The following is a 57,671-nucleotide window of genomic DNA, read 5'->3' as shown; positions in this document are numbered from 1 at the left end:
CGTGTTCGCCGCGTAGAGTCGTCCGCCGGCACGGGCCGTCAATGGCGCAGCCACGCCCAGCGCGCGCGTGAGCACGGGCAGGGTGCCGCCCATCGGGATCGCGGGCAGGCCGACGAGCACGAACGGCAGCGCCCACGCGAGCAGGCCGGCGCGCGCTTCAATCATCGCGAACGGCGCAGCCGCATACGCAAGGCCGAAGGTCGCGAGCGGCGCGAGCACGAGCGTCGCCACTTCGAGCAACGCATAAAGGCGCAGCGGCTGCGCGCTGCAGTCGGCGCGGCGGCCGAACCAGGCGCTGCCCAGCGCGAGCCCGCCGAAAAAGGCGCTCACGCCGATCGTTACGGCGTGGACGTCGATGCCCACGACCAGCGAAAGCTGCTTGATCCACAGCACCTGGTACACGAGCGCGGCTGCGCCCGAGAGGAACAGCAGCCCGGCCGCGAGCGTAGGCGACATGGCGGGTTGCCAGCGTGCCGGTGCTTCGGTGTCGGGGGATGGAGTGGCGGGAGGCTGCTGCCGGCTATGCCGGTCGCGGCGTGCGCTGCGGCTGATCGTGGAGGGAGAGGAGGTCATCGGCGGGGGGGCAAAACGTGAATCCCGGGCGCACAGATAGGGTGTCCGTGCGCCCGGGATGGGGGTGTTACAAATGGGTGTTACTTTTGAGCGCGCTTCTTCATCTCAGCGTCGATCTTCGCGTCAACTTCCTTGCGTACCTGGTCGATGCTGAAGCTCGCGGGCTTCTGGCTCGGCGGGTAAGCAACGAAGGTCTGCAGGAAGGCGCTCGCTTTCATCGTCCCGATTTCCACCAGATAGGCATTCTTCGCGAGCCAGTCGTTGTACTGGTCGGAAGTGATATCCGCTTTCTCATACGGGTCCATGCGCAGGTTGAACACCTTCGGCAACCGCAGGCACACGAACGGCTCTTGCCAGACGTTCAGGTTGCCCGGAGCACGCTGCTCGCAGAAAACCGTCTTCCACGCCATGCCGTCCTGATCCCAGCGCATCGCGACGAGCTCGCCGTCGTCGTTGAAGTAGAAGAACTCGGTGCGCGGGTCCTTGTTGGTCTTGCCGGTCAGGAACGGCAACTGGTCGTAGCCGTCCAGATGCACCTTGAAGTTCGTGCTGCTGCCCTTGGGCGTCCAGCCCTTGAGCAGACGATCCTTCACGCCGGAGTCGCCGGCCGCGTCGAGCAGCGTCGGGAACCAGTCCATGCCCGAGAAGAGCTGGTTCGAGACCTCGCCGGCCTTGATGTGGCCGGGCCAGCGCACCATGGCCGGCACGCGGAACGCGCCTTCCCAGTTCGAGTCCTTTTCGCCACGGAACGGCGACACGGCGGCGTCGGGCCATGACCACTCGTTCGGTCCGTTGTCCGTCGTGTAGACGACGATCGTGTTGTTCGAGATCTTCAGGTCGTCGAGCAGCTTGAGCAGCTTGCCGACGTCCTGGTCGTGCTCCCACATGCCGTCCGCATACTCGTTGCCGGGCATGCCGCTCTTGCCGCGGAACTCGGGACGCACGTGCGTGTAGACGTGCATGCGCGTGTAGTTCATCCAGACGAAGAACGGCTTGCCAGCCTTGGTCTGGCGCGTGATGAAGTCGGCGGCCTTCGCGCCGGTTTCATCGTCGACCGTCTCCATGCGCTTGGCGGTCAGCGGCCCAACGTCCTGCACCTTGCCGTCCGCGGTGCTATGAATGATGCCGCGCGGCGAGAAGTTCTTCACGTACGGATCATTCTTGTCCTTCGGCCAGTAGGGGCGCTCGGGCTCCTCCTCGGCGTTCAGGTGATAGAGGTTGCCGTAGAACTCGTCGAAGCCGTGGTTGGTCGGCAGATACTCGTTTTTGTCGCCGAGGTGGTTCTTGCCGAACTGGCCGGTGGCGTAGCCGAGCGGCTTGAGCGCCTGCGCGATGGTGATGTCGCCCTTCTGCAGGCCGACCGGCGCGCCCGGCGCGCCCACCTTCGAAAGCCCCGTGCGCAGCGGCGTCTGCCCGGTGATGAACGACGAGCGGCCCGCCGTGCAACTGTTCTCGCCGTAGTAGTCGGTGAACATCATGCCTTCGTGGGCGATGCGGTCGATGTTCGGCGTGCGGTATCCCACGAGGCCCTGCGAATACGCGCTGATGTTGCTGATGCCAACGTCGTCGCCGAAGATCACGAGGATGTTCGGCTTGCTCGTGTTCTGCGCGGGCGGTTTCGCCGCTGGCGCTGCCTTGGGCGGCTGGGTGGTTTGCGCGGGGGCGAGCGTCGGGTCCGAGAACGCCAGCACGGCGCATACGCCGCCGAGCGCGAGCAAGGAACTCCAGGTCGCCAACCGCTTACTGCGCGGCAATTTTGTCATTGTCATTCTCTCCGTTTCTCCGGTGCCTGGGTAATGCAGTCATGCCGCCCGCGCTCGCGGGCGGTTCGGCTGTGCCCCGCAACCGCGCGGGGCCGCCTGTCCTGGGCGCCTCGTTCCTGCGGATAAGGCGCTTGCTTCATGGTGCTCGGTAACGCTTGTCCGCTTGTCCGCTCGTCGATCAGCCGCCGGCCGGCGCCGCGCGCGCGGCTTCGGCGCGCAATTGCGCGTTCTTCCAGGCGCTTTCGTCCATCACGAGACGAAAGCCGAGATGCGACATGCTGTTGTACGGGTCGGTGCCGCGCCGCGCGCTCGGGCGGTAGCTCAGGCAATAGGCTTCGTTGCACAGGAACGAGCCGCCGCGCGTGACGCGCTTGGGCGCATCCACCGGCACGCCGACGTCGGTGGGGTCCCACGACTGCGCGGGGCCGGCCGGATTGTCGACAACACTGGTGGACGCCTCGCGGCGGAACGCGTCGGCGCGATACCAGTCGGCGACCCACTGCCATGCGTTGCCGGTCATGTCCGAGAGCCCGTAGCCGTTGGCCGGAAAGGTGCCGACCGGGCTCGTGCCGATTGCGCCGCCCGCCTTCGCGCTCACGACCGGAAACGGCTGGGCCTGCTGCCCTTGCCAGACGTTGGCCATCTGTTTGCCGCCCGGCGCGAAATCGTTGCCCCAGGCATAGGTCGCCTGGTCGAGGCCGCCGCGCGCGGCGAATTCCCATTCGGCCTCGGTGGGCAAGCGCTCGCCGGCCCATTTCGCATAGGCTTGCGCGTCTTCGTACGAGACTTGAACGACCGGATGATTGTCCTTGCCCACGATGTCGCTTTTCGGGCCTCGGGGGTGACGCCAGTCCGCGCCCGGCACGTAGCGCCACCAGCGCGAGTAGTCGTTGAGGGAGACCTGCTCGGGCGTGCCCACGAACACCATTGCGCCCGCCACCAACTGGCTGTCGGGCGGGCGCGGCGTGTCGGGAGGCAGTTGGACCTTGAGCGTGTCCCAGTCGGGCTTGCGCTCGGCCGTGGTCACATAGCCCGTGGCTTCGACGAACTTGCGGAACTCGGCGTTGGTGACGTGGTGCTCGTCCATCCAGAAGCCATGCACGCGCACTTCGTGTGCGGGCCGCTCGTTGGGCTGGGCGAGGCGCGAGTCGCTGCCCATGAGGAAGTCGCCGCCTGGCACCCACACCATGCCGCGCGGGCCGTTTACGCCGTCGCCATGGACGACCTGGAAAGGCGTGGGCTTCGAATGGGCATTGAGCGCCCAACCCACGACGCCGCCCGCGATGGCGGGCACGAGCACCAGCGCGGCGCCCCATAGCAGCAGCTTGCGCCGCCCGCCCGTGCCGCTAGTCCTTTTGGCATTGCGCGACGCCGCGGCGTTATCCTGCTTGCTGATGACGCGTTCCTGAATAGTCATGAATGGTATTCGCTTAAAGCACGCTGCGTGCCTGTTTATTCGCCATAACGAAAAACGTGCACCCGATAAAGCGCGTAGCGCCCAATATAGCGAATTCGCCCCTCAATGAAAATGCTTTATTGGGTGGGCAAATGGGTGGGCGGCGAAATTCGAAGCGCATTTTCATTCAGTATGTGACATTTCGCATAAAGTCATTCGAAAGTAATGCTTTCGCCTCGTTCGAACGGACGATCTACACGCTTGCGATTCCACCGGGGCGGGCGATTGTACATTTGCCCGGAAATTGTGTCAGGATGTTTTCTTGCTCCGCATTCTATGTTGGAAGCGATCTGGCCGAATTATGGGTTTTCACGGTCCATGGCGCGCGGTCCACTTTATGTATAAATCCGGTGATCAGGGCAGGAATCGAGACCAATGAGAGAGACCATTCTGCATTTCGAAGCGGGTGTAAATGAAGCGGTAATTGGCCAGCAGGACGTGGTGCGCCAGGTGCTGATCGCACTACTCGCCGACGGGCATGTGCTGCTCGAAAGCTTGCCGGGGCTCGCCAAGACCCGCACGGTCAAGGCCATTGCGGCGCGTCTTGCGGCGACCATGCGCCGCATTCAGTTCACGCCCGATCTGCTGCCTTCTGATATCACGGGCGGTGAAACGCTGTTGCAATCCGGCAACGAACGCATGCTCCAGTTTCAGCCCGGGCCGATTTTCGGCAACCTGATTCTCGCCGACGAAATCAATCGCGCGCCTGCCAAGGTTCAATCGGCGCTGCTCGAAGCGATGGAGGAGCGGCAAATCTCGGTGGCGGGCAAGACTCATCCGATGGCCGACCTGTTTCTCGTGATGGCCACGCAGAATCCCATCGAGCAGGAGGGCACTTATCCGTTGCCCGAGGCGCAAATGGACCGCTTTCTCATGAAAGTGCTGATTGACTATCCGTCGCCGGAAAGCGAGCGCGACATGCTGAAGCTGCTGCGCCGCGAAACGTCCGAGGCGCCGGGCGAGATCGAAACACTCGCACAGGAGGTGGTATTCGCGGCGCGCCACGAGATTCAGAAAGTCGAAGTCGCACCCGCGATCGACAACTACATCGTCTCGCTCGTCAACGCGACGCGCCACCCGAAGACGCTGGACGCCGAGCTTGCACGCTGGATCGAGGTGGGCGCGAGCCCGCGCGGCGCGATCGGGCTGGACCGCGCGAGCCGCGCGCACGCGTGGCTCGACGGCCGCGACTATGTCACGCCCGACGACGTGCGCGCCGTGGTGCGCCCGGTGCTCAGGCATCGCCTGATTCTGTCTTACGACGCCAGTGCGGAAACTGTGAGCGCCGATCAGGTCGTCGACAAGCTCGTCGCCGCCGTTGCGGTGCCGGCTTGAAGCGAGGCATGAACCAAGGTGCGCGAAGCGGCACGACCGTGGACGCGGGCGCCGACACCATCGGCTCCGTCTATGTGGACGCCGCTCATCTGGCGAAGCTCGAGTTCCAGGCGCGCGGCCTGAGCTTCGTGCCACCCGCGCCCGTGCGCAGCATTCTCGCGGGCGCGCATGCCTCGCGCCTGCGCGGGCGCGGCCTGAACTTCGAGGAGATTCGCGCCTATCTGCCCGGCGACGATGTCCGCCATCTGGATTGGCGTGCCTCGCTGCGCCTTGGCAAGCCGCTCGTCCGGACCTACACCGAGGAACGCGACCGGCCACTCCTGATGGTGGTCGACCAGCGCATCGGCATGTTCTTCGGCTCGCGGCGCGCGTTCAAGTCGGTGGTGGCGGCGGAGCTGGCCGCGCTTGGGATCTGGATGGGTTTTCAGGCGGGCGACCGCGTGGGCGGCGTGCTGTTCGACGACACGCAGACCGTGCGGCTGCGTCCGCTGCGCAGCCGCACGCGCATCAAGACGATATTCGGCGTGATCGAGCGGATGAATCGCGCGATGAACGCGCAGAGCGCCGCGCGCACGGCCTACGGCCAGCTCGACGCGGCGCTCGAAGGCGTGCTGCAGATTGCTTCGCATGACTATCTGATTTGCGTCGCCAGCGATTTCGCGGGCGCGGGCGAGCGCACCCAGAAGCTCCTGCGCCAGCTCTCGGCGCATAACGACGTTGTGGCCGCGATGATCTACGACCCGCTCTGGCAGCACATGCCGGTGCAGCGCGCGCTGGTGGTGAGCGAAGGCCACTTGCAGGTGGAATTGCGCATCCAGAACGAGCGCGTGCGCGCGCCGCTCACGAGCCTCTTCGAGGGACGCACCGCGGAGGTCGCGCAACTGCTCGCCGCGAGCGGCGTGCCGCTGATGCCGGTCTCGACGGCGGAGCCCACGGTCGAACAGGTGCGCCGGCTGTTCGGCGAGCGCGCGAGCCGCGCGAGCAGAAACGCGCTGCACGGGAGCGGTCTATGAGCGCGCCGCTATTAACGGCGATGCCCGCGCCGATGCCCACGCCGGCCGGCACGCCTGGCGACTTGCAGCCGCTGCGCGAATTGCCGCTGCCGGCCTCGGTGGCGTACTGGCCGCAGACGGTGGGCTGGGTCATTCTGCTCGCGTTGCTGGTGCTCGCTGCGTTAGTGGTGGCCTGGTTCGCGTGGCGGCGTTATCAGAAACAGCGCTACCGGCGTCTCGCGCTCGCCGAGCTCGCGCAGATTGCCGCGCGCATGGGCGACGCCGCGCAGCGCGCAACGGCGCTTGCCGACCTCGCGGGCCTGCTCAAGCGCACCGCGCTGGCGGTGCTGCCGCGCGAGCGCGTGGCGGCGCTGAGCGGCGACGCCTGGCTGGCCTTTCTGCAGAAGACGCATGGCTTCGACGCGCAAAGCGGCGCGCTGCTCATGCTGGCGAGCTATGGACCCGAAGCGCGCCGCGCGGCGGTGAGCGTGACCGATGCGCAGCGGCTCGTCGAGTCGGCGCGCGAATGGATTGCACATCATCATGTGGAAGTTTGATTTTCCCTGGGCCTTTGCGCTGCTGCCGCTGCCCTTGCTCGTCTGGTGGCTGTGGCCTGCGTATCGCTCGCGCGCGCAGGCTGTGCGCGTGCCGTTCTTTCACGAAATGGCCGGCGCGGCAGGGGAGCGTCCCGCCCCCGGCGGCGTGCGGCTGCGGCGCAACTGGATCCAGCGCCTGATGGCGCCGCTCTTGTGGTGCCTGCTGCTGGTCGCCGCCGCGAAGCCGGTCTACGTGGAGCCGCCTGTCACGCACGATTCGCCGGGCCGCGACCTGATGCTGGCCATCGACCTTTCGCAGTCCATGGCCACGCGCGACTTCGTGAGTTCGGCCACGGGCGAGCGCATGGACCGTCTCACCGCGGTCAAGCGCGTCGTGGCCGACTTCATCCGCAAGCGCACCCAGGACCGCATCGGCATCGTGGTATTCGGCCAGGCCGCATATCCGCAAGCGCCGCTCACGCTCGATCACGACGCGGTGCTCACGCTGCTCGATCAGATGCAAATCGGCATGGCCGGCGCGCGCACCGCCATCGGCGATGCGATCGGCCTGACCGTGAAGCTGATGGACAAATCGCCCGCGCAGCAAAAGGTGCTGATCCTGCTGACCGACGGCAACGACACGGCCAGCGCGATTCCCCCGGAAAATGCCGCGTTCATTGCGAAGGGGCATCAACTGGTGATCGACACCATCGGCATTGGCGACCCGTCCGCGACGGGCGAAGATCGCGTCGATCTCGATGCGCTCGAACGCATCGCCACCACAACGGGCGGGCGCGCGTTTCGCGCGCTCGGCAATCAGGAGGAACTCGCCGATGTCTACGCCACGCTCGATCGCATCACGCCGGTGGCGGTGAAGCACGAGGTCTACCGGCCCCAGCGCGACTTCTACTGGGTGCCGCTCGGCGCGGGCGTGCTGCTGCTCGCGCTCTATCACGCGATGGCGCTCGCCATTGCATTGCTGCGCGCGCGTGGGGGCGCAATGGCGCAGCCGCGCACGCAAGAAGATGCCGAGGCCGATCGTGTCCATTGACCTCACCGCGTTTCATTTCCTGCGCCCGCTGTGGCTGTGGCTCGTGTTGTTCGCCGCGTTGCTGCCCATCGTCTGGCGGCGCCGCCACGACGTGCGCGGGCGCTGGCGCGGCATCATCGAGCCGCATTTGCTCGAACATCTCGTCGTGGGCGGAACCTCGCAGCGACGCCTGAAACCGGTCGACACGCTGGCGCTGTGCATCGCGCTCGCCGCGCTCTCGGCAGCGGGGCCGACGTGGCGTCAGGAGCGCCCGCCGTTCGATCAGGACAAGGCGCCGCTCGTGATCGTGCTGGAGCTCGCGAACTCGATGAACGCCGGCGACATTGCGCCCACGCGCCTCGAACGCGCGAAGCAGAAGGTGCTCGATCTCGCCGCTGCGCGCAAGGGGGCACGCACGGGCCTCGTGGTGTTTTCATCGAGCGCGCATCTCGTGGTGCCGCCGACCGACGACCCCGAGATGCTCGAACTCTATCTGCCCGCACTCTCGCCATCGGTGATGCCCAGCGACGGCAAGAACGCGGCAGCGGGGCTGGCCGCCGCCGAAGCGTTGCTCGCCCATGACCCGGTGCCCGGCACCATCGTGCTGATGAGCGACGGCATCGACCCGGACCACGCCGATGCGTTCGTGCAGGCGGCCAAGCGCTCGCGCCAGCAGGTGCTGTGGCTCGCGGTGGGCACGCCGGACGGCGGCACGCTGCGCGGGCCCGATGGCCAGGTCCAGCTCGACTCGCACGGCAACGCGCGCACGGGCGAATTCGACGCGGACGCGATCCGCCGCGTGGCCGACGCAGCGGACGTGCCGCTCGCGAGCATGCGCAGCGACGGCGACGACGTGCGCTGGGTCCTGCATCGCGCGCAGACCTGGCTCGACGCGGCGGACGAGGACAAGCGCGAGCCGCGCTGGCGCGAGGACGGCTACTGGCTCGTCGTGCCGCTGATCCTGCTGGGCGTGCTGGGTTTCCGGCGCGGCTGGACCGTCAAGTGGCTGCCGGTCGTGCTGGCCGCGTGCGTGCTGCAGGGCATGCCCGCGCCCGCGCACGCGGCGTCATGGAAATGGATCGACCTGTTCGCCACGCACGACCAGCAAGGGCGCTGGTACTTCGAGCACGGCGACTACGCGAAAGCGGCGCAGCGCTTCGAGGACCCGATGTGGAAGGGCTTTGCGCAATATCAGGCGGGCGACTACGAAGGTGCGCTCTCGACCTTCTCGGGCCTGCGCGGCGCGCAGGCGAGCTTCTACATGGGCAACGCGCTCGCGCATCTCGAGGACTACACCAACGCGGTGAGAGCCTACGACAACGCGCTGAAACTCGATCCGCACTTGACCGAGGCCGCGCACAACCGCGACCTGATGCGCCAGTTGCTCGCGAAGCCGAAGCAGGAGGCGCAGCAGGACGAAGAAGACGAGGAATCCGACGACGTGAAAATGCGCAAGAAGCACAGCCAGATCGAGCGCAGCACGCTGATCCCCGTGCCCTCTGAAGACGTCTGGATGCGCGCGTTGAACACCTCGCCCGCGCAGTTCCTGAAGCAGCGCTTCGAGCAGGAGTCGGGCGCGGACGTGGGCAACAGTGCGGCCAACGGCGCGGGACGGACGCCATGAGCGCGGCCATGAAGCGCTTCATCAAATGCTTCGTCATGCTGATGATTTGGGCGATGGCGTGCGGCGCACGTGCCGATGATCTGCCGAAGGTGATGGTGCGTGCGCATCTGGAGCCTGCCGGCGCCGTGGTGGCGGGCACCCAGGTCAAGCTCGTGGTCGACTGCCTGACGACCACATGGTTCACGGAAGCGCCCGACTGGCCGCTCTTCGATGTGCCGGGCGCTTTCGTCACCTTGCCGGATGAGAACGCCGTCAATCTCGACGAGACCATCGACGGCGTGAAGTGGTTCGGCGTGAGCCGCGCCTACCGCATCACCCCGCAGGCGGGCAAGCGCTTCGAGGTTCCCTCGTTCGCGATCACGCTGCATCCGGGCGGCACGACTGAACCCATACAGGTGAAGACGCCCGTATTGGATTTTGTCGCGACGGTGCCGGCGGGCGCGCAGGACATGGCGGTGTTTTTCCCCGCGCCGCAATTGAGCGTCACGCAAACCATCGCGCCGCATGACGCGCGCGTGCGCGTGGGCGATGTCGTTACGCGCACCATCACGCAGCGCGCCACGGCCACGGAGTCGATGCTGATTCCGCCGGTCGCGCCCGCCGAAGTGCCGGGCCTGAAGCGCGATGCCGCGCAGGCGGCGACGAAGAACATCGTCGACGATCATGCGGGTCTCGTGGCGGGCGAGCGCACCGACACCGTGAGCTACCGCGTCGAGCGCAGCGGCTCGTACCGGTTGCCTGAAATCACGGTCGAGTGGTGGAACACGAAGACGCAGCGCAAGGAGAAGATCGTCCTGCCGGCTGTCTCGATCAAGGCGGAGGCGGTCCGCGAAAAGCCCTTGTTCGGCATTCCTGCCGATGTGATCGGCAAGGGCGGAGCGCATCGGATCATCTTTGTCGACGGGACGACGGTGGCTTGGGGCGTCGCGTGTATTGCGGCGGTGTTCGCGCTGATCTGGGCGTGGGCGCCGCTGGTCGCGCGGTGGCAGGCGGGGCAACGCGCCTTGCGCGCGGCCATTGCGCGCTATCGCGGCGGCGAGCAGCCCGCATGGCGCGCGCTGCTGCACAGTGCGCGGCGCGGCACGCAGGCCGAGGTGATCGCCGCGCTGTATCGCTGGCTGGACCGGCGTGCCGATATCCGGCAGCCCGCGCGCGTGGCCGAGTTTCGCGAACGAGAGGGCAGCGATCCGGGTTCAGGTTTAGCGGACTCGGTCGACCGGCACTACCACGGCGCAAACGCTGAAGCGGGCGGAAAGATCGGCGCGCCTCAGTTGCACGCGCTGCGCCGGGCGCTGGGGAGCCAAGCGCGGCTCGCGCGCAAGCGGTTCAGCAAGCGCATCGCGCCGCTGAATCGCGATTAGCGTGAGCGTTGGGTCTCAGTCGAAAATCAGCCCGGTTCTTTACGGCACAGACAGTAGATGAACTTCTGCGTCGCGCCCGCGGGCGTGTGGTGTTCCTCGCGTTCTTGCCGCAGCAGCGTGAACGGCGCGCCGAATTCGTCGTGCAGCGAATCGGGGTTATAGCGCATGACCGGCAGGCCGCTGCAATGGTCGGGGCCGTCCTCGGCGAAGGTCGCGACGATCACGAGCCCGCCCGGCTTGACCGCGCGCAGCACCGCCCGGACATAGGCCGCGCGATCGGCCTCGCTCGTGAGGAAGTGGAACACCGCGCGGTCGTGCCAGACGTCGTAGGCGTGAATGGGCAGCTCGACCTGCGTGATGTCGCCCGCGATCCACGAGACCGCGCCGGCGTGTTCCGCGAGCCTCGCTTGCGCCACCGCGAGCGCGGCATCCGAGAGGTCCAGCACGGTGAGATTGCGGTAGCCGTCGTTCAGCAGGTCGTCGACCAGCGTGGATGCGCCGCCGCCCACGTCGATGAGGGCGGCGTCCTTCGCCACGCCCGCCTGCCGGATCAACTCGACCGACTGATTGGCATGCTCCTGGAACCAGCTGACGTTGGTCGAGGCCTTCGTCGTATAGATGCGGTTCCAGTGGTCCTTCGATTGCATACACGCTCCTGTGGGCGGGGTTTTCCGCCATGATGCGCCTTTCCTGGGTTCCGTTGTGTCCGGCTTCTGGCTGCTGGACCTTGCACCGGATTGGCATGAGACGGGCGCGAGAAGCAGGGTGGTTGGGGTTAAATGACGCACGAAGCGTGGTTTTTGACACTTTCTAACATTATGCTTTCAGATTAAGTGTTAAACTTGTCCATACATCTCAACAAGGCAAGGACAAGTCAATGCTGAAGAAGCTTGCAGGAACGACGACGATTGCCGCTGCGATGGCAGTGGCGTCGCTGCCCGCCGTAGCGGGTGACATGAACAATGCCGTAGGCGGCGCGCTTGGCGGCGTGGCCGGTGCGGCGGTGGGCAACGCCGTGGGCGGCAGCACGGGCGCGGTGATCGGCGGCGCCGTGGGCGGCGGCGCTGGCGCAGCGGTAACGTCGAACAAGCACGAGCGCACGGGCGCCGTGGTTGGCGGCGCACTGGGCGGCGGCGCGGGCGCGGCAGCGGGCAACGCGATGGGTGGTTCGACTGGCGCGCTCATAGGCGCGGCGGCGGGTGGCGCCGGTGGCGCTGCGCTGGGCGGCAACATCTCGCGCAACAACTCGTACTCCAACGACTACCATCACGACAACAAATACAAGCACAAGAATAAGAAGCACAAGAAGCATTACGACTAACGGTGCTTCGACCATGCGCGGCTGGGGCTTTCTTCTGGTCTTGGGGCCTCCCGGCCTCACCCTTCCCGCCGCGTTCTTACCCGCTGCAGCGTAACGTTCTGCGGGCTCCCCGCCCACACCGCCAGCGCGGAATAATTATCGGCATTCGATGCGCTGCCCGAATGGCGCATCGCCTCGTGCTCGATCAGCAGCGCCCAGTCGTCGACGCTATGGACGATGCGCAGCCGGTCTTCCAGCGCTTCCTCCGCGACGGTCTGCCAGAGCCCATCGGTGCAAAGCAGAAACACGTCACCGTCTTTCAGTGCATGCGGCTCGCTGATCGCGGGCGCAATCGACCCGCGCATGCCCAGCGCCATATGCAGCCATCCAGGATTGACGCCGTCGCTCGGCAGCCCCGCGTCCAGCAACTGCTGCCGTACGCTGTGGTCGCGCGTGCGCTCGATCAGCGCGCCGCGCGCGAAACGGTACAGCCGGCTGTCGCCAAGGTGCGCCCATTGCGCGATGTCGCGACGCCGGTCGATGAGTAACGCGATCACCGTCGCGCTCATACGGCCGCGTTCGTGCTCGCGCTGCTGGCTCGCGCGGATCGCGCCGTGCGCGTCATCGATGCAGGCCTGCAAGGTGTGAGCGAGCGTGGGCTCGTGACCTGGGTCGCTGCGTTGCGCACGCTCCAGAATGCGCTCGACCGCGCAGCGCGCGGCAATCTCGCTGCCGGTCTCGCCCGAGACGCCGTCGCTCACGACGAAGCACGCGTAGTCGTCGGAGATCGTATAGCCGAGTGCGTCCTGATTGCTCTCGCGCGTGCCCGCGCGCGAGAACTGCGCGCACGAGAGATTCATGCGTCGCTCGCGCGCGCCGGGCGGCGTCGCGCGTGATAGCTCCTTACTTCCTCGTCGTAGGCGCGCAGGAAGGACCGGCCGAACACCGCGCTGAAGTCGTCCTCGACTGCGAGCATGGTCTCGTGGTGCAGGCGTTCGTAGCGGTTCCACAGGCGCAGCTTGCGCAGCACCGGCAGCAGCGTTTCGTAGCGTCCCGGCGTGTCGCGAGCGGCCAGGCGTTCGGGCGAGAAGCGCAGCAGCACGTCGTTGAGCGCGGCGCGCATGCCCGCGACCATGGCGATCTGGTGCGCCTGCAAGTCGTGGAACGCGTCTTCGACGGCGCTCGGCGGCGTCATGAAGCCGGGAAACGGCAGGCCGAACATCTGGCGCAGCGCGGCGCTGCCATCGGGTAGCAGTTTGAGCGGATTGTTCTCGCGATCGAGCAGCACGGTCATGTCGGCCTTCACCTCGCGCTTGAGAATGCTGCGCGAGGAGAGCAGCTCGACCGTGCCGTTCGCGAACAGCGCCAGCAATTGCCCTGCCGTGTGCAACTGTTCGGTTTGCCAGTCGCAGGTGGCCTTGTCGAGGCCCGCGCCGCGCAGGAACGCGGAAAGCAGCGCATCGGCGGAATCGGGCGCGGCGGAGGGCGTGGGTGTCTCGGCGCGGGGTGTTGCGCGCGCATCTGTATTGGAGGCGCGCGTGGGTGCTTGTTCCGATGCCGGTGTTTGAGCGGATTTTTGCGTCGATGTCGGTGTCGGTGTTTTTGTTAGCGCTTGTGCTGGCGCTTGCGCCGATTCGCGTTCCGTTTCGTCACGGCTCGGGCGCGCGAACAGCGCGAGCGGATCGGTCGGAATCGGCGCGTTCTCCCTGAGCGGCGCGCGGCCTTTGCTTTCCTGCTCGCGCGAGGGCATTGAAACGCGTTGCTCGACTCGCGCCGGTGGCTCTGCCTGCGCCACTTCCTCCACGCCGGCTTCGCCATCATGGGCGCGCAGCACATAAGGCCCGATGCGGATCGCGTCGCCGGATGCCAGCGCATGTTCCTCGGTGTACTCGAGCGGCGTGTCGTTGATCTCCACCACCGAGACGCTGCTCAAATTCTTCAGCACGCAATGCTCGCCGTCGATCTGCAGCAGCGCTTGCAGCCGCGAGACCTGGCGCGTTTCGTCGGGCAGCACCATCTGGTTGTCGGCATTGCGTCCGATCGTGCCGCCCGGCGCATGAAACATCACGCTGGTCTCGGTGCGGACCGGTTCTCCTGCATATTCAATGACGGTCAATTGCATGATGCGGACTGACTCACTCAATAACGGATAAAAGGCGCTCGCGGCGTGCCGCTGCATCACGACGGCCTGTCATGAAGGCGCGACCTTGCGGCGAGCCGCGTCGAAGGCGGGGCCCCAGACGGGGTGCCCCTTCTCCGCTGCGGACAACTCGAAGTGTGGGTCGATGCGCAAGATGGCCTCGAACTCGGCACGGCACTGCGCGACGCGGTTCGTCACGCAATAGCTGAACGCCATCAGCTTGTGCGCTTCGATCTGGGTGGCGCGGTCGCCGTCATCCACCGCGTTGCTGTTGCGCAGCAGCTGGATGGTGCGCGGGTAGTCGCCCGCGAGATAGGCATCGTGTGCGGCCGCAACGGTATTCGCGGCGGCGCGCTGCGCGGGCGAGAGACTGCTGCAACCGCTCGTTGCAGCAAGCGTTGCAGCAAGCGCCAGTAAAAATGTGCCGCCAAGGGCGGCTGGTGTGCCATTCGCACGTAATAAATTCCAGCGTATTGGCCAATTCATCGTCGGCAGTCCGGTATTTAATTCTTGATTCAAGCCCGCGATGTGTAATTACTACGGCTTGAGAAATTTATTTATAGAGCGCGTATTCGGAGATCGTTGCGGTAAGGAATCGTACGAACTATAGTCTAGTCACCTGATTTTTCCTCATATGAATTATTACTGGTGAGACACCGTCGGCGATAGATTAATTTAATTCCGCGAAGAAGCGAAAGGCATGGCGTCATGACCCCGTGGCTTGTTATCCGGCACGCATGGGTCAGGGTGGGCGTTCCTGGAGCAAAACTCTTAGTCCCTGTTTGCAGGCATGAACCGGGGACGGGGCGTGTTCGTGCCTGTGCATGAGCAACGCGTTTTTCGCGCTGAATCAGAGGACTGGCACGGTATGTATAAAGCGCAAATTAAGCGCGTGCTTCAGCCGCGCGCGGGGATTTATTTTGCCTTTCTCTTATTATGGGGGTGTGCATCGACCGAGAAGGATTTACCGGTTCCTTATTCGGTCACATTTCAGGTGGCGGCCGACGTCAATCGTGATTCTCAAAATCGGCCCGCGCCTATAGCGCTGCAAACGTTTCAGCTGAAATCCGGTAATAATTTCAGCCACGCCGATTATTTCTCGCTGCAAAGCAAACCCGAAGACGCGCTGGGCGCGGAACTGGCGGGCACCGATCGCATCGTCCTGCGTCCGGGCGAGTCGCGCACGATTCACTACCCGGGCGGCGACGCGGTGCGCGCGCTCGGCGTGGTGGCCGGCTACCGCAAGCTGGAGAAGCGCCGCTGGAAAGTGGTGGTGGCGTTGCCGCCGCCCGCGAACACCAACCTGTTCAAGTTCTGGCAGGGCAAGCCCTCCGAGATGCGTTACGTGATCGCGGTGCAGGGCGACGGGCTTGTCGCCACGCCCAATGCCGGTGATGCCCCATGAACGACCGCATGAATGCTCCTGTTGCGCCTGTCACGGGCGGCGCCGGCCAGCGCGATCGCGTGGTGTGGTCCGAAGGCATGTTCTTGCGGCCGCAACATTTCCAGCAGCTCGAGCGCTACTTCGAGCGCTACGTGCACCTGCGCTGCGCGCCGCTGCAATGCTATTCATGGGGCTTCGCGTCGCTGCGGATCGACGAGGAGGCGCTCGCGCACGGCAAGGTGATGTTGCGTGCCGCGAGCGGCATGCTGCCCGATGGCACGCCGTTCGACTTCTCGCATCTGGACGAGGCGCCCGAGGCGCTGGAAGTGGGCGCCGACGTGCGCGACACCACGGTCGTGCTGGCGCTGCCGGCCCCGCGCAGCAGCAGCGCGCAGGTGACGTTCGGCGGCGGGGCGGCGGCGCTCGCGCGCTACGTGGCCCATGAAGCCGAAATCGCCGACGTCAACGAGGTGCGCCTCGAACCCGCGCTCGTGCAGTTAGGACGCCTGAAGCTCAGGCTCGCGCTCGCGACCAGCGTGGACGACGACTGGCACGCGATGGGCGTGCTGCGCGTGATCGAGCGGCGCACCGACCGCCAACTGGTGATCGACGAGACGTATATTCCGCCGCTGCTCGACGCGCACGCGCATCCGCGGCTAGAGGGCTATATGCAGGAACTCGACCGGCTGCTCGCGCAGCGCAGCGAGCTGCTTGCCGGGCGGCTTGCGCAGGCGGGGCGCGGTGGCGTTTCCGAGGTCGCCGACTTCCTGCTGCTGCAACTCGTGAATCGCTATCTGGCGGTGACTTCACACACCGCGCAAACACCAGGCGTTCACCCGGAGCAACTGTTTCGCGACTGGCTCAAGCTCGCCTGCGACTTCGCGACGTTTACGGCGGCCTCGCGCCGGCCCGAGGTGCTGCCCGCGTATCGGCACGACGACTTGCGCGCGACGTTCGGCGAGTTGTTCGCCGAACTGCGGCGCTCGCTTGCCACCGTGCTTGACCAGAGCGCCGTGCAGATCGCGCTCACCGACGCCGGCAACGGCGTACAGGTGGCCGTGATCGCCGATACCTCGCTGCTGCGCGACGCGGGTTTCGTGCTGGCGGTGCGCGCCGACGTGCCCGCCGAAAGCGTGCGCACGCGCTTTCCCGCCCAGGTCAAGCTCGGGCCGGTCGAGCGCATCCGCGACCTGGTGCAGTTGCAACTGCCAGGCATTCCTGTGCGCGCGCTGCCGGTCGCGCCGCATCAGATTCCGTATCACGCCGGCCATAGCTACTTCGAGATCGACAAGGGCGGCGACTTGTGGCGGCAACTCGAACGCTCGGGCGGGCTCGCGCTGCATCTGGCCGGCGAGTTTCCAGGCCTCGCGATGGAGTTCTGGGCGATTCGTGACATGCGCGCAGGCGACATGCGCGCAGGTGACACGCGATGAATCCGCTCAACGATCCTTTCGCCGCGCAACGCGAGGCCAGCCATGGAGCCTTCACGGCCGCGCCGCCGGATCTCGCCCAGGCAACGGGCGAGGAGCCATGGCGCACCGATGCGCCGCCCGGCGAGACGCGCGGCTTCACGGGCGCTGCATTGGCTGCCTCCGCTGCATCGGCGGTCGCTGCTGAGGGCGGCAATCCGCTCGTGGCCGCCGCCAACGCATTGTTGAACCTGATTCCGCAGATCCGCTACACCGTGCACCATCCGAACCCGGTCTGGCTGCGCGAGCATCTCGCCAACGAGATCCGCCAGTTCGAAGCGCGCGCGCGCGGCGCGGGGGCGTCGCCGGAGCAGATCGGCGCGGCGCGCTATTGTCTGTGCACGGCGCTCGACGAGGCGGCGGCGCTCACGCCGTGGGGCGGCGCGGGCGACTGGTCGGCGAACAGCCTGCTCGTGGCGTTTCACAACGAGACGTGGGGCGGGGAAAAATTCTTCGAACTCCTGAATCGTTTGATGCAGCAGCCGCGCGAGCAGCTGAATCTGCTCGAACTGCTCTATTACTGCCTCGTGCTCGGCTTCGAAGGGCGCTACCGAGTGCTCGACAATGGCCGCGCCCAGCTCGACGACCTGCGCCACTCGCTCGCGCGCACCATCCGCAGCGTGCGCGGAGACTACGACGCCGCGCTTTCGGCGCACTGGCGCGACGAGATCGCGCGCGAGGACCCGCATCGCTTTGCCGTGCCGCTCTGGGCCTGCGCCGCGCTCGCCTTGCTGGTGGGCTTCGGCGTCTATCTTGGGTTCGATCTCGCACTGGCGGGGCGCTCGGACAAAGCGTTTGCGATGATCGGCCGGCTGCAGATTCCGAGCGTGCGTTTGCAGGCCGCCGAGCCTCGCGCGGTCCACCCGACGCCGCCGCCGCGCCTCGCGGGCTTCCTCGCGCCGGAGATTGCCGAGGGGCTGGTGGAAGTGCGCGATGCCGCCGACCGCAGCGTGATCGTGCTGCGCGGCGATGGGTTGTTCGAATCGGGCTCCGCCACGGTGATCGACCGCTACCAGCCGACGCTCGCGCGCGTGGCGGCCGCGCTTGCGCAAGTGCCGGGCGCAATCGTGGTGGCCGGCTACACCGACAACGTGCCGGTGCACAGCGCGCGTTTCCCGTCGAACTGGAACCTCTCGGTCGAGCGCGCCCAGGCCGTAGCGGCCATTCTGGCCGCGCGCCTGGGCGATGCCGGGCGGGTGCGCGCCGAAGGACGCGGCGCCGCCGATCCCGTCGCGCCGAACGATAGCGCCGCCAACCGCGCCCGCAACCGGCGCGTGGAAATCACCTTGCTCACCGCGCCGCCGAAGCTCGCGACGCCGGACACGGGCGTTGCGGGAGATGCGCCATGAGCGGCTTCGGGCGTTCGGCATGGCATGCGCTGCGCGCGCTCTTGAGTGTGCGCGTGTGGGCCGTCATCGGTCTGGTTGCGCTCGCGGCGTTGATCTGGCTCGTGGGGCCGCTGATCGCGGTGGGCGCGTATCGCCCGCTCGACAGCGTGCTCGCGCGCGCGCTGCTCATCGCGCTGATCTTCGCGGTGTGGGCGGCGCGCGTGGGTTATCGGCACTGGCGCGCCGCGCAGTTGAACGCGCAATTGCTGAGCCAGTTGCGCGAGCCCGTCGAAAACCGCAACACGCGCGAAGAGGAAGCGCCACATGCGCAAGAACTACGCAGCCGCTTTGACGAAGCCGCGAAGCTCTTGCGCAGCGCGCGCCTCGGGAGTGCGCGGACGGGTGCACAGCAGGGCGCGCAGAACGTTCAGGGCTCGCGCGGCCGCATCGGCCGCTGGTTCGAGGGCCTCACGCGCCAGTATCTCTATCAATTGCCGTGGTACGTCTTCATCGGCGCGCCGGGCTCGGGCAAGACCACGGCGCTGGTGAACTCGGGTCTCACGTTTCCGCTCGCGGAGCAGTTCGGCAAGGCCGCAATCCGCGGCGTGGGCGGCACGCGCCATTGCGACTGGTGGTTCACCAACGAAGCCGTGCTGATCGATACGGCGGGCCGCTACGCCACGCACGAGAGCAATCGCGCGCTCGATCAGGACGAATGGTCGGGCTTTCTCGCGCTGCTCAAGAAGTACCGCGTGCGCCAGCCGCTGAACGGCGCGCTTTTGACGATCAGCGTGTCCGATTTGCTGGGCGCCTCCGAGGTCGAACGCACCGGGCATGCGATGGCGCTGCGCAAGCGCCTGCAGGAGCTGCGCACCGAATTGGGCATTCAGTTTCCTGTCTACGTACTCGTGACCAAGGCGGACCTGCTGTCCGGTTTCACCGACTACTTCGCGCGCCTGAACCGCACCGAGCGCGCGCAGGTGTGGGGCTTCACGATCCCGCTGGCAGAGACCGAGGCGCGCGACTTCAGTCTGCGCCCCGTGTTCGACCGCGAATACCGGCTGCTGCACCGCCGCCTCAACGACGCGCTGCCCGAACTCTTCACCGCCGAGCCCGATGCGCGCCGGCGCGAACTCATCTATTCGCTGCCGCAGCAATTCATCGGCTTGCACGAGGTGCTCGGGCAATTCATCGAACAGGTGTTCTCGACCTCGCGCTTCGACGCCATGCCGCTGCTGCGCGGCGTCTATTTCACGAGCGGCACGCAAGAGGGCACAGTGTTCGACCGCGTGATGGGCGGCATCAAGCGCTTTCTCAAGATCGACGGCGCGCCGCCCGCGCCGCATGTGGCCGCGTCGGCGGCGAGCGGGCGCAGCTTCTTCCTCAAGGACCTGCTTCAGGAATTGATCTTCAAGGAGGCGCGTCTCGCCGGCACCGATATGCGCTGGTATCAGCGCCAGCGCATGCTCGCGCTCGCCGGCTACGCGGCGCTCGCACTGCTGCTGGCCGGCGCGCTGGCGGCGTGGGTGGGCAGCTACGCGCGCAATCGCGCGTATCTGGCTTCGGTCGAGACACGCGTGCCGCAAATCGACCGCGCGCTGCAAGGCGTGACGATCACCGACGCCGACAACATCGCGCGCGTGCTGCCGATGCTCGACGCGATGCGCAACATCGCGCACGTGGAGGGCGTCGATCCGGCCAACGCGCCGCTCGCGTACCGCTGGGGGCTGTTCCAGGGCGACAAGGTGCAGTCGGCCGCCGAGAACGTCTATCACCGCGCCCTCGACGAGTTGCTGTTGCCGCTCGCCGCGCGGCGGCTCGAAACGGCGGTGCGCGACGCGCCGCCCGACGACCCCGCCTATGTGTACGCGGCGCTCAAGGCGTATCTGATGCTTTACGACAGCGCCCATTACGATCCCGACTTCGTGCAGGCGGTGCTGGACCTGGAGATTGCTTCCGCGCCCGGCGCGCAACTGACGCCCGCGCAGCGCAACGACCTGCGAGCGCACATGGCGGCGCTTTTTTCCGGCCGCGTGGTGGTGTCGCCGTTCGCGCAGAACGAGCAGATGGTGGCCGCCGCGCGCGACAAGCTCTTGCGGCTCACCTTCGCGCAGCGTCTTTACGCACAGCTTGCGCGCACGCTGCGCCCGGGGGCTGCTGCTTACGACGTGAACGTGACGCAGATGGCGGGCCCCTCGGGCGCGCTGGTGTTCCGGCGCGCAAGCGGCGCGAGCCTGAACGAGGGCGTGCCGGGGCTCTATACCTGGGACGGCTACTGGAAGGTGTTCGACAAGCGGCTCGCCGCAGCGGTGGAAGCGTTTGGCCGCGACGAAGTCTGGGTGCTCGGGCTGCGCGCGCAGGAGGCCGCGACGCCCGCCGCCGCGAGCGCGCAGGCGAAGGACGTGCGTGCGCTCTATCTCGACGACTACATGCGCCGCTGGGACGCCTTGCTCGGCGATCTGCGTTTGCAGAGCACGGCTTCGATCGCGCAGGTCACGCAGATTGCGCGCGTGCTGTCCGCGCCGGACTCGCCGCTCACGCGTCTCGCCAACGCGGCCGCGCGGCAGACCACGCTCACGCAGAGCGCCGGTGGCGCGGGCGGGCTTGCGGCGGGCGCGCAGGACAAGGTGAATCAGGCGCGCGAATCGCTCGCGCAGATCTTCGGCCAGCCGCAGAACAGCGGTGATGCAGCGGGCGCGGATGCGCGACCCGAAGCGGCGGTGGACGCGCACTTCGCGGGCTTGCGCGAGTTCGGCGGCCCGCAGGCCGGCGGAGCGGGTGGCGACAGTGGTGGCAACGACAGCAGCGGTGGCGCGAATGCCGCGATGGCCGCGGTCCTCAAGTCGGTCGACAATCTCTACACATGGCTCACCGCCGCCGACGCCTCGCTGCGCGGCGGCGGGACGCCGCCGCAGTCGGACAGCGCCGACCAGATCCGCGCCGAGGCCGGCCGCATGCCCGCGCCGTTCCGCCAGATGCTGGGCGACCTCGCGAACGCCGCGCAGGGCACCGTCACGCATAACGTCGACCAGAACCTCGCGCAGAGCGCGTCCGTCAACATCGGCGATTTTTGCCGGCAGGCCATCGCGGGGCGCTATCCGTTTGCGCGGGGTTCGTCGCGCGACGTCGCGCCCGGCGACTTCGCACGCCTGTTCGCGCAGGGCGGCCTGATGGACGACTTCTTCCAGAAGAACCTGCAAAACCGCGTGGATACGAGCGTGCAGCCGTGGCGCTTCATTGGCGGCGCGGGGGCGTCGGGTGCGTCGGGCGTTGCTGGAGATAGCGCGCTGCTTGCCTCGTTCGAAAAAGCCGCCGTGATACGCGATGCATTTTTCGCGGGCGGCGCACGCACGCCCACCATCAAGCTCGAAATCAAGCCGCTGGACATGGACCCGGAAATCTCCGAATGGACACTCGACGTGGACGGCCAGCAAGTGCGCTACGCACACGGCCCGCAAGCGCCCGTGACGGTGCAGTGGCCGGGGCCGCGCGGCATGAACCAGGTGCGGCTGCAGGTCGTCGATCAGTCGGGCGCGACCGACGGCATCGTGACCGAGGGGCCGTGGGCGCTCATGCGGCTTTTCGATCGTGCCGCGCCGGGACGCGGCCAGGGCCCGGAGCAGATGGTGGCCGGTTTCAACGTCGATCACCACGCGCTCGCCATGCAGGTGAGCGCGGACAGCGTGCGCAATCCCTTGCGTCTCGCGCAACTGGAGTCGTTTTCGTGTCCGGGGAAATCATGAACGGCGCGCTGCTTGGCGCCGAGCTCGCGTTGCCCGCCTGGTACGGCAAGTTGCCGGGCGCGGGCGACTTCGTGGGCCGCCGCATGCAGGGCGCGCTCGCACGTACGTGGGAGGAGTGGCTTTCGCACGGCATGGCGGCGGGCCGCGCCACGCTCGACGCGCACGCGCCGCTCTGGAGCTTCGCCATTCCCGCCGGCAGCGGCGAGGGCTGGGTGCAGCTCGGCTGCGTCGCGCCGAGCCGCGACCGGGTCGGGCGGCGCTATCCGCTCGTGGTTGCGCAGCCGTTCGCGCCGCAGCGGTATGTGCGCGAGAACGGCCAGGGCGCGCGCGCCGATCGGTGCATCCGCTTGATGGGCGCGATCGCGCGCGACGCTATACGCGGCGCGCTGGGGCCGGAGGACTTCGACCTGGCGCTGGCGCAGGGTCTGCGCGACGACGCGGCGCCCGCAGGTAGCGATGCACGCAGCGATGCACTCCGCGCCGAGGGCGGCTGGCCGAACCTGTGGGAGTACTTCGACCCGCACGGCATGACAAGCTTCTGGTGGACCGATGCCGGCGACGGCGCGCCGCGCACCGACGTCCACACGGGCGGGCTCGATGCCGCGCTGTTTCAGCGGCTCTTCGGCGAGCCACAGGGAGGACTGGCATGACCGACCCGCACTACGCCGAAGCCGCGCCGAACGCCGCGCGCGCGGGCTCGCAAGGCGGCTCGAAAAGCGGCTCACAGGCGGGCGTGCAAACCGGTGGCGATGGCGTGCGGCCGTTGCCGAACGGGCACCGGCTGGCCGGCTTCGAGCTCGACTCGGTGTTGGGCACGGGAGGCTTCGGCATCGTCTATCGCGCGTTCGATCGTACCTTGCAGCGCGCGGTCGCGGTCAAGGAGTACATGCCCGCGATGCTCGCGTCGCGCGCGGGCGACTTCACGGTTGCGCTGCGCGCCGCGCGCTTCTCGCAGGCCTTCGATGCGGGGCGCGCCGCATTCCTGAACGAAGCGCGCCTGCTCGCGCAGTTCGATCACCCGGGCCTCGTGAAGGTGCTGCACTTCTGGGAGAGCCACGGCACCGCTTACATGGTGATGCCGTATTACGAAGGGCAGACGCTCGAACAACTGCATCAGCGCGGCCAGCGCATGAGCGAGCCCGCGCTGCTGCGCATGCTGGCGGCGGTGCTGGGCGCGCTCGACGTGCTGCATCGCGCGCAGTGCTTTCATCGCGACATCTCGCTCGACAACATTCTCATCCTGCCCAACGGCAACCCGGTGCTGCTCGACTTCGGCGCGGCGCGCAAGCTGATCGGCGACATGGTCGACGAGACCGCGATGATGCTCAAGCCCGGCTACGCGCCGATCGAGCAATACACCGACGATCCCGCGTTCAGGCAGGGGCCGTGGACCGATATCTATGCGCTGGGCGCGCTCGCGCATAAGCTGATGACGGGGGAACTGCCGCCGGCTGCGGTGGTGCGCAGCATTCAGGATCAGTACCGGCCGCTGGCGGGGCGCGAGACTGGCAATGAAGGCGCACCGGAACAGGAGCACTACAGCGAACGCGTGCGGGCCGCCATCGACCATGCGCTTGCGCTGCGGATAGAGGACAGGCCCGAATCGGTGGCGGCGTTTGCCCTGGCGCTCGGCCTGCACGAGCCCACGCCGGGCGTGTTCGTGCCTGCCGGGTATGAAGCGGCTCCGCGCGCGGCGACGCCCGATCGGCCCGCGCCCGCTGCTGAAAAGCCGCCGGAAGCCGTGGCGAATGCACCGGCGGACGCGAAGCCGAAGGCGGTGGAGCAAGCCGATAGCGTGCAAGTACCGGCACCGGAAGCCAGCCCACGCGAGAGCGAACCAGAAAAGCTACAGCCGCAATCGGCTGATAACGTGGCTGCCTCGGTTGCGACGCAACCGGATGATTCGGCATCCGAATCGTTAGCGCCGCGCTTTGCATGGCGATCGATGCGCATCCCGGCGTTCGTCTTGCTGCTCGTTTTGGCGGTGGGTGTTCTGGCGCTGCGCTACGCGATCCACGCGCCGGAAGACACCACGCAGACGGCAGCGAACCCCAGCGCGTCCGCTGTTCCAGCCGCGCCGGCCAGCCACCCAACAACCCTCGCGCTTGCGGCTCCCGCTGCCAACCCGACCGCGCAAGCGCAACCCGGCGCGGTAGCCTCCGCAGCGGCCACCCCCGGTTCCAGCACGCCGACCGCCACGCCGGCCCTGACCACGGACACCACGGTGGTGGAGGTGCAAGCCGGCAAGGACAAGCCCGTCAACGCCACCGATAACGCCACCGATCAATCCGCCGCGTCTTCGCAAACCGCCCAAGCCGCAGACTCTGCGCAGACCGCGCCTTCCGAGCCGCAAATCGCCCAGGCGCCGTCACGCACAGCCATCCCGCCCAACGTGCGCACACCCGCGCCGATGCGGCCCGTGCGCGTGCACTTCCAGGTCCTCCCATGGGGCGAGGTCTATGTCGATGGCGTGAGGCGCGGCGTGAGCCCGCCATTCCATACGGCGAGCCTTTCGCCGGGCACGCACCGCATCGAAATCCGCAACGGCTCGCTCCAACCCTACGTGCGGACCGTGACGCTCGACGCGGGCGGCCCGCCGCTCGAAATCAGCTACAAGTTCGAGTAATGCGCCAAGGAGACCGAACGATGATCGACACCCTGCTCGCACCGATCAGCGCAGACGCGCCGTGCGGACCGGATCTCGAATACGACGCGGACTTTCTGGAGTTGCAGCGCTGCGCCACGGCGAGGCCCGAAGAGCAGTACGGCGACGTGGTCATCGCCGCGCAGTCGCCCGCGTGGCGCGAGGTGGAGCGCCTCGCGCTCGCGCTGCTCGCGCGCACGAAGGACTTGCGCATTGTCGTGCCGCTCACCTGGGCGTGGATCGACAGCCGTGGCCTGCAAGGCTATGCGGACGGTTTGCGGCTTGCATCGGCGCTGCTCGACGCGTACTGGGAGCCGCTGCATCCGGCGCTGATCTTCGACGACGAGGCCGATCCGCTGCCGCGCTTCAATGCGCTGGCGGAGTTGGCCGGCCCGCAAGGGTGCGTGCGAGCGGCGCGCGAGCAGGCGCTCATCGGCACGCTGAGCGTGAGCGCGGCGGCGGAACTGTTGCAGCAAGGCGATGGCGCGATGTCGAGCGAAAGCGGAAACGATGCTGGCAACAGTGGCTACGCCGGTGGACGAACGCGCCTCCTGCGTGAGCTGCACGAGGCGCACGCGGCGGGTAACCCCGCGCTGCTGGCGGCGCTCGCGGTGCGCGAGCAACTGGAGGGTTTGCGGCGCAGGACGAGCGAGCGGCTTGGCGAGGCGTGGACGATCGACAAGAGTGCATTCGAACGGCAGCTGGCGGCGTTGGTCTCCGAGTTGCCGCAAGACGTGACGCAACGGTCGCAAGCCATGCCGGAAGCCCTGGAGCAAAGCATGCCGCTAAACGCAGAGCAAGACGCACTACCGCAGCAGCGCGCAGCAGGTCCGCCCGCAGTGAACGGCACGAACGGCACGAACGGCTCAAACGGCACGGCATGGCGCGACGCCGAAATCTCGAGCCGAGCGGACATCGATTTCGGCCTCGAAAAAATGTGCCGCTACCTCGAATTGCACGAGCCGAGCCACCCGGCGCCCATTTTTCTGCGCCGGGCGCAGCGTCTGCTCTCGCTGAACTTCTACGAGATCTTTCGCGACATCGCGCCGGAGAGCGTGCGGGAGCTCGATCACTTGAGCGGAAACCGCAATGAATCGCCGTAGTGAATTGCGAGTATCGATCGCAGTACAGAATGATTAAAGCGCACGGATTGCGCGGGAGTTGACTCACATGTCTCGTAACAAGTCATCGGACGGCGGCCAGAAGTTCATCGCGCGCAATCGCGCGCCGCGCGTGCAGATCGAATACGACGTCGAACTATACGGCGCTGAGCAGAAGGTGCAATTGCCCTTCGTGATGGGCGTGCTGGCCGATCTCGCGGGCAACCGCGGCGAGGCGCTGCCCGATCTGGCCGAGCGCCGCTTCATGGAAATCGACGTCGACAACTTCGACGACCGCATGAAGTCGATCGCTCCGGCGCTTGCGTTTCAGGTGCCCAACACGCTCACGGGCGACGGCACGATGAGCGTAGAGCTGGCGTTTCGCAGCATCGACGATTTCGCGCCTGCCGCGCTCGCGCGCAATGTCGAGCCGCTGCGGCGCTTGCTGGAGGCGCGCACCCAGCTTGCGAACCTGCTTTCGTACATGGACGGCAAGCGCGGCGCGGAGGAACTGATCGCGCGGGCGCTGGGCGACCCGGCGTTGCTTGCCGAACTATCGGAGCCCAAGGCGCTCGCCGCGCCGCCAGCGCGCAACCCCAGCGAGGAGGACGACCATGAGCCGAAGTGAGACGCAAGGCGCGCTGCACAGCGCCACTGCCACGCTGCCCGCGACCACGCTGAGCGGCGGCGAATTCTCGGTGCTGCTGGAACGAGAGATCAGCCCCAAGACCGAACTCGCGCGCGTGGCCGTGCAAACCGCGGTGCAGACGCTCGCGCGCGAGGCGCTCGAGCAGAGCCGCACTGCAACGTTGTCCTCGGACGCCTATGAGGGCGTGCGGCAGATGATTGCCGCGATCGACGAGAAGCTGTCCACGCAGATCAACGCAATGCTGCATCACCCCGATTTCCAGCGCCTGGAGTCGGCGTGGCGCGGGCTGCACTACCTCGTCAACAACACCGAAACCGACGAGATGCTCAAGATTCGCGTGCTGCCGGCAAGCAAGCAGGAAGTCGCACGCATGCTCAAGCGTCACAAGGGTATTGCCTGGGACCAGAGTCCGCTCTTCAAGAAGGTCTACGAAGAGGAGTACGGACAATTGGGCGGCGAGCCGTTCGGCTGCCTCGTGGGCGATTATTACTTCGACCATAGCCCGCCCGATGTCGAGATGCTGCAATCGATCTCGAAGATTGCGGCCGCGGCGCATGCGCCGTTCATTGGCGGGGTGTCGTCGTCGCTGATGCAGATGGACTCGTGGCAGGAGCTGTCGAACCCGCGCGACCTCACGAAGATCTTCCAGAACACCGAGTACGCCGCGTGGCGCAGCCTGCGCGAATCGGACGACTCGCGCTATGTCGGGCTGGCGATGCCGCGCTTTCTCGCGCGCCTGCCCTATGGCGCGCGCACCGATCCCGTCGACGAATTCGAGTTCGAAGAGGAAACCGATGGCGCGCGCCACGACCGCTACACGTGGGCCAACGCGGCCTATGCGATGGCGGCCAACATCAACCGCTCGTTCAAGCTCTATGGCTGGTGCTCGGCGATACGCGGCGTGGAGTCGGGCGGGGCGGTGGAGAACCTGCCGTGCCACACGTTCCCCACCGACGATGGCGGCGTCGACCTCAAATGCCCGACCGAGATCGCGATCAGCGACCGCCGCGAGGCGGAACTCGCCAAGAACGGCCTGATTCCGCTGATTCACCGCAAGAACTCGGACGTGGCCGCCTTCATCGGCGTGCAGTCGCTTTACCAGAGCGCCGAGTACCACGACCCGGACGCCACCGCGAACGCGCGGCTTTCGGGCCGGCTGCCGTATCTGTTCGCATGCAGCCGCTTCGCGCACTACCTCAAGTGCATCGTGCGCGACAAGGTGGGCTCGTTCCGCGAGCGCCCGGACATGGAGCGCTGGCTCAACGACTGGATCATGAACTACGTGGATGGCGACCCCGCGAACTCGTCGCAGGATACCAAGGCGCGCAAGCCGCTGGCCGAGGCGCGCGTGGTGGTGGACGCCGTGGCTGACAACCCCGGCTATTACTCGGCGCGGTTTTTCCTGCGGCCGCACTACCAGTTGGAGGGCTTGACGGTGTCGCTGCGGCTGGTGTCCCGATTGCCGGCTTTGCAGGCATCGGGCAGTTGATGAGGGTGGTTGGTCAATCCGGTTGAGCAAACAGGAGAAACACAATGGGCGTGGCGATGTTCATGAAGGTGGATGGCGCAACGGGCGAATCCGCCGACAAGCAGCATGGCGGCTGGAGTGACATCCAGTCGTTTTCCTGGGGCGCGACGCAACCGGCGGCCATGGCCACGGGCGGGGGCGGCAACGCGGGCAAGGCGAACTTCGACGACCTCGTGGTGATGGCCTTCATGGACAAGGCCACTCCCGCGATCATCAAGCATTGCGCGAGCGGCAAGCACTTATCGAAAGTGGAGATATCGTCGTGCAAGACCGGCGGCGACCAGATCGAATTTTCGCGCGTGACGCTCGAAGAAGTGATCGTGACCACGGCGCGCGTGGTGGGCGCGGAAACCAGCGACGCCACCGACCGGCTGATGATGCAGTACGGCTTTCAGGCCGCGCGCGTGAAGAAGCAGTACTGGGAGCAGAACGCGAACGGCGGCAAGGGGCCCGAGGTCACGATGGGCTGGGACATCAAGAAGAACACGGAAATGTGAGGCCTGCATGGCGAGTGATTCGGCTCAGCGGGATGGCGCCCAACCCCGGCGCACGGCGCGCCCGATGCTGTTCGACCGTTTGCGCGACGATGGCCATGGCGCGGGCGCGCTGCTCGAAGCGGTGCTGCGTGACCTTTCGTGGCTCTTGAACACGGCCTGCGCGCTCGATGAGCACGATGCGCGCCGTTATGCCGAAGCAGGCCGCTCGGTGCTCAACTTCGGCGTGCCGGCATTCGCGGGCACGCCGCTATCGGGCATCGATACGCAGTACCTGGAGAACGCGCTGCGCGAGGCCATCGTGTGCTTCGAGCCGCGCCTGCAAAGCGAGAGCGTCGAGGTGCGGTGTGTGAGCGACCCACGGCGCGCGAGCCGGCACAACGTGCTGACCTTCGAGATTGCGGGGCGGCTCGCGTGCGTGGAGCCGCCGATATCGATGCTGCTGCAAACCGATCTGGATCTGGACTCGGGCTTCGCGCTGCTGCGCCCGCTGAGCCGGTCCGGCGACGCGGACTCCACCAGTGGCAGCGCACGGCGCTGAACCAACGTCACGCTATGGACGCACGCTTTCTCGACTACTACAACCGCGAGCTCGCGTATATGCGCGAGCTGGGCGCGGAGTTCGCGCGCCAGTACCCGAAAGTTGCGGGCGGCCTCGGCATGCATGGCATCGACGTGGCCGATCCGTTCGTCGAGCGCCTGCTTGAGGGCTTCTGCTTTCTCACCGCGCGCGTGCAGTTGAAGATGGACGCCGAGTTTCCGCGCTTTTCCGAGCGGCTGCTCGATGTGGTGTATCCCGATCATCTCGCGCCCACGCCCGCGATGGCGATCGTCCAGTTCGAGGCCGATCCGGCCCAGGGCACGCTGGGCCAGGGCTTCACCGTGCCGGCGGGGACCAGCCTCATGGCGGCCGCGCCGCGCGGTATGGGAACGCCCTGCGAGTTTCGCACCGCGCAGCCGGTCACGCTGTGGCCGCTCGTGCTGCGCGCTGTCGATCTGGTGCCGGTGCCGGCGGGCGTCGGTGCGGGCCGGGGCGCGAGACGCGCGTTGCGCATCGTGCTGGGCGCGCGCGGCGGGGCAAATTTGAATCGCTTGCCCATCGATCAGCTTACGTTTTTCCTCAGCGGTCCCGAACGGCAGGCCATGCGGCTGCTAGAACTCGTGTGCGCGCGCACGCTCGGCGTCGTGCTGCGCGATGGCGCTGATCCCGCTGAATCCGATCAGCGTGCGGAAGGCAATCGGCTCGCGTCGCTCGGGCCGGAGGCCGTCGTTCACGAAGGTTTCGACGCGGACCAGGCGCTCTTCCCACCAGGCTCGCGCGGCTTCGAGGGTTATCGGATCCTGCGCGAGCACTTCGCGTTTGCGGCGCGAAATCTCTTCTTCAGCGTGCGCGGCCTGCGCCAGGCGTTCGAGGCGTCGCGCGGCGAGTGCATTGAGATGCTGCTGCTCATCGACGGCGATGACGCCGATCTCGAGCGCAGCATCGACGCCACCCACCTCGCGCTCGACTGCACGCCTGCAATCAACCTGTTTCCGAAGCGCACGGAACGTATTCCGGTGACGTCTGGCACGAGCGAGTACCGGCTGATGGTCGACCGCACGCGCGCGCTCGACTATGAGATTTTCTCGGTGAAGCGCGTAATCGGCCATCGCGGCCATCGCGGCCATCGCACGGGCGCGGAGAGCAACGGCAGCGCACAGGGAGAAACCGCGTTCCATCCGCTCTACATGGCGAACGCCAGCGATGCCGAGGAATCCGGCGCGTACTTTTCTGTGCGGCGCGAAACGCGGCTCGTGGGTACGCAGGCGCAGCGCGGCGGCATGCGTTCGAACTATGCGGGCACGGACGTCTACGTGTCGCTCGTCGATCGCAGGCATGCACCGTTCGATGAGCGCATCGAGTTGCTTTCCGCCGATACGCTGTGTACGAACCGGGACTTGCCGCTGCATCTCGCGGCTGCGGGCGTGACCGATCTCACACTGAAGATTTCCGCGCCGGTGGGCCGCGTGCGTATCGTGCGTGGCCCCTCGACGCCGCGCCCGCCGCTCGCGCAAGACGAAGCCAACTGGCGGCTGATCGCGCATCTGGGGCTCAACTACCAGCCGTTCGCCGATATCGACGACGAGGCCGGCGCGCAACAGTTGCGCGAGCAACTGGAGATCTACGCGGACCCAGCGGATGCGCCGCTCGCGCGCCGCATCCGGGGCATCCGGCGGCTCGCGTGCGAACCGGTGTTCAGGCGCTTGCCGGTGGCGGGGCCGCTCGTCTATGGGCGCGGCGTGCGGGTGGAGATGACCGTGGACGACCACGCCTTCGCGGGCGATAGCCCTTATGTGCTTGGCGCGGCGCTAGAGCAATTCTTCGCGCGGTATGCGTCGATCAACGCGTTTGTCGAGTTCGCGCTGTATTCGGCGCAGCGCGGGGAGATTGCGGAATGGCCCGCTCGTGTGGGACGAAGGCCTGCGATATGAACGATCGATCAGGATATCGAAGCATAAACAGTGAGCATGACCGTGCCCGCTATCTGGCGTTCTGGCAACGGCTGCGTGCCGCGCCAGCCGAACACGATCTGTTCCACTTGCTGCGCTGGATCGATGCGCTTGCGAGCGCGCCCGCACGGCTCGGCGCGGCGCAACACCCCGGCGCGGAGCCCGTGCGGCTCGGGCAGATTCCTTCGCTTTCCTTCGCATCTTCGATGGTGTCCGGCATCGCCGATGCGCCCGGTGAACATGCGCCGCCGCGCGTGCTCGTGCAGGGCTTCGGGCTGTTCGGCCCCAACGGCCCGCTGCCGCAGCACGTAACCGAGTACGCATTCGAGCGCGCGCACAGCGTGGGCGATGTATCGATGAGCGCATTCGCCGACGTCTTCCACCATCGCCTGCTCGTGCTGTTCTATCGCGCGTGGGCCGATGCGCAGCCGGTCGTCGGCCTGGACCGGCCCGGTGCATCGCGCTTCGATGGCTATGTAGCGAGTCTGATCGGCGCGCGCGCCACGGAACCCGGGTTACCTGCGCGCGAAACGCCTGGCCGTCATGCGAAGTACTTCCACGCGGGCCACTGGGTGCGCCAGACACGCAATCCCGAAGGGCTCGCACAGATGTTGCGCCATGACTTCGGCGTGCCGGTGCGGATTGTCGAGCATGTCGTGCGCTGGGTCGCGCTCGACGCACGGCAGCGCAGCGCGATCGGTGCGCGAGGCGCGCCAGGCTCAAGTGGCTCAAGTGGCTCAAGCGGCGCAACCGGCAAGCGCAGCGTGGCACAGGGTGGACGACGCGGACGCGGCACGCGCGCGGCGCTCGGCGAAGGCGCGGTGCTCGGCCGCGCGGTGCGCGACGCGCAAGGCAGCTTCCGTATCGTGCTCGGGCCGCTGCCGCTCGCGCGCTACCAGGCGTTCCTGCCCGGCGGTGCGGATGCGGCGAGACTCGTGCATTGGGTGCGCGAGTACGTGGGCGCGGAGTTCGACTGGGACTTGCAGCTCGAACTGGCCGCGCCCGAGGTGCCGCGCGCGGCGCCAGGCGGAGCGGGGCGGCTCGGCTTTTCGACCTGGCTCGGGCGGCGGTTGGACGACGAACCCGCGCGCGATCTCGTGATCGATTTCGCCGCGCGGGCGCAAGGAGGCTGACGCTTGGCGCGCATCTTTACGCTCGACAGCCCGCTCGGCGACGAGCTCAAGTTCTATCGCCTGAGCGGCGAAGAGGAACTCGGGCGTCCGTTCGAATGGCGCATCGAGGCGCTGGCCGCGAGCCATAGCGTGTCGCTGCGCGATCTGCTCGGCAAGCCTGTGACGGTACGTATCGAGTTGGCGGACGGCGGGCAACGCTATCTGAACGGCATCGTCGCGCGCGCCACGCTGATTGGGCGGCACGCCGACCGCTACTACGCATACGAGCTGATCGTGCGGCCCTGGCTGTGGCTTGCGACTCGCAGCGCCGACTGCCGTATCTTCCAGGAGAAGAGCGTGCCGCAGATCGTGCAGCAGGTGCTCGCTCCGTATGGCTATCCCATCGAAAGCCGGCTCACTGAGACCTACGCGCCGCGCGAGTACTGCGTCCAGTACAACGAGACGGATTTCACCTTCGTTTCACGGCTGATGGAAACGGAGGGCATCTACTACTTCTTCAGGCACGAGGCCGGGACCCATACGCTGGTGCTCTGCGATGCAACGGCTTCGCATGGCGATCTGCCCGGCTTCGCGACGATTCCGTTCATCGCCAGCGACCGCGCCGCGATTGCCGACGAAGAACATATCGATCGCTGGCAGCCGGTGCAGGAAGTGAGCGCCGGGCGGCGCGAGGCGAGCGACTACGACTACACGAAGCCGCTCGCCGATCTGGGCGTGCAGCGCGCTCAACCGCGCGGTCACGATCACGACGACTACGCCGTGTTCGAGTGGCCGGGTGGTTATCGCGACGACGCGCACGGCGAGCATCGCAACCGCGTGCGCCTGGAGGAACTGCAGGGCGTCTACGATCGCGCGCAGGCGCATACCGACGTGCGCGCCTGCGCGCCGGGCTATCTGTTCGAGCTTACGCGCTGCCCGCGCGCGGATCAGAACCGCAAGTATCTGATCGTCCGCTGCGCGTATCGCTTTCAGGAGAACCCTTACGCGAGCCACACCGGCAACGAGCCCGTGCTGCACGAAGCCGACCTGCTCGCGCAACCCGACAGTCTGCCGTACCGCTCGCCGTGCACCACGCCGCGGCCCCACACCAACGGGCCGCAAACGGCGGTGGTAGTCGGGCCGCCCGGCGAGGAAATCTGGACCGATCAGTACGGCCGCGTGAAGCTGCAATTCCACTGGGACCGCTACGGGAAGAATGATCAGGATTCCTCATGCTGGGTGCGCGTGTCGAGCCCATGGGCCGGCGGTGGCTTTGGCGGCATGCAGATTCCGCGCGTGGGCGATGAGGTGATCGTCGATTTTCTGAACGGCGACCCCGATTACCCGATTGTGACCGGACGCGTCTACAACGCAGCGCGCATGCCGCCGTGGGGCCTGCCGATGAGCGCGACACAAAGCGGGCTGCTCTCGCGCTCGACGCCGGGCGGCACGGCCGAGCATGCGAACGCGCTGCGCTTCGAGGATCTAAAGGGCTCGGAGCAGCTTTGGATGCACGCGGAACGCAATCTCGACATGGAGGCGGAGGTCGATCACTCGGTTTCGGTCGGCCGAGACCGTACGCGCAGCGTGGGGCGCGACGAGACGGTGCAGGTGAACAACAACCGCGCCAAGCAGATCGGCAACAACGAGACCGTGAGCGTCAAGCAGCACCGCACGGCGCAGATCGGCGGCAACGAAAGCACGAGCGTGGGCGGCGACCATAGCGTCACCGTGACGGGCAACAGCACGCATGCCGTCACCAACGGCAATCACAACTTCACCGTGGCCACCGGCACGCACACAGTGGTGGTGCAGCAGACCAGCGCGCATACGGTGGTCGCGGGCTCGCGCATCGTCAACGTGAACAACGGCGAATACAGCTTGACCGCTGCGAAGGCCGTGCGCCTGCATGCGAAAACCGATGGCATGCACATTACCGGCGACACCGGTGGCGTCGCCATCAAGGGCAGTGATTCGGGCGTGGATGTAAACGGGGTCGGCAACGGCGTCGGCATCACGGGCGACGGCGCGGGCCGGGGCGTGGACATTACCGGGACTGGCCAGGGCGTCGTCATCACGGGCACGCCTTTCACGGAGGTCTATGGCATCACCAACGTTGACATCTCGGCGCCCACGGTCAACGTAGGCGACACGGACGTCAAACAGGTCAACATCAACGCGAAGACGATCGTGATCTCGACGGACGGTGCGAGCATCACGCTCGACTCGTCCGGCATCACGATTCAGGGGACCATCGCTCACATCAACTAGTTGCGGTTCGTCTCGCAGATGCAACTAACTGTCAACCGCCGCCGACGGCCGCGAAGGGGCTTGAGTGGTGCTGCAAAGGCTGCATCGCTTCGTAACGGCTGGCAGAACAACGGAGAGGATCTCATGGCTGCTCAAGAAGATTACGCAGATCACGCCGAAGAAGCGGCGGCAACGGAAGCCGTGCAAGTCGACCCGGACGCCATCGACGACGCCACGCGCTCGAAGCTGCGCGCCTTGTTCGAGGCGGGCGTGGCTCCCGCTCCGGCAGCACCCGCGCGAGCGCCTGCCGCACAAGGCTTGCTCGTGGGCGAGGTGATCGACACGCATCACCCGGACTGCCCAGGCCGCGTGCGTGTGCGCTGGTTCGATGAGCACGGTGAAATGCTGGAGCGCTGGCTCCTCTGCCTGCGTGGACAACGGCCGCGCAGAGGCGATCGCGTACTAGTGGAGCAGCCGGCGAATTGGCACGAGCCGCTCGTCACGGGGGTTTTCGCAGCGGGCGCGGAGCCTGGCGCTTTCGATTCACTGGAGGATCAGGACGCGCACGCGAGCCACGCCATGAGACTCGCGCCCGACCAATGCGTGCAGATCGATGATGTCCAGGGAAAGCCGCTCGTTCAGATTCTCGCGTCGGGCGCGGGGCCGGTGGTGCGCCTCATGAGTCCGGACATCAATCTGGAGGCGGCTGGCAAACTCAGCCTGCGCGCGCAGACGCTGGAACTGGAAGCCGGGCGCGGCGGCGTCGATATCCGCACCGAGGCCGATACGGTCGTGCGCAGCCGCTATATCCGGCTGAACTGACGCGCGAACACTCCGGCGATGCAGCGCGAATTTGCCGCCACTGATGCCGCGCTCGGCGACTTCATCGAGCAGCCCGACTACCCGACGCTCGTGCTCGGCGCAAGCGATCTCGACATCGTGCTCGCGTTCAAGATGCTTCAAGAGCGCGACCGGCGCGACGCGCAGCGCATCTATCTGCTGTTCCCGTTCGCATGCGATGCGCCGGGCCGCTATTTGCAGCAGTGCATGGACTCGCTTGCCGCGCAGATCGCCGCCGAGAACGATGCGCGCGTGAAAGAGGGCGAGCCGCCGTGGGCCGCGCTACCGCTGCTTTGCACCGATCCGGGGCAGCCTCCCGCGCACCGGCTCAAGGCGGCGGTCGAGCATGTCCGCACGCTGGTGGAAGAGGGCGTCGACATTGTCTGGGCGCTCGTGCCATCGACAATTGCGGACACAACCAGTTACCGCGAAGCCGTTTGGCCGCTGCTTGCGCTCGATGGCTTCGAAGCGTGGATGGAAGGCCACCGCTTCTGCCTTCGCGACGATCGCGCGCGGCGCTTCCTGCTGCCGCCTGAGCAGCGCGAGAAGGCCCGACATGTGCTCGCGCTCGAGCTCGACTTCTCGCCGGAAAAGACCGCCGATACGCTGGTGGACGCGCTCAACGATGCGGCTCGTCCGCTCGCCGAGCGGATGCAGGCGGCGATGCAACTGGCCGCGCTCGATCTTACGCACGGGCGTCTCGACCAGGCGCTGGAAAAATATCGCTTGCTGTACGGCTGGCATCGCGAGCAGCGCAATCCGCTGGGGCAGGCGCTGGCGCTGGGTGGCATCGGCGAGGTCGCGGCACGCAGCGGGCAGCATGCCGATGCGTGCCGCTGGTACGCGCACGCGCTCGATGTGGGAGCCGATAGCGGCAACCTTGGCGTGACGCTGAATCTACTCATGGCATGCGGGCAATCGTGGTTGAGCCTGAAGCAGCCCGCGCGCGCGATCGAATATTTCGAGCTCGCGAGCCGTGCCGCGGACAAGCTGATGTTCCCGCATGCAGCCGTCGATGCGTTGGAGAAATTGGGCGTGGCGTTGCTGGGCGCGCGCAAGACCGTCGAAGCGGCGCGAGCGTGGACGGACGCGAAGGCGCTGTGCGAGCGCTTCGGCTGCGAGCATCAGCGCCAATCGCTGCTCGAGCGCCTGGCGGCGTTGTACGCGCAGGCCGGGTTAAAGACGCAGGCCAGGGCATACGAAATAGAGAAAGATCGGATTCCTGTGCATCGTGAGGCTGAACGGGGCGGCGCTGGATGAGCACCCCGCCAGTCAATTTGGCCCGCGTGGCAACGGAGGCCAGCGCTTCGTCCGCACCACCCGCGCCGCTGATCGCGCCGACTGGCAACACCTCGGTCGATGCGCTCGCCAGCGCGGTCAATAGTGGCGCGCAGCCGTTTCAGGACCTCGGCAATCCCAAGGCCGGCACGCTGGACCGCATATCGGACGTCGTAAACGGCGCGGTGGGCAGCCTCGGCGCGTTCGATCAGTTGCTCAATACTGGCATGGCGCTGATTCCGGGCGCGAACCTGATGCCGGGCATGCCGGCGGCGTTCATCGGCGTGCCGCATTTGGGCGTGCCGCATGCGCACGCGCACCCGCCGAGCAATGGCGTGCCGCTGCCGAGCTTCGGCGAGACCATCGGCAGCGGCTGCCTGAGCGTGCTGTATGGCGGCATGCCCGCCGCGCGCGTGCTGGATGTGGGTATGGCGCCCACCTGCGGCGGCCTTGCGCCGATCTTCGAGATCAGTACGGGTTCGAGCAACACCTTCATTGGCGGAGCGCGTGCGGCGCGCATGGCGATCGATCTCACGCGCCATTGCAATCCGCTCGGGGTGAGCGGCAAGGGGCATGTTGCCGAGGAGGCGGAGAAGGCGAGCGGGTTCAGGCGCGCAATGAACGTTGCCGGAGTGGCGGCGCCCGTGGTGGCGGGCGGGGCGACGGCGGCGGATCAGGCGATCGGCGGCCGCATGGTGGACGCTGCAATGACCGCGGCCCAGACTGCGGCGGATGCCATGGCGATGGCGTTGAGCAATCTGATGGGCAAGGACCCCGGCGTGGAGCCGGGAATGGGCACGCTGCTCATCGGCAATCCGAGCGTGCTGATCGGCGGCTTTCCGATGCCCGATGCGCTGGCGATGCTGATGCTGGGATGGGGGCTGCGCAAGAAGGCCAAGGCGAAGGATGAAGGCGAGGAGCCGAAGCGCACGAACGAAGAACCGTGCAAGGACGGTCACCCGGTCGATGTCGTCACGGGCGCGGCGGAGAACGAGTTCGTCGACTTCAGCACGAGCGCTACGCCCGCGTTCAAGTGGGAGCGCTATTACTGCAGCGCCTGGAACGATCAGGACGGCCCCCTCGGCTACGGCTTTCGTCACGCCTTCCAGCATGAGTTGCGCCTGCTGCGCACGCGTGCGGTGTATGTGGATAGTCTCAATCGGGCGTTTCCGATTCGTCGCGACGACATGGGGCGCTACGAAGGCGTGTTCGCAGGCTGCGAACTGGAGCAGCAGAGCGCGAATCGCTTCGTGATGAGGCAGGGCGAGCGGGGCGAATTCACGTTCGAACGCGCGAGCGAATCGCAACGCTCGGCGCGGCTCGTGCGGCATGTGCGCGAGGGTGTCGAAAGTACGCTTCGCTACGCGAGCGATGGGGCATTGCATCAAATCGAACAGGCCTCGGGGCGCGACGGGCGCCGAAGATTGATCGACTTCGTTTATGAGGTGCGCAACCACGTCACCGAAGTGAACATGGTCGACGCGCAAGGCGCTGTGTCATGCATTGCCCGGTATCGCTACGATCGCGCCGGGTGTCTCGTGGCATCCACCGATGCGCTTGGCGCTTCGATGACGTATGGCTACGACAGCCGGCGCCGGATGATCCGCGAGACGGATGCCAATGGCTATGCGTTCTCGTACCGTTACGACAGCAATGGCCGTTGCGTCGAGAGCGCTGGGCAGGATGGATTGTGGCGCGTCCTGCTCGATTATCAGCCGGGCCGCACCGTGGTTACGCGGGCCGATGGCGGAAAATGGAGCTTCCTGTACAACGCGTCCCAAACGGTGACGCGCATTCTGGATCCGTACGGGGGCGTGACCGAGCGTGTGCTTGGCGGCGATGGGCGAGTCGCCTGCGAGGTCGATTCGGGTGGGCGTGTCATGGACTGGCTCTATGACCGGCGAGGCGGCAACACGGGACGTCTGGATCAGTGGGCGAACCGATGGCCGACGCGGCAAGAAGCGCCCGCGCTGCCCAATGCGAGGGCGCTTGAAGTCCCGGCGACGCCATTGGCGCAGCAGTGGGGGAAGGACAATTCCGAGGACATGCCGGACCGGATGCTGTTGCCGCCGGAAATCGAGGCGCTCGCGGCTTCCGTTGCCGCGCCGGCCTGCACCGTTTGCACGCCGAAAGAGCAGCATGATGCAGTGGGCCGCGTGGTCGTGCGCACGGACGAGCGTGGAAACGCCGAACATCTCCACCGTGATGCTGAGGGCAATCTGGTGCGGTTGCGCGACAAGGACGGGCGCGATTACCGCTACACCATCGCGTCGTGGAACTTGCGCGAGAGCGAGACGGACCCGACGGGCCATACCGTACGGTACCGGTATACGGCCAAAGCGGCGATTGCCGCCATCATCGACGCGAATGGTAACGAGAGCGCATACACCTACGACCTGAAAGGCCGGATCGCCAGTGTGACGAGACACGGCCGGCTACGCGAGACCTATCGGTACGACGCGGGAGACAGGCTGATCGAAAAGCGCGACGGGCAAGGCAACCGCCTTCTTCAATTCGAAGTCGGCGAGCATGGCCTGCATAGCAAGCGAATCCTCGCGGGTGGAGAGACGCACCATTACGAATACGACGAGCGAGGAAACTTCACGAAGGCGTCGACAGACAAGTTCGATATCCTGATCGATTACGACGAAGAGGGTCGACGTATCGGGGACAAGCGCGATGGATCAGGCGTCGATCACGGCTATTTCGAAGGAAGGTTGGCTAGTACAACGTGGTTTGACCGCTTTGTGGTTCGCTATGACCTGGTTGCCCTCGGCGAAACGCTGATCCGTACGCCGGTGGGCGGCAGGCACAGGCTCCTGCGCTCGAACGACGGCCGGGTCTATTTGCGGCTTGGAAACGGATTGAACCTGCTGTGCAGCTTCGATGCAGCTGGACGCTGCACGGGAAGGCTCGTGTGGCGCGACGGCCCGACCGAGGCGGTGCGCGAGGCGAGGGGAATCCGTTACCAGTACAGCGCGATGGGTGAGCTTCAACGCGTGATCGACAGCGAAGCGGGGACAACCGAGTATCAGTACGACGCGGCTCATCGCCTGGTTGGCGAGACGCGCGAAGGATGGCCGGTACGTCGCTTTCAATATGACGCCGCCGGTAATTTGCTTTGGGCTCCAGACGGTTCGTGGATGCGCCATTCGGAAGGCAACCGGCTCGCGGACACGTCGTCCGGAGTGTTTCACTATAACGAGCGCAATCACCTTGCACAGGGGATCGCCGCGGACGGCTGCCGCACGACCTGGCGTTATAACAGCCTGGATTTGCTGGTGCGGGTCGAATGGAGCGATCGACCGGAGGTGTGGAGCGCCGAGTATGACGGCTTGTGCCGGCGCATTACCACGAGGATGGGCGATGCGTGCACACAATACTATTGGGACGGCAACCGGCCCGGCGCGGAAGTGGGACCGGACGGGCGGGTTCGTCTCTATCTATACGTGAACGAAACGGCGCTGCTGCCGTTCATGTTCATCGACTATGCTGGCCTGGACGCCGCTCCGGAATCGGGGCGAGCCTGCTTTGTGTTGTGCAATCAGGCGGGATTGCCGGAGCGAATCGTCGATTGCGATGGGCAAACGGTATGGCTCGCGGAGGATATCGATCCCTACGGAATGATCCGGGTTGCGGCGGGCAATTCCATCGACTACGCATTGCGATGGCCTGGACACTACTACGATCGGGACACGTCGCTGCATTACAACCGGTTCCGCTCCTATCATCCAGGGCTGGGACGATATCTGCAGTCGGACCCGGCCGGGCAGTCGGGCGGAATCAATCTCTACGCCTATGTGGCGAATCCGCTGGTTCAGGTCGACGTATTGGGGCTGCGTTGTCCCAACGCCAATCATCCGGACGATTGCGACGAGAAGGGATACGATCACGAATATACGGGACCCCCGGAAGATGCCGCGGCGCTCAAGCCGGACCGGCTCCCGGACAAGACAAAAATTCCATGCTTCAATCCATACGACAAGTCGGGTTATAAAAACTTGTCCGATAATGCCCAGCGCAACTATCTGGAAAGCTATGCGAAGCAATTGCGCGCCCAGCAGCGCGGGATCAACAAGATGACGGCGGATGAGTTCAAAGCCGCGCGTGATGCATTCGATCAAACAGCCGCGCAGCAGCGCGCCGCGGGTAAAAAGAATCCAAGCGGACGAAATCCTGCAGGTGCTAAAGCGCAACGGGAGTTCCGGAAGGGATACGGGAAGAAGATCCGGGAAAGCATTTTTGAGGACATCCTGAATAAGAACCCGAGCCTCACCCGTAAACAAGCCTTGAAACAAGCTAGGGAACGCAGCGAAGAAATCATGGGAACGCTTGCGGCGCTACACAATCCCGACATGGTCGCCGGAGGGTGGCACCACTACCAGCCGGAAGGCATGGGCGCGCTTCCCGTGAACTCGTCAATTGGATCGAGCTGGAATAACGATGCTCGCCTGGATACCCTGGAAAATGCGGCAAGGGCCGCAGTTGCTGCCGGGCAGGGTGGCAAGCTAATGAACGTTGTACTGCGACTATGCCGTGGAGATGGAAAGACATGACAGACGAGCTATTTGACGCATTTATCGAGACCTTCGGCCGCGGGAAGATTCGCCAGCAGGTTCCGGAGTCGGCATTGAGCCGGTACCGGGGTGTCCTGCCTGACCGTTTGCTGGAAATCTGGCGCGAAGAAGGATGGTCCTCATATGGAAATGGCCTTGTCTGGATCGTCGACCCTCAGGCCTACGAGGGCATCGTCGAAATGTGGTTGCGCGATACGCCGGTTGCAGGCATCGACAAATACCACGTCATTGCCAGGACAGCGTTCGGCGATCTTTTTCTGTGGGGCGAAGGCACGGGACCGAAGATCACGCTTTCATGTCCGCTGCATACACTCATTTTCCTGCCGGGCAGGGTCGAGAAAAGGGTTGAAAACGCCGATCGGGCAGTGAGTATTTTCTTTACGACGCTCTCGCGAGCGGACTGCGACAAGGACCATTTGTTCAAGCGCGCGCTCAAGCGTCTGGGGCCGTTGGGAGCGGAGGAAATGTATGGCTTCGAACCCGCCCTGATCGCCGGCGGAGAGATGTCGATCGATCATCTCGAGAAGGTCGATCTGTATGTTCATCTATCGATACTTCGGCAACTCGGCGCACCGCGAGTGGGCGCTTTTTGATTTTCTGGTGTTTGATGTTTTTAATCTTGTGAGCGATGCTTAATTGTTGCATCACATTGTCTTCATCTTCCTTGTATCGGAATTGCGCACCGCCTAGACTCACTTAGAGAGTTTAAATAAATCCGTCGAGGAGGCCATGGAGCTTCGCGCATTGATGCGGCGAGACCGATCGAAGATTGATAACCTCGTCGCGGCCGCGATTCATGCCGGCTCCATCGGGTACTACTCAGAAGTCGAAGCACATGCATGGGAACAGAGCCATCATCTGGATGTCTTGCTGAGTGCCGATCACACGGTGGTGATCTCCGAGCGTTCAAGTTTGCTTGCTATCGCGGGCGTTGATGCTATCGCTCGTTACCACATTCGCTTTGTCTTCGTGGCGCCTGATCGATGGCGTCAAGGCCTGGGGCGATTCGTTGTGCATTTGCTCGAGGACTTCTGCGCGGCGAATGGGGTATCGGAAATGAACGTCGCTGCTGCAAAAAGCGCAGTCGAATTTTATAAAACGCTCGGCTATTTTCCAGAAAGGCGTATTCAGTTTTTGATGAGCGATCACAATGAAGCCGACCGCGTGCTAAAGATCGATGCTGTTGCCATGTCGAAGCACATGGACGTTTGTTAATTCGACGAAAGGGGTAGAAGCGATGGACGGTAAAGCACAGCCACAGGCACTGCAACCGGGGGATTTGCTCGTCTACTGGGGAAAGCTTCCTGGACAGGAGAGAATGGTGCCGAGCCATATAGCCATGGCGGGTTTGGACGGCTACATTCTGCATAACACCATTGCTTCCGGCAGCAAATTCGCGGGTGTTGTCAAGCACAAGGCAAGTTTGGCCGCAAAGGCCTACGTGAAGGAGGAGAGAACAATTGAAGTCTATCGCCTCAAAGGAGGCGGAGAACTCGCCACGTATGCTGCCAGATTCGGGGAAACTTGGGTAGATCAGCAGCCTATTAATTTTGGCAATGATTTTAAAAAAGCGGGGCAATCTACTGATTCCAATCCAGTTCTTGTCGGAAAATACAATGAAGCGCACGCAGACACGGGAAAAACGCATACTGACTTCAAAACACTCACTCCGGAAATGAATCCGTGGCTAGCGGGTACAGAAATAGGACAATTTCGAGGGGGAAAATCGCCGTATTCTTCGGGGCGTCTGGAGAGGGGGCAAAATACCCCGGTTGGGCAATGGGATGTCATGTCGGCATTTCGAGCGGTCAAAGCCTACGTGCGATCATGCACCCTACAGGGGCTGAGCCCAAGACATGGCACAAGTTGCGATCAGTTCGTGATGTACTGTTATCAAGCAGCGAGCCTCAGCAGCATTCTGGGACCGGAAAGTCCCTTAAGGCAGGAGGTCATCGACCTTGTTGCGGCGCGGCCGAAGCAAATCAAGCTCTACCTCAACGACGGCGACCTTAAGAAAGATCTTGGGGAGGACCTCAAGGACTTGCAGGGGCCAGCCTTCGAACGCCTTAAAGCACTCCTCGAGAAAATTTCTGGAGATCCCGCAAAGACGGGTTTCCTGCCACAGGCGCTGTCAATAGACGCGAAGACATCGTCGGTCGCGAAATTGTTTCAAAAGATCCAGGAATCCGATTCGGGGTTTGTGAAAGAAGGCTCATTGACCGCTGATGCAGTGATTGTTCAGTGAGCGCTCTAAGCTATACTTCCCGCCCATGCGATTCATCCGGACCCTCCTCGTATTGCTGCTGTGCGCGATGCTGCCTCTCTCGGGGCTGGCAGCCAGCGGCTTGACCGGATGGTGTCCGATGCAGGGTTCGATGTCCGCCGCCGCGCCCATGCAATCGCAGTCCATGCCGGGTTGCGAGTCGATGAAATCCGCCGACACTGAACACGGCAAATCCGATAAATCGGGCGGCACGCCGTTCTGCAAGATGACGGTCCAGTGTCTTGCGGGCAGTCTCTACCACCCGGTGTCTCTCCCAGTTCTCATGCGTCCTGCCGCGCGCGTGAGCCCGCTGCGTTTCCACTACGCGCAAGCCTGCCCTGCCCGCGGTCCCGACGGGCCGTGGCGACCGCCGCGCGCACTCTGACTCCGCTCATCCGGTGCACCGCGTTTTCGCGGTGATGTCGTCCCACGCCGGGACGTGAGCCCCCTTGCCGATACGTTTGCAACGTTTGCACGCCATGACGGCATGGCGCGGGCTCGCCCATTCGGAGTTCAACATGTATTCAGTCATTGCCAGTCCGGCTTGCCGGACTGGCGGGCTGCGGCTGCGCGCGCCCGCGCTTTTGCTTGCGCTCGCGTTTGCGCTGGCGCTTGGCTGCGCTCATGCCGCTTACGCGCAAGCACCCCTTGCGCAAGATGCTTTTCCGCAAGCCGCCGTCCCGCAAGCCGCCGTCCCGCTAGCCGCATCCTTGACGCTCGAAGCTGCGCTACAGAGCGCGGCCCAGCGCAGCACGGCCATCCAGGCCGCGCAGGCTTCGGTGGACGCCAGCGCCGAGTCCGTCGCGAGCGCGGGCCAGTTGCCCAATCCCAGGCTGTCGGCTGGCATCGACGCCTTGCCCATCAATGGCGACCAGGCCTTCACGATTGGCCAGAACATCCTCACGATGCGCCGCGTCGGCATCGAGCAGGAGTGGGTCTCGCCGCACAAGCGCGCGCTGCAATCCGATCTGGCCGGCAAGGTGGTCGAGCGCGAGCAGTCGGGCTATCTCGCGCAGGTGGCCGGCGTGCGCGAGCGCACGGCTACGGCGTGGCTTACCGCCGCTTACGCGAAACGGGCCGTAACGCTGCGCGCCGCGCAACTCGAGCAGATGAAACATGAGCTCGCGGCCACCGAGGCCTTGTATCGTGGCGCGAAAGCGGCGGGCGCCGACGTGGCCCAGGCGAAGCTCGCGTTCGCCCAGGCCAGCGACGATCTGCTCAAGGCGCGCCAGACGTACCAGGCCGCGCTCATCGGCTTGTCGCGCTGGACGGCCATGCCCGTGGCCGATGTCACGGGCGAACCGCCCGCGCCGGAGTCGACGGTCGCCACGCTGTCCGCCGAGCAGCTGCGCACCGTCGAGCCCGCGTTGATCGCGGCTGCCGCCGAGATCCATGTTGCCGATGCCGATTCGGCTGTCGCTGCAAGTCGCCGCAGCCCGAACTGGACGTGGAATGCCTCGTATCTGCAAGGCGGCAACAATTCACGCTTCGTTTCCGTGGGCGTGAGCATTCCGCTGCCGGTTCATCGTTCGAGCGTCGAGGACCGCGATGCCTCGGGCAAAGCTAATCTCGCCACCAAGGCGCGTCTGAACTACGCGGACACGCAGCGTCAGGTCGAAGCCGATATCCAGACCCTCGCGACGGCGCTCGACAACGGCCGCGAGCGCCTGGCCGGCTTGCAGGGCGCGCTCATGCCCGCAGCCGATGCGCGCGTGGACCTCGCGCTCGCTGCGTATCGTGCGGGCACAGGCTCGCTCGCCAGCACCTTCGCGGCCAGGCGCGCGCAACTCGACGCGCAACTCCAGATTCTCGATTTGCAGCGCGACGTCTCGCTGACCTGGGCCCAGCTCGAGTACCAGGTCGTGCCGCCCGCGCTCGCTGTCAACCCGTGACGTTAGCCCGTGAGAAACAACATGAACCCGAAATTCCCCCTTCGCGCGGCGGCGGTATGCGTGGCTGGCGCGGTTTTAGTCGGTGCTGGTTATATGGCCGGCTCGCGTCACGCGGCTTCGGCTGCGCAGGTGGCTGAACAGCCCGCGCCAGTTGCAGGCAATTACGTTGACCCCAAGACCGGCCGCAAGGTGCTGTACTGGCACGACCCAATGGTGCCGAATCAGCATTTCGACAAGCCCGGCAAATCGCCCTTCATGGACATGCAGCTTCAGCCTGTTTATGCCGAGGAGCGTGGCCCGGCAAGCGGCAGTGAAGGCGTCACGATCGATCCGGCGCTACAGCAGAACCTCGGCATCCGTTACGCCACCGTGCGCCGCATGGCGATACCCGACGGCTTCGACGCGATCGGCACAACGCAGTTCGACGAGTCGGCTGCGCAAGTGGTGCAGTCGCGCGTGACCGGCTACATCGACCGGCTTTACGCGAACGCACCCATGCAGCGCGTCGCGCGTGGTGCGCCGCTTGCATCGCTCTACGTACCCGACTGGATCGCGCCGCAAGAGGAGTATCTCGCGATGCGGCGCGGCGGCATGGACCCGGCGCTGCTCGCGGCGGCGCGCGAGCGCATGAAGGCGCTCTCGATTCCCGATGGGCTCGTGGCCGCGCTGGAACGCAGCGGTCAGGCGCAGACCCATCTGACGCTGAGCGCGGGCGAGGCCGGCGTGGTGAGCGAACTGAACGTGCGCAATGGCGCGATGGTCGTGCCGGGCCAGACCATTGCGAAGATCGCGGGGCTTGCGCGGGTTTGGCTGATCGTCGAGATTCCCGAGTCGCTGGCGATGCAGGCGCGGCCCGGCATGCGCGTCGACGCCACGCTGGCAAGCGATGCATCGCAGCACTTCAGCGGACGCATCCGCGAAATCCTTCCGGGCATCAGCGCGGACAGCCGCACGCTTCAGGCACGCCTCGCGATCGACAACGCCAGCGGGAAACTCACGCCCGGCATGCTGATGCGCGTACGCGTGAGTGCCGCCGAGGCGCAGCCTCAACTCGTCGTTCCGGCGGAGGCTGTTATCACCACGGGCCGGCGTTCGCTCGTCATTGTGCGCAATGGCGATGGCCGGTTGCAGCCGGTCGAAGTCGGCATAGGCCGCGAAGCGGGCGACCAGACGGTGATTGCGTCCGGGCTAACCGAGGGTCAGCAGGTGGTCGCGTCCGGCCAGTTTCTGATCGATTCGGAGGCGAGCCTGAAGTCGGTGCTGCCGCGTCTTGAAGGGGGGCAGCCATGATCGCGCGCGTCATCCGCTGGTCGATCCATAACCGCCTGCTCGTGCTGATCGCAACGGCAATGCTCGCCCTATGGGGCGTGTACTCGACGATGCAGACGCCGCTAGACGCGTTGCCGGATCTTTCGGATACCCAGGTGATTGTCAAGGCCTCGTATCCGGGCAAGGCGCCTCAGGTCATCGAGAATCAGGTCACGTATCCGCTCACCACGACGCTGCTCGGCGTGCCGGGCGCGACGGCCATCCGCGCGTATTCGTCGTTTGGCGATGCATTCGTCTATGTGCTGTTCGATGATAAAACCGATCCCTACTGGGCGCGTTCTCGCGTGCTCGAGTACCTGAACCAGGTGCAAGGCCGCTTGCCGCCGGGCGCAACGGTGTCGCTCGGCCCCGATGCGAGCGGCGTGGGCTGGATTTACGAGTACGCGCTCGTCGACAAGACCGGTCAGCACGACCTCGGGCAACTGCGCGCGCTCAACGACTGGTTCCTGAAATTCGAGTTGAAAGCCGTGCCCAACGTGTCCGAGGTCGCGAGCATCGGCGGCGTGGTGCGCCAGTATCAGGTCGTGCTGGACCCCGACCGCCTGCGCGCGTATGGCATCACGCCGGATACCGTTGCGGAGTCAATCAGGAATGCGAATCAGGAATCCGGTGGCTCGGTGATCGAACTCGCGGAGTCTGAATACATGGTGCGTTCATCGGGCTATCTACGCACGCTCGACGACTTCCGTAACATCGCGCTGCGTACGAACACGACCGGAACGCCCGTGTTGCTCGGCGACGTCGCGCGCATCCAGATCGGGCCGCAGCCGCGTCGCGGCATCGCCGAGTTGGACGGCGAGGGCGAAGTGGCCGGCGGCGTGGTCGTGATGCGCTCCGGCAAGAATGCACTCGCCACCATCGACGCGGTGAAGGCAAAGCTCGCCGACCTGAAGCGCTCGCTGCCGTCCGGCGTGGAAATCGTGACCACCTACGATCGCTCGCAGTTGATCGAGCGCGCAGTCGGCAATCTCAAGGACAAGCTGATCGAAGAGTTCATCGTGGTCGGGCTTGTGTGCGCGGTGTTTCTGCTTCATCTGCGCAGCGCCTTCGTGGCGATTTTGTCGCTGCCGCTCGGCGTGCTCGCGGCCTTCATCGTGATGCGCTACCAGGGCGTGAACGCCAATCTGATGTCGCTCGGCGGCATTGCAATCGCGATAGGCGCGATGATCGATGCGGCCATCGTGATGATCGAGAACGCGCACAAGCATCTCGAAGCGTTCGAGCATGCGCACCCCGGTACGCCGATCACTTCCGCGCAGCGCTGGGAGCTGATCGCGCGGGTTGCGTCCGAGGTCGGGCCGGCGTTGTTCTTTTCGCTGCTCATCATCACGCTCTCGTTCGTGCCGGTGTTCTCGCTGCAAGGGCAGGAGGGCAAGCTGTTCGCGCCGCTCGCGTTCACGAAGACCTATACGATCGCCGCTGCTGCGGGGCTTTCGGTGACGCTGGTGCCGGTCTTGATGGGCTATCTGATTCGCGGGCGTATTCCGCACGAGGCGAGCAATCCGCTCAATCGCGTGCTCGTGCGCGCCTATCGTCCGCTGCTTGAAGCGACGCTGCGGCGGCCATGGAACGCGATCGGGCTGGCCGCATTCGCGCTCGCGCTCACCGCGATACCCGTGTCGCGGCTTGGCGGGGAGTTCATGCCGGCGCTCGACGAAGGCGACCTGCTGTACATGCCCACCGCGTTTCCCGGCATCTCGGCTCATAAGGCCTCCGAACTGTTGCAGCAGACCGACCGCCTGATCAAGACCGTGCCCGAGGTGGCCACGGTGTTCGGCAAGTCGGGCCGCGCCGATAGCGCGACCGACCCCGCGCCGCTCGAAATGTTCGAGACCACGATCCAGTTCAAGCCGCGCAGCCAGTGGCGCGCGGGCATGACGCCCGAGAAGCTGATCGACGAGCTCGATGCGCGCGTGAAGGTGCCCGGCCTGTCGAACGTCTGGGTGCCGCCGATCCGCAACCGGCTCGACATGCTCTCGACCGGCATCAAGACACCGGTGGGCGTGAAGATCTCGGGCCCCGATCTTGAAGGCATCGACCGCGTCGCGACCCAGGTGGAAGCCGCTGTGAAGGGCGTGCCGGGTGTGACGTCGGCGCTGGCCGAGCGGCTGAACGGCGGGCATTACATCGACGTGGACATCGACCGGTTGGCCGCCGCGCGCTATGGGCTTTCCGTGGCGGAAATTCAGTCGGTGGTGTCGTCGGCGGTGGGCGGCGACGATATCGGCGAAGTTGTTGCGGGGCGCGAGCGTTTCCCGATCAACATGCGCTATCCGCGCGAGATTCGCGACTCCGTGGAGAACATCCGGCGATTGCCTGTCGTGACGGCGCGCGGCGCGCAGATTACGCTGGGCGACGTCGCGCGTATCCGCATCGACGACGGGCCGCCGATGATCCGCAGCGAAAACGCGCGCTTGTCGGGTTACGTCTATGTGGATATCCGCGACGTGGATCTGGGCTCGGCCGTCAAGGCGATGCAGCGCGCGGTCGCGCAGAAGGTCGTGCTGCCGCCCGGCTATTCGATCGCGTGGTCGGGGCAGTTCGAATATCTCGAACGCGCTGCCGCGAAACTGCGCACCGTGATTCCGGTGACGCTGCTCGTGATTTTCCTGCTGCTGTTTCTGACCTTCGGCTCGATGGCGGACGCCGCGTTGCTGATGTCCACGGTACCGTTCGCGCTGGTGGGCGGGTTCTGGCTGATCTGGTTGCTCGGTCATGCGGTTTCGGTAGCAAGCGCGGTGGGTTTCATCGCGCTCGCAGGCGTGGCCGCTGAGTTCGGCGTGGTCATGCTCCTGTACCTGAAGGGCTCGCTGGAGCGCCGGATCGCGGAGGGCGCGCCATTGACCGAGGCAATGCTAGTGGAGGCGATTCGCGAGGGCGCGGTGCTGCGCGTGCGCCCCAAGGCGATGACCGTGGCGGTCGTGCTGGCCGGCCTGATCCCCGTGATGATCGGCCACGGCTCGGGATCCGAGGTCATGCAGCGCATCGCCGCGCCGATGGTGGGCGGCATGGTGACCGCGCCGCTGCTTTCGATGTTCGTCGTTCCCGCTGCGTGGTATTTGCTGCAACGCCGCCGCCTGCGCGAGTGAATTTAGTATACCCCCCCATACTATTTTGCTAATATGCACCCCGCCGTCTAACTGGAGCAAAGGCATGAGCCATACGATCCGCGACAAGCAGAAACTCCTTAATCGGGTGCGCCGCATCAAGGGGCAGATGGAGGCCATCGAGCGCGCGCTGGAGGAAGAGCGCGGGTGCATGGACGTGCTGCAACTGATCACGAGCAGCCGTGGCGCGATGAACGGGCTGCTCGCCGTGGTGCTGGAGGACCATATCCGCACCCACCTGGTCGACGCGGAACCCGATGACGAGCATGGCAGCGGTAAGGAGCAGTTAATCGAAGTGGTGCACAGCTACTTCAAGTGAGATAACCATGAGCAATTTTGAAGACGCCGCCTTCGGGGCGGGGCACGACCATATCTTTCTGGGCGCGGCGCACAAGGACAACGAGCGCAGGACCTGGATGGTGATCGCGCTGTGCAGCGCCATGATGGTCGCGGAAATCGTTGGCGGCAGCATGTTCGGCTCGCTGGCGCTCGTTGCCGATGGCCTGCATATGTCGACGCATGCCGGCGCGATGTTGATCGCGGCTTTGGCGTACACCTACGCGCGCAAGCATGCGCGCGACGATCGTTTCGTGTTCGGCACCGGCAAGCTGGGCGACCTCGCGGGCTTTACCAGCGCGATTGTGCTCGCGATGATCGCGCTGCTGATTGGGTACGAAGCCGTTTCGCGTTTTCTCGCGCCGGTGCCGATCCAGTTCGGTCAGGCGATTCCGATTGCGGTGCTGGGACTGCTGGTCAATCTTGCGAGCGTCTGGCTGTTGAGCGGCGATCATCATGGGCATAGCCACGGTCATTCCCACGGTCATGGTCATAGTCACGGACACAGCCATGACGATGAACACGATCATGAAGAAGAGGTGCATCGCATTGTCGGTGGCGCAGGCGCATTCACCGTGTCGATCTTCGAAGATGGCGTGCCGCCGGTCTTCCGGATTGCGCCGGAAGCGGCGGGCGCGAGCCTGGCTGCCGATGCAGTTTCAGTCACAACGATTCGCCCCGACGGCACGCGCCAGATCTTCGCGTTCGCGGACCGTGGCGCTTATCTGGAATCGGTGGACGACGTTCCCGAGCCGCATGCATTCTCGGCCGTTGTCCGCCTGCCCGATGGCGAGCACCGGATCGAGTTCGAAGAACATGAGCACGGCCACGACGACGCCCACGCCTCGGTGAATCGCGATCACAACATTCGCTCAGCCTACGTGCACGTCATTGCGGATGCGGCGGTTTCGGTGCTGGCGATTATCGGCCTGCTGCTGGCGCGCGCATTCGGCTGGGTCTGGATGGATCCGCTTGCGGGCGTAATTGGCGCGCTCGTGATTGCGAACTGGGCGTGGGGCTTGATGCGCGATACCGGCGCTATTCTGCTCGACATGAACGCGGACCGGCGCCTGGCTGAAAACGTTCGCGGCGTCGTGGAAAAGCTTGGCGACGCCGTGCTCGATCTTCACGTCTGGCGCGTGGGTCCGGGGCACATGAGCGCGGTGATATCGGTGGCGACCGGCGATGCGCAGCGCAGTCCGGGTTTTTATCGCGCGGCGCTAAAGCGGTTCAAAGGTCTTTCGCACGTTACGGTCGAGATCAATCGGGTTCGGTCCGTGTCGTGAGCGATGGCGGTCGGCGCCTTCGACCGCCAGAAACGCTCACGCCGCATTCAACCCACCACCATCGACATGAACGCGCTCGCCAATCGCGAACTGAGGCGGCGTCGAGTAGGTGAAGTTCCGGTAGCTGCCATCGGCCATGCGTACTTGAACCTGGTACGTGGTGGCCTTGCGCACTTCGTGTTCGATGCCGTTGCCCGCGAACCCGCCGCCAATCGCGCCCGCGATGGTGGCAATCGTGCGGCCGCGCCCTCCGCCAATCTGGTTGCCGATCAGCCCGCCGGCGACGGCCCCGCCCACCGCGCCGATTCCCGTGGTGGGCTCGGGCGCCTGAATCGCATTGATGGCGACCACCGAGCCCGAGTTCGGATCCATGGCTTCGCTTCTGGGTTCGCTCCTCACTGAATACGCTCCGGCATTCGCGTAGTGGGGCGCGGCCGGGGCAGCGTGGTAGTGATGAACGGGCTCGCGCCGCACGGGCGCTTGCGCGATGGACGGCTGAGTGACGGGCTGACTAACGGTCTGACTGACGGGCTGATGCGCCATCGTCTGCACGCCGCCGGACGTCGCGGTTTCGGCCTGCGCGGCAACGGTGGGCGCGGCAACGGGTGCCGTGCTCGCGTGCGTGGTGGGCAGCCATCCCGTCATGGCGGCGATGCCCGTGGCGCTCGCGAGAATCACCGCGACGGCCGCCCCCGCGACGAGAGGATGAATGCGGGCGCGCGGCGACATATCAGGACCCGGGATCGTGTTCATGTGCAAGCTCCGTTGAGCATTGAGTGCGAGTGGTGGCGGCACGCTCGTGTGCCGCCTGCATCCTCAACGGCGCAATGATCGGCGCGGATTACGCAACACCTGTGAGTTCTGCAAGCAAATGTTGCAAACGCGAGTTTCAAACGCGATGGGGCGATGATCCTCCACGCCCAGATACACGGTGAACGGCTCCGGAATATGCCGCCAACGGTGCACGTTTACATCACGTATCGCGTGCCGCTCAAAGTAGTCATGCCATCGCACAGGCAGGGGTATTCGCGTGCCTGCGAATGGTGCATCGCCATGGCTCGATGCCCGGCAAGCGCGAGGTCTCGACGCAAGGGAGGCAGCCGTGCATACCGCTCACAGAATTGCCATCGTCGCCATCGTGGTCGCGTCCGGCATGACGCCGCACGCGAGTTGGGCGCAGCAAACCGTCAACGCGACCTTGTTATCGGATTCGATCCAACTCGAAACGCACAACGTGAAGGCGGGGCGCGTCACGCTCGATATCAGGAATGACGCAAGCAACACCATGACGCACGAACTCGTTGTACTCAAGACGGATCTCGCGGACAATGCGCTGCCCGTCGGCAAGGGCCAGGTGCTGGAGCACAAGCTGAAAAAGATCGGGGAAGTCGAGGATATCGCGCCAGGCAAGAGCAAACGCGCGTCGTTCACGCTTGCCCCCGGCCATTACGCACTGATTTGCAACAAGCCGGGACACTATGCAATGGGGATGCATACGGCGCTTGTAGTGACGCCGTGACGAGGTGAATCTCCCGGCCGGCGGGCCCCAATGATTTCGTGCCTGGAGTGCGATCATGAAACAGGTTCATGCGCCCCTCGGCGCGCTGTTGGGGGCTGTGGTGCTGGCGAGCGTCGCAGCGTGCGGAGGTTCATCCCACACCATGCAGTCCATGCTGTCCGTGCAGTATCAGGTGAGCGCACTGATTTCCGATGGCGCCGTCGCGGCGGCTCACGTCGACGCCAATCTGAATTCGTGGGCGAGGGCGGGACCATGACGGCGTGGTCGCCCACCGTGAACCCGACATCGGCCGTCACGGTGTTCGATAGCGGTGGCAGCGCCGTCTACAAGAGGCTCGCCATGGCCAGCAATAACGGCGCGAGTTTCCTCTACGCAACCGACTTTCACAACAACAGGATTGACGTGTTCGACCGGACCTTCACGAAGGTCACGCTGGCCGGCACATTTCAGGACCCCACATTACCGGCGGGAGTCGGCAAGTGATCGCCGTCGCCGGATACTCACCGGGTAATCGGGCCTGCTCCAGCAAAGGACGCTGGAGCAGGCTACTTTGCTGCGCGTTCGCTCATGGACCGTCTGTGCGCAAGGTCCAGACCGTGGCGCTATTCGTGTTGTCGTCCACGGCTGCGAACTGCAGATGCTGCTTGCCATCCGCGCCCGGAGCGAAGCCGAAGGCAAGACCGAACGCGGAGCCCGGCGCCGAGTCTACCGATAGCTGCGCAATGAATTGCCCATACACAGTGAACTCGACAATTTCGCTAGGCTGGTTCGGATCGGGGTTCACCGCGTCGCCGTTGGCGGTGACCAGATGCCCATTGGGCGCGAGCGCAAGCGCTAACGGACCGTGAAGGTGCATGTTGTCCTGATAGATCATCCTGCCCACGCCGCTGTCGTGATTCGCCGTGCCTGCGCCGTAGATGGCGAACACGGCGTTGTCGCCCGTGGAGGCAACATAAAGCACGTCGTGCAGCGCATCGTAGGCCAGCCCGGTTGGACCGACCACCAGCGCGGCCGGATCGGTGCGATGCACGTAGCCCGATGCGATGATGGTCGAAGTCGGCAGCACTTTCACGCCATTCGGGCCAATCGCGAGATCGATCCGCGCGACTTTACCGTTGAGCACATCCGAAACGAAGACCCTGGCCAATGGTCCCGCGTCTAGCACGGTGAGATCCCACGGACCGTCGAGCAGCCGCTGATCCTTGAGTTCCATGACCAGCCGTCCCTGCGGATTGATGACGAGCAGCGAGCCTGGCCCATTCACGTTCTTGCCATCGGTGGTCGGCACGTTGCCCACCAGCACGAAGCCGCTTCTTAGCACCGCAAGCGCGGTCGTGAGGCCGAGATGGCTGCCTTGGAAGAACGTTACGGCATTACCGCTGGTGCTATTCGGCACGAGCTTCACGATCGTTGTGCCGGTGCCTTGCAAATTCGACTGCGCATTGAAATTCGACACCACCACATCGCCGGGCTTGAGCGTGCTCCAGGCGGGCACGCCTGCCGGCACGAATGCAATCCCGTACGGATTGAGATCGCCGTTGGCCGGCACGGTCGACGAGGTTGCGGATTGTGGCGGCAGAATCGTCTCCTGCGCACCGACCTGGACTGGTCTCAGCGATAAAGCCAGCAGTCCGGCCGCGCACACACCACACGCCGCGCGCCGCACGAAGCGCGATGCGCGCGCTCCTTTCACCCGCCCGCCGAACCCCATGTATGAATCGAATGCAGACAACGAACGCGAGGCTTTCATTTGACACCTCCTTCTTGCACGCATGGTCTGGACCGCCAGAGTTACCTGAGCCGCCGGAGCGAATCGCGCCGCCGTCGAGCCTGCATTGCGTCGCGCGACTCGCGTTCTGCGTAAACGAAATCGAGCTTCGAATATTCCGCGCGCAACCGGCGTTGCGGCATTGAAACCGGAGTGGAAACAAATGTAATCATCTGTTAGCGGCAAACGCAAAGTGTCGTTTTCGCGTCAGTGCCCCGTTTTCGCTTTGGTACGATCCGGCCTTTCGTTTATTGCACGTCACAGTGAATCCCCCGCCTGGATCGTTATTTCGTGACCTTTGCGCGCGGTGGCTCAAGCGTGGACAGTCGCTCGCTGCCCTGGCCGGCGCAAAAGTCCGATGCATGTTTGCTGCTGTGTTGCACGGCCTTCGCCACCCTACGCGCCGTGGCGTTGCGCTATTGCTTGCCGCCGTGCCGTTGCTGCTGCTGGCGTATGTGCTCGCGCTGATTCCGTTCACGCCGCGCATCGGCGATATTCGCAAGGCCCGCATCGATCGTCCCGCGCTGATTGTTTCCGCCGATGGCAATCGCCTCGCGGAATTCAAGCCGGTCAATCGCGAATGGGTGACGCTCGCGCAAATTTCGCCATACGTGGTGCAGGCGCTGGTCGCGACCGAGGACCGCCGGTTTTATCAGCATCACGGTATCGACATCCTGCGCGTGGTGCCGGCGGCGCTGCACACGTTTTCCGGCACGCGGCAGGGCGGCTCGACCATCACGCAGCAGCTCGCGCGCAATCTGTACCCCGATGAAGTGGGCCGTGCACCTACCCTGACGCGCAAGCTCAAGGAAGCCATTACCGCGCTCAAGATCGAATCTGTTTACAGCAAGGACCAGATTCTCGAGACCTACCTGAACACGGTGCCCTTTCTCTACAACGCCTATGGCGTGGAGATGGCTGCTCGAACCTATTTCGGCAAGCCCGCCGCGCAACTCAACATTCTGGAAAGCGCCACGCTGGTTGGCATGCTGAAGGCCAATAGCGCCTATAACCCCGTGCTCAATCCCGACCGCGCGCTGGAGCGGCGCAATACGGTGCTGGAGCAGATGGTGAAGTTCGGCAAGCTCAAACCGGCCGATTGCACATGGCTCAAGCGTCAGCCGCTGGGTGTGAATTTCGAAATCCAGTCAGAACCCACGGGCACCGCGCCGCATTTCGCGGCGCAATTGCGCCGCTGGCTGATCGGGTGGGCCGACCGCAACGGCTACGATATTTACTCCGATGGACTAGTTGTGCGGACAACTATCGATTCACGGCTTCAGGATATGGCGAACCAGGCGCTCGCCTGGCAGACCGGGCAGTTGCAATCGATCGCCGACGCGGCCTGGAACACGCGCACGGGATGCTGGCCCGGCAACAGCCTGTTCCAGGCGTTCATCAGGCAGACCCCAGAGTATCGCAACGCGCGCGACGCGGGGCTGTCCGATCCGGCGGCGATCAGAAAGCTCGCGATGGACGGCCAGTTCGTCGATGCGCTCTGCCACAGCAAGACACAGATTCAGGCCGGCTTTCTCGCGATCGATCCGCGCAACGGCGACATCAAGGCGTGGGTCGGGAGCCGCGACTTCCGCGACGAGCCGTTCGATCACGTGCAGCAGGCGCGGCGTCAGCCGGGCTCGACGTTCAAGCCGTTTGTCTACGGCGCGGCGTTTGCGGATGGCGCGCAACCTGGCGATACGATCGTCGACCGCAACGTGACCATTGCGTTGACGGGTAATGCTGTGTGGAGGCCGACCGACGCCGAGCCGCCGACGGGTCGGCCGATGTCGCTGCGCGATGCGCTGGCGCTCTCGCGCAACCGCGTGACGGCGCAGCTCATGCAGCGCGAAGGCCCCGCGAAGGTCGTGGCGCTGGCGCGCGCGATGGGCGTGCGCGAAAGCCCGCTCGATGCGGTGCCGTCGCTCGCGCTAGGCACGAGCCCGGTCACGCTCAAGGAAATGGTGTCGGCGTATTGCACGATCGAGAACCGTGGCGCGTATGTCGAGCCGCGCATGGTGACGCGTATCGAGGATCGCGAGGGCAACGTGCTCGCCGATTTTCCGGCGGCGCACCCGGAGCAGGCGTTGCCGGCCAGCGCGGCGCTGAAGCTCGTGGATGTGATGCGCGATGTCGTGGACCGTGGCACGGGCGCCGATATCCGGAGCCGCTTCGGGATTCACGCGGACGTGGCCGGCAAGACCGGCACCACCCAGGGCAATACGGATAGCTGGTTCATCCTGATTCACCCCGAACTGGTGGCGGGTGCATGGGTGGGATTCGATGATGCGCGCGTGACGCTGCGCAACGACTATTGGGGCGAAGGCGCGCATAGCGCGTTGCCGATGGTGGGCGCGTTCTACGACATGGCGCTGCGCGCGCAGGTGGTCGATTCGCGCGCGCAGCTTGCGCCGCCGCGCAAGGTGGTCCGCCCGAGCCGGCCACGGCCGCGCCATCATTTCTTGTTCTGGAGTTTCTGAAGTTTTTGGCACGATCAACGCGCGATTAGCGCGTTGTCGTCAATTCCAGTAGCCACTGCGCGAACCGTTGCTGTGTGGTGGCGTCTGTTTTGTCGAATGTCAAAAAGGGGGAATATCCCCCGGGATTTTATGCGCTCTGAATTCCCGGTAAGCCGATTTTAAGAATTTTCGTGTATCGAGCTAAAAGTAGCCCATCCAAGATAAAAAGACACGGCGGCGCGAGTTGTAGTTCTCATCGCAACGCCTTGCCATCGAGGGAGGTGCTATTAAATGAAAGACGCAGTAACCGGGCGCGAAGTCGCCTGTCTTGGCGACACCACCGATCACGGCGGCGAGGTCATTGAGGCCGCGCCGAATCTCACGCATCGGCGTATTCCGGTCGCGCTCGACGGGCATATGGTCAGATGTCCGAAGTGTGGCGGCGATTTTCCCGTCATTGCAACAGGCAGGCGCACGCATGGCGGTGTGCGTGTTGCGTTCATCGGCGACCAGACCGCGTGCGGCGCGACGCTGCAACAGGCGGCGTAATCATGCCCCACAGGCTTTACGTCAGCCCGGTTCGCATGCGGGGCGACGCACTGCCCGAATATGTCCTCGAATGGGAGTTCCGGAAACGGACATACAAAGCCCACCAGGACGTGCTGGTTCCGCGTCGCGTCTCGGGCCATGAGGGCATCGGCCAGCTTTTCGAATATCGC

Annotated in this window: 42 protein-coding genes and 4 pseudogenes (1 of these 46 running past the window's edge); 37 read left to right on the top strand and 9 right to left on the bottom strand. The window is 65.3% G+C overall.

Annotation, left to right across the window (positions count from 1 at the left end; genetic code table 11):
• The 3 genes from HV773_RS12295 to HV773_RS12285 form a co-directional block, all read right to left on the bottom strand.
• Window positions 1-456, bottom strand: partial view of a fused MFS/spermidine synthase gene (locus tag HV773_RS12295; RefSeq protein ID WP_227875460.1) — the 5' portion only. Its footprint begins 2,076 nt before the window's first position; the window shows 456 of its 2,532 coding nt (coding positions 1-456); the start codon lies at window positions 454-456; its stop codon lies beyond the left edge, outside the window.
• Between the two features lie 197 nt (window positions 457-653).
• Window positions 654-2,342 carry an arylsulfatase gene (locus tag HV773_RS12290; RefSeq protein WP_377729594.1) on the bottom strand — a complete coding sequence of 563 codons (1,689 nt, stop codon included), beginning with the start codon at window positions 2,340-2,342 and terminating at the stop codon, window positions 654-656.
• 172 nt (window positions 2,343-2,514) lie between these two features.
• Entirely contained in the window at window positions 2,515-3,753 is a 1,239-nt protein-coding gene (locus HV773_RS12285) for a formylglycine-generating enzyme family protein (protein WP_129564176.1), read from the bottom strand.
• A gap of 414 nt (window positions 3,754-4,167) precedes the next feature.
• Here HV773_RS12285 and HV773_RS12280 point away from each other — a divergent pair, with 414 nt between their 5' ends.
• Genes HV773_RS12280 through HV773_RS12255 form a run of 6 tightly spaced genes read left to right on the top strand, consistent with a single transcriptional unit; the run spans window position 4,168 to window position 10,670 of the window.
• Entirely contained in the window at window positions 4,168-5,127 is a 960-nt protein-coding gene (locus HV773_RS12280) for an AAA family ATPase (protein ID WP_129564177.1), read from the top strand.
• 8 nt (window positions 5,128-5,135) lie between these two features.
• Window positions 5,136-6,140 carry a DUF58 domain-containing protein gene (locus tag HV773_RS12275; protein ID WP_129564178.1) on the top strand — a complete coding sequence of 335 codons (1,005 nt, stop codon included), beginning with the start codon at window positions 5,136-5,138 and terminating at the stop codon, window positions 6,138-6,140.
• Window positions 6,137-6,676: a DUF4381 domain-containing protein gene (locus tag HV773_RS12270; RefSeq protein WP_227875461.1), complete on the top strand. Its 540-nt coding sequence runs from the start codon at window positions 6,137-6,139 to the stop codon at window positions 6,674-6,676. Before HV773_RS12275 ends, HV773_RS12270 begins: the two co-directional genes overlap by 4 nt.
• Complete coding sequence (locus HV773_RS12265; protein ID WP_129564179.1) at window positions 6,663-7,706, top strand: vWA domain-containing protein; 1,044 nt, start codon at window positions 6,663-6,665, stop codon at window positions 7,704-7,706. Before HV773_RS12270 ends, HV773_RS12265 begins: the two co-directional genes overlap by 14 nt.
• Window positions 7,696-9,309, top strand: coding sequence for a vWA domain-containing protein (locus HV773_RS12260; protein WP_129564180.1), 1,614 nt, complete (start codon window positions 7,696-7,698; stop codon window positions 9,307-9,309). Before HV773_RS12265 ends, HV773_RS12260 begins: the two co-directional genes overlap by 11 nt.
• Before the next feature lie 8 nt (window positions 9,310-9,317).
• Complete coding sequence (locus HV773_RS12255; RefSeq protein WP_160113498.1) at window positions 9,318-10,670, top strand: BatD family protein; 1,353 nt, start codon at window positions 9,318-9,320, stop codon at window positions 10,668-10,670.
• A 26-nt stretch (window positions 10,671-10,696) separates the two neighbouring features.
• Here HV773_RS12255 and HV773_RS12250 read toward each other — a convergent pair whose 3' ends face one another.
• On the bottom strand, window positions 10,697-11,317 hold the full coding sequence (locus HV773_RS12250; protein WP_129564182.1) for a class I SAM-dependent methyltransferase: 621 nt from the start codon (window positions 11,315-11,317) through the stop codon (window positions 10,697-10,699).
• A 230-nt stretch (window positions 11,318-11,547) separates the two neighbouring features.
• Between HV773_RS12250 and HV773_RS12245 the strand changes: the two genes are divergently transcribed.
• On the top strand, window positions 11,548-11,991 hold the full coding sequence (locus HV773_RS12245; RefSeq protein ID WP_129564183.1) for a glycine zipper domain-containing protein: 444 nt from the start codon (window positions 11,548-11,550) through the stop codon (window positions 11,989-11,991).
• Window positions 11,992-12,047: 56 nt separating this feature from the next.
• Here HV773_RS12245 and HV773_RS12240 read toward each other — a convergent pair whose 3' ends face one another.
• The 3 genes from HV773_RS12240 to HV773_RS12230 form a co-directional block, all read right to left on the bottom strand.
• Window positions 12,048-12,830, bottom strand: coding sequence for a PP2C family protein-serine/threonine phosphatase (locus HV773_RS12240; protein ID WP_129564184.1), 783 nt, complete (start codon window positions 12,828-12,830; stop codon window positions 12,048-12,050).
• On the bottom strand, window positions 12,827-14,092 hold the full coding sequence (gene tagH / locus HV773_RS12235; RefSeq protein ID WP_129564185.1) for a type VI secretion system-associated FHA domain protein TagH: 1,266 nt from the start codon (window positions 14,090-14,092) through the stop codon (window positions 12,827-12,829). Before tagH ends, HV773_RS12240 begins: the two co-directional genes overlap by 4 nt.
• Before the next feature lie 69 nt (window positions 14,093-14,161).
• On the bottom strand, window positions 14,162-14,596 hold the full coding sequence (locus HV773_RS12230; protein WP_160113499.1) for a TssQ family T6SS-associated lipoprotein: 435 nt from the start codon (window positions 14,594-14,596) through the stop codon (window positions 14,162-14,164).
• Between the two features lie 382 nt (window positions 14,597-14,978).
• Between HV773_RS12230 and tssJ the strand changes: the two genes are divergently transcribed.
• The 26 genes and pseudogenes from tssJ (at window position 14,979) to dmeF (ending at window position 51,209) form a co-directional block, all read left to right on the top strand.
• Window positions 14,979-15,515 (top strand): type VI secretion system lipoprotein TssJ, encoded by a 537-nt coding sequence (gene tssJ, locus HV773_RS12225; RefSeq protein WP_129564186.1) that lies wholly within the window; start codon window positions 14,979-14,981, stop codon window positions 15,513-15,515.
• Window positions 15,516-15,523: 8 nt separating this feature from the next.
• Window positions 15,524-16,927 (top strand): type VI secretion system baseplate subunit TssK, encoded by a 1,404-nt coding sequence (gene tssK / locus HV773_RS12220; protein ID WP_129564493.1) that lies wholly within the window; start codon window positions 15,524-15,526, stop codon window positions 16,925-16,927.
• The gene (locus HV773_RS12215; protein ID WP_129564187.1) at window positions 16,924-18,312 is read left to right on the top strand and encodes a DotU family type VI secretion system protein; all 1,389 of its coding nucleotides are present in this window, start codon (window positions 16,924-16,926) and stop codon (window positions 18,310-18,312) included. The genes tssK and HV773_RS12215 overlap by 4 nt, the downstream gene beginning before the upstream one ends.
• Entirely contained in the window at window positions 18,309-22,034 is a 3,726-nt protein-coding gene (gene tssM / locus HV773_RS12210) for a type VI secretion system membrane subunit TssM (protein ID WP_129564188.1), read from the top strand. The genes HV773_RS12215 and tssM overlap by 4 nt, the downstream gene beginning before the upstream one ends.
• On the top strand, window positions 22,016-22,684 hold the full coding sequence (tagF, locus tag HV773_RS12205) for a type VI secretion system-associated protein TagF (RefSeq protein ID WP_343052341.1): 669 nt from the start codon (window positions 22,016-22,018) through the stop codon (window positions 22,682-22,684). Before tssM ends, tagF begins: the two co-directional genes overlap by 19 nt.
• A gap of 83 nt (window positions 22,685-22,767) precedes the next feature.
• Window positions 22,768-23,847: pseudogene (locus HV773_RS37505) on the top strand (serine/threonine-protein kinase); the annotation flags it as partial.
• Window positions 23,848-24,659: 812 nt separating this feature from the next.
• Window positions 24,660-25,781 (top strand): type VI secretion system protein TssA, encoded by a 1,122-nt coding sequence (tssA, locus tag HV773_RS12195; protein ID WP_129564190.1) that lies wholly within the window; start codon window positions 24,660-24,662, stop codon window positions 25,779-25,781.
• Window positions 25,782-25,848: 67 nt separating this feature from the next.
• Window positions 25,849-26,406 (top strand): type VI secretion system contractile sheath small subunit, encoded by a 558-nt coding sequence (gene tssB / locus HV773_RS12190; RefSeq protein ID WP_129564191.1) that lies wholly within the window; start codon window positions 25,849-25,851, stop codon window positions 26,404-26,406.
• Complete coding sequence (gene tssC, locus HV773_RS12185) at window positions 26,393-27,916, top strand: type VI secretion system contractile sheath large subunit (RefSeq protein WP_129564192.1); 1,524 nt, start codon at window positions 26,393-26,395, stop codon at window positions 27,914-27,916. Before tssB ends, tssC begins: the two co-directional genes overlap by 14 nt.
• Window positions 27,917-27,960: 44 nt before the next feature.
• Window positions 27,961-28,452, top strand: a complete 492-nt coding sequence (locus tag HV773_RS12180) for an Hcp family type VI secretion system effector (protein WP_129564193.1) — start codon at window positions 27,961-27,963, stop codon at window positions 28,450-28,452.
• A gap of 64 nt (window positions 28,453-28,516) precedes the next feature.
• Window positions 28,517-28,990, top strand: coding sequence for a type VI secretion system baseplate subunit TssE (tssE, locus tag HV773_RS12175; protein WP_160113500.1), 474 nt, complete (start codon window positions 28,517-28,519; stop codon window positions 28,988-28,990).
• A gap of 14 nt (window positions 28,991-29,004) precedes the next feature.
• Window positions 29,005-30,921: a type VI secretion system baseplate subunit TssF gene (gene tssF / locus HV773_RS12170; RefSeq protein WP_129564195.1), complete on the top strand. Its 1,917-nt coding sequence runs from the start codon at window positions 29,005-29,007 to the stop codon at window positions 30,919-30,921.
• Complete coding sequence (gene tssG, locus HV773_RS12165; protein ID WP_129564196.1) at window positions 30,918-32,072, top strand: type VI secretion system baseplate subunit TssG; 1,155 nt, start codon at window positions 30,918-30,920, stop codon at window positions 32,070-32,072. Before tssF ends, tssG begins: the two co-directional genes overlap by 4 nt.
• 3 nt (window positions 32,073-32,075) lie before the next feature.
• Window positions 32,076-34,322 carry a type VI secretion system Vgr family protein gene (locus HV773_RS12160; protein WP_129564197.1) on the top strand — a complete coding sequence of 749 codons (2,247 nt, stop codon included), beginning with the start codon at window positions 32,076-32,078 and terminating at the stop codon, window positions 34,320-34,322.
• 123 nt (window positions 34,323-34,445) lie between these two features.
• A complete protein-coding gene (locus HV773_RS12155; protein ID WP_129564198.1) occupies window positions 34,446-35,123 on the top strand; it encodes a hypothetical protein in 678 nt (225 codons plus the stop codon).
• Window positions 35,124-35,141: 18 nt separating this feature from the next.
• Complete coding sequence (locus HV773_RS12150; RefSeq protein WP_129564199.1) at window positions 35,142-36,401, top strand: tetratricopeptide repeat protein; 1,260 nt, start codon at window positions 35,142-35,144, stop codon at window positions 36,399-36,401.
• The gene (locus HV773_RS12145) at window positions 36,398-40,975 is read left to right on the top strand and encodes a polymorphic toxin type 15 domain-containing protein (protein WP_129564200.1); all 4,578 of its coding nucleotides are present in this window, start codon (window positions 36,398-36,400) and stop codon (window positions 40,973-40,975) included. The genes HV773_RS12150 and HV773_RS12145 overlap by 4 nt, the downstream gene beginning before the upstream one ends.
• A complete protein-coding gene (locus tag HV773_RS12140; protein ID WP_129564201.1) occupies window positions 40,972-41,589 on the top strand; it encodes a GAD-like domain-containing protein in 618 nt (205 codons plus the stop codon). The genes HV773_RS12145 and HV773_RS12140 overlap by 4 nt, the downstream gene beginning before the upstream one ends.
• Window positions 41,590-41,725: 136 nt before the next feature.
• A complete protein-coding gene (locus HV773_RS12135) occupies window positions 41,726-42,211 on the top strand; it encodes a GNAT family N-acetyltransferase (RefSeq protein ID WP_129564202.1) in 486 nt (161 codons plus the stop codon).
• A 22-nt stretch (window positions 42,212-42,233) separates the two neighbouring features.
• Entirely contained in the window at window positions 42,234-43,241 is a 1,008-nt protein-coding gene (locus tag HV773_RS12130) for a hypothetical protein (RefSeq protein WP_129564203.1), read from the top strand.
• A gap of 25 nt (window positions 43,242-43,266) precedes the next feature.
• Entirely contained in the window at window positions 43,267-43,644 is a 378-nt protein-coding gene (locus HV773_RS12125; RefSeq protein ID WP_129564204.1) for a hypothetical protein, read from the top strand.
• Between the two features lie 133 nt (window positions 43,645-43,777).
• Complete coding sequence (locus HV773_RS12120; protein ID WP_129564205.1) at window positions 43,778-45,151, top strand: TolC family protein; 1,374 nt, start codon at window positions 43,778-43,780, stop codon at window positions 45,149-45,151.
• Between the two features lie 21 nt (window positions 45,152-45,172).
• Window positions 45,173-46,432 (top strand): annotated as a pseudogene (locus HV773_RS12115) (efflux RND transporter periplasmic adaptor subunit); the annotation flags it as partial.
• A 5-nt stretch (window positions 46,433-46,437) separates the two neighbouring features.
• Window positions 46,438-49,563 (top strand): annotated as a pseudogene (locus HV773_RS12110) (efflux RND transporter permease subunit); the annotation flags it as partial.
• 70 nt (window positions 49,564-49,633) lie between these two features.
• Window positions 49,634-49,906 (top strand): metal/formaldehyde-sensitive transcriptional repressor, encoded by a 273-nt coding sequence (locus HV773_RS12105; RefSeq protein ID WP_129564208.1) that lies wholly within the window; start codon window positions 49,634-49,636, stop codon window positions 49,904-49,906.
• Window positions 49,907-49,913: 7 nt separating this feature from the next.
• Entirely contained in the window at window positions 49,914-51,209 is a 1,296-nt protein-coding gene (gene dmeF, locus HV773_RS12100; RefSeq protein ID WP_129564209.1) for a CDF family Co(II)/Ni(II) efflux transporter DmeF, read from the top strand.
• Window positions 51,210-51,245: 36 nt separating this feature from the next.
• On the opposite strand, the gene HV773_RS12095 is transcribed toward dmeF, so the two are convergent.
• Complete coding sequence (locus tag HV773_RS12095; protein ID WP_129564210.1) at window positions 51,246-51,962, bottom strand: glycine zipper 2TM domain-containing protein; 717 nt, start codon at window positions 51,960-51,962, stop codon at window positions 51,246-51,248.
• A gap of 349 nt (window positions 51,963-52,311) precedes the next feature.
• Here HV773_RS12095 and HV773_RS12090 point away from each other — a divergent pair, with 349 nt between their 5' ends.
• Together HV773_RS12090 and HV773_RS37365 are read left to right on the top strand one after the other, a co-directional pair.
• Entirely contained in the window at window positions 52,312-52,728 is a 417-nt protein-coding gene (locus tag HV773_RS12090) for a cupredoxin domain-containing protein (protein WP_129564211.1), read from the top strand.
• Between the two features lie 55 nt (window positions 52,729-52,783).
• Window positions 52,784-53,199: pseudogene (locus tag HV773_RS37365) on the top strand (hypothetical protein); the annotation flags it as partial.
• A 94-nt stretch (window positions 53,200-53,293) separates the two neighbouring features.
• On the opposite strand, the gene HV773_RS12080 reads toward HV773_RS37365, so the two are convergent.
• Entirely contained in the window at window positions 53,294-54,478 is a 1,185-nt protein-coding gene (locus HV773_RS12080) for an NHL repeat-containing protein (protein WP_227875465.1), read from the bottom strand.
• A 380-nt stretch (window positions 54,479-54,858) separates the two neighbouring features.
• Here HV773_RS12080 and HV773_RS12075 point away from each other — a divergent pair, with 380 nt between their 5' ends.
• A complete protein-coding gene (locus tag HV773_RS12075) occupies window positions 54,859-56,973 on the top strand; it encodes a penicillin-binding protein 1A (protein ID WP_129564212.1) in 2,115 nt (704 codons plus the stop codon).
• A 270-nt stretch (window positions 56,974-57,243) separates the two neighbouring features.
• On the top strand, window positions 57,244-57,501 hold the full coding sequence (locus HV773_RS12070) for a PAAR domain-containing protein (protein WP_129564213.1): 258 nt from the start codon (window positions 57,244-57,246) through the stop codon (window positions 57,499-57,501).
• Window positions 57,502-57,671: the final 170 nt, after the last annotated feature.

Origin of the sequence: Paraburkholderia caffeinitolerans, assembly GCF_902859945.1 — a bacterium.
Lineage (GTDB): Bacteria > Pseudomonadota > Gammaproteobacteria > Burkholderiales > Burkholderiaceae > Paraburkholderia > Paraburkholderia caffeinitolerans.
Note: the sequence above shows the minus strand (reverse complement) of the source record. Positions and strands in the feature narration are given on the sequence as shown.

Bases quoted from the DNA above. Each gene is read 5' to 3' on its own strand.
- HV773_RS12290 (WP_377729594.1), bottom strand. From the start codon at position 2,342: ATGACAATGACAAAATTGCCGCGCAGTAAGCGGTTGGCGACCTGGAGT.
- HV773_RS12285 (WP_129564176.1), bottom strand. From the start codon at position 3,753: ATGACTATTCAGGAACGCGTCATCAGCAAGCAGGATAACGCCGCGGCG.
- HV773_RS12280 (WP_129564177.1), top strand. From the start codon at position 4,168: ATGAGAGAGACCATTCTGCATTTCGAAGCGGGTGTAAATGAAGCGGTA.
- HV773_RS12275 (WP_129564178.1), top strand. From the start codon at position 5,136: ATGAACCAAGGTGCGCGAAGCGGCACGACCGTGGACGCGGGCGCCGAC.
- HV773_RS12270 (WP_227875461.1), top strand. From the start codon at position 6,137: ATGAGCGCGCCGCTATTAACGGCGATGCCCGCGCCGATGCCCACGCCG.
- HV773_RS12265 (WP_129564179.1), top strand. From the start codon at position 6,663: ATGTGGAAGTTTGATTTTCCCTGGGCCTTTGCGCTGCTGCCGCTGCCC.
- HV773_RS12255 (WP_160113498.1), top strand. From the start codon at position 9,318: ATGAAGCGCTTCATCAAATGCTTCGTCATGCTGATGATTTGGGCGATG.
- HV773_RS12250 (WP_129564182.1), bottom strand. From the start codon at position 11,317: ATGCAATCGAAGGACCACTGGAACCGCATCTATACGACGAAGGCCTCG.
- HV773_RS12245 (WP_129564183.1), top strand. From the start codon at position 11,548: ATGCTGAAGAAGCTTGCAGGAACGACGACGATTGCCGCTGCGATGGCA.
- HV773_RS12240 (WP_129564184.1), bottom strand. From the start codon at position 12,830: ATGAATCTCTCGTGCGCGCAGTTCTCGCGCGCGGGCACGCGCGAGAGC.
- tagH (WP_129564185.1), bottom strand. From the start codon at position 14,092: ATGCAATTGACCGTCATTGAATATGCAGGAGAACCGGTCCGCACCGAG.
- HV773_RS12230 (WP_160113499.1), bottom strand. From the start codon at position 14,596: ATGAATTGGCCAATACGCTGGAATTTATTACGTGCGAATGGCACACCA.
- tssJ (WP_129564186.1), top strand. From the start codon at position 14,979: ATGTATAAAGCGCAAATTAAGCGCGTGCTTCAGCCGCGCGCGGGGATT.
- tssK (WP_129564493.1), top strand. From the start codon at position 15,524: ATGAATGCTCCTGTTGCGCCTGTCACGGGCGGCGCCGGCCAGCGCGAT.
- HV773_RS12215 (WP_129564187.1), top strand. From the start codon at position 16,924: ATGAATCCGCTCAACGATCCTTTCGCCGCGCAACGCGAGGCCAGCCAT.
- tssM (WP_129564188.1), top strand. From the start codon at position 18,309: ATGAGCGGCTTCGGGCGTTCGGCATGGCATGCGCTGCGCGCGCTCTTG.
- tssA (WP_129564190.1), top strand. From the start codon at position 24,660: ATGCGCCAAGGAGACCGAACGATGATCGACACCCTGCTCGCACCGATC.
- tssB (WP_129564191.1), top strand. From the start codon at position 25,849: ATGTCTCGTAACAAGTCATCGGACGGCGGCCAGAAGTTCATCGCGCGC.
- tssC (WP_129564192.1), top strand. From the start codon at position 26,393: ATGAGCCGAAGTGAGACGCAAGGCGCGCTGCACAGCGCCACTGCCACG.
- HV773_RS12180 (WP_129564193.1), top strand. From the start codon at position 27,961: ATGGGCGTGGCGATGTTCATGAAGGTGGATGGCGCAACGGGCGAATCC.
- tssE (WP_160113500.1), top strand. From the start codon at position 28,517: ATGCTGTTCGACCGTTTGCGCGACGATGGCCATGGCGCGGGCGCGCTG.
- tssF (WP_129564195.1), top strand. From the start codon at position 29,005: ATGGACGCACGCTTTCTCGACTACTACAACCGCGAGCTCGCGTATATG.
- tssG (WP_129564196.1), top strand. From the start codon at position 30,918: ATGAACGATCGATCAGGATATCGAAGCATAAACAGTGAGCATGACCGT.
- HV773_RS12155 (WP_129564198.1), top strand. From the start codon at position 34,446: ATGGCTGCTCAAGAAGATTACGCAGATCACGCCGAAGAAGCGGCGGCA.
- HV773_RS12150 (WP_129564199.1), top strand. From the start codon at position 35,142: ATGCAGCGCGAATTTGCCGCCACTGATGCCGCGCTCGGCGACTTCATC.
- HV773_RS12145 (WP_129564200.1), top strand. From the start codon at position 36,398: ATGAGCACCCCGCCAGTCAATTTGGCCCGCGTGGCAACGGAGGCCAGC.
- HV773_RS12140 (WP_129564201.1), top strand. From the start codon at position 40,972: ATGACAGACGAGCTATTTGACGCATTTATCGAGACCTTCGGCCGCGGG.
- HV773_RS12135 (WP_129564202.1), top strand. From the start codon at position 41,726: ATGGAGCTTCGCGCATTGATGCGGCGAGACCGATCGAAGATTGATAAC.
- HV773_RS12130 (WP_129564203.1), top strand. From the start codon at position 42,234: ATGGACGGTAAAGCACAGCCACAGGCACTGCAACCGGGGGATTTGCTC.
- HV773_RS12125 (WP_129564204.1), top strand. From the start codon at position 43,267: ATGCGATTCATCCGGACCCTCCTCGTATTGCTGCTGTGCGCGATGCTG.
- HV773_RS12120 (WP_129564205.1), top strand. From the start codon at position 43,778: ATGTATTCAGTCATTGCCAGTCCGGCTTGCCGGACTGGCGGGCTGCGG.
- HV773_RS12105 (WP_129564208.1), top strand. From the start codon at position 49,634: ATGAGCCATACGATCCGCGACAAGCAGAAACTCCTTAATCGGGTGCGC.
- dmeF (WP_129564209.1), top strand. From the start codon at position 49,914: ATGAGCAATTTTGAAGACGCCGCCTTCGGGGCGGGGCACGACCATATC.
- HV773_RS12095 (WP_129564210.1), bottom strand. From the start codon at position 51,962: ATGAACACGATCCCGGGTCCTGATATGTCGCCGCGCGCCCGCATTCAT.
- HV773_RS12080 (WP_227875465.1), bottom strand. From the start codon at position 54,478: ATGAAAGCCTCGCGTTCGTTGTCTGCATTCGATTCATACATGGGGTTC.
- HV773_RS12075 (WP_129564212.1), top strand. From the start codon at position 54,859: ATGTTTGCTGCTGTGTTGCACGGCCTTCGCCACCCTACGCGCCGTGGC.
- HV773_RS12070 (WP_129564213.1), top strand. From the start codon at position 57,244: ATGAAAGACGCAGTAACCGGGCGCGAAGTCGCCTGTCTTGGCGACACC.